The 45473-nt window shown below is 62.6% G+C and carries 33 protein-coding genes; 18 read left to right on the top strand and 15 right to left on the bottom strand.

Annotation, left to right across the window (positions count from 1 at the left end):
• The 15 genes from KOM00_RS21090 to KOM00_RS18750 all read left to right on the top strand — a co-directional run.
• Nucleotides 1–85: IS3 family transposase (locus KOM00_RS21090; RefSeq protein ID WP_407931683.1), on the top strand; the 85-nt coding region annotated here is incomplete at its 5' end.
• Between the two features lie 148 nt (nt 86–233).
• Nucleotides 234–1754, top strand: a complete 1521-nt coding sequence (locus tag KOM00_RS18815) for a HEAT repeat domain-containing protein (protein WP_216500558.1) — start codon at nt 234–236, stop codon at nt 1752–1754.
• A gap of 151 nt (nt 1755–1905) precedes the next feature.
• Nucleotides 1906–2913: an NAD(P)H-dependent glycerol-3-phosphate dehydrogenase gene (locus KOM00_RS18810; RefSeq protein WP_216500557.1), complete on the top strand. Its 1008-nt coding sequence runs from the start codon at nt 1906–1908 to the stop codon at nt 2911–2913.
• 163 nt (nt 2914–3076) lie between these two features.
• Complete coding sequence (locus tag KOM00_RS18805) at nt 3077–5365, top strand: ATP-binding protein (protein ID WP_216500556.1); 2289 nt, start codon at nt 3077–3079, stop codon at nt 5363–5365.
• Nucleotides 5334–6866, top strand: coding sequence for a hybrid sensor histidine kinase/response regulator (locus tag KOM00_RS18800; RefSeq protein ID WP_216500555.1), 1533 nt, complete (start codon nt 5334–5336; stop codon nt 6864–6866). The genes KOM00_RS18805 and KOM00_RS18800 overlap by 32 nt, the downstream gene beginning before the upstream one ends.
• Before the next feature lie 181 nt (nt 6867–7047).
• Nucleotides 7048–8130 (top strand): ATP-binding protein, encoded by a 1083-nt coding sequence (locus tag KOM00_RS18795; RefSeq protein ID WP_216500554.1) that lies wholly within the window; start codon nt 7048–7050, stop codon nt 8128–8130.
• Nucleotides 8131–8346: 216 nt separating this feature from the next.
• Nucleotides 8347–10491, top strand: coding sequence for a hybrid sensor histidine kinase/response regulator (locus KOM00_RS18790; RefSeq protein WP_216500553.1), 2145 nt, complete (start codon nt 8347–8349; stop codon nt 10489–10491).
• Between the two features lie 127 nt (nt 10492–10618).
• A complete protein-coding gene (locus KOM00_RS18785) occupies nt 10619–11545 on the top strand; it encodes an ABC transporter ATP-binding protein (RefSeq protein ID WP_216500552.1) in 927 nt (308 codons plus the stop codon).
• A gap of 102 nt (nt 11546–11647) precedes the next feature.
• Nucleotides 11648–12403, top strand: coding sequence for an ABC transporter permease (locus KOM00_RS18780; protein WP_216500551.1), 756 nt, complete (start codon nt 11648–11650; stop codon nt 12401–12403).
• Nucleotides 12404–12619: 216 nt separating this feature from the next.
• Nucleotides 12620–13696, top strand: a complete 1077-nt coding sequence (locus KOM00_RS18775; RefSeq protein WP_216500550.1) for a radical SAM/SPASM domain-containing protein — start codon at nt 12620–12622, stop codon at nt 13694–13696.
• 245 nt (nt 13697–13941) lie between these two features.
• The gene (gene hemE / locus KOM00_RS18770; protein WP_216500549.1) at nt 13942–14961 is read left to right on the top strand and encodes a uroporphyrinogen decarboxylase; all 1020 of its coding nucleotides are present in this window, start codon (nt 13942–13944) and stop codon (nt 14959–14961) included.
• Nucleotides 14962–15081: 120 nt separating this feature from the next.
• Nucleotides 15082–16035 (top strand): magnesium/cobalt transporter CorA, encoded by a 954-nt coding sequence (gene corA, locus KOM00_RS18765; RefSeq protein ID WP_216500548.1) that lies wholly within the window; start codon nt 15082–15084, stop codon nt 16033–16035.
• 116 nt (nt 16036–16151) lie between these two features.
• Complete coding sequence (locus KOM00_RS18760) at nt 16152–17381, top strand: OmpP1/FadL family transporter (protein ID WP_216500547.1); 1230 nt, start codon at nt 16152–16154, stop codon at nt 17379–17381.
• 236 nt (nt 17382–17617) lie between these two features.
• Complete coding sequence (locus KOM00_RS18755) at nt 17618–18676, top strand: ABC transporter substrate-binding protein (RefSeq protein WP_216500546.1); 1059 nt, start codon at nt 17618–17620, stop codon at nt 18674–18676.
• Nucleotides 18677–18702: 26 nt separating this feature from the next.
• On the top strand, nt 18703–21576 hold the full coding sequence (locus KOM00_RS18750) for a hybrid sensor histidine kinase/response regulator (protein ID WP_216500545.1): 2874 nt from the start codon (nt 18703–18705) through the stop codon (nt 21574–21576).
• 26 nt (nt 21577–21602) lie between these two features.
• On the opposite strand, the gene KOM00_RS18745 is transcribed toward KOM00_RS18750, so the two are convergent.
• The 11 genes from KOM00_RS18745 to KOM00_RS18695 form a co-directional block, all read right to left on the bottom strand.
• Nucleotides 21603–22640, bottom strand: coding sequence for a cytochrome-c peroxidase (locus KOM00_RS18745; protein ID WP_216500544.1), 1038 nt, complete (start codon nt 22638–22640; stop codon nt 21603–21605).
• 525 nt (nt 22641–23165) lie between these two features.
• Complete coding sequence (gene gltA, locus KOM00_RS18740) at nt 23166–24575, bottom strand: NADPH-dependent glutamate synthase (RefSeq protein ID WP_216500543.1); 1410 nt, start codon at nt 24573–24575, stop codon at nt 23166–23168.
• A complete protein-coding gene (locus KOM00_RS18735) occupies nt 24572–25420 on the bottom strand; it encodes a sulfide/dihydroorotate dehydrogenase-like FAD/NAD-binding protein (RefSeq protein ID WP_216500542.1) in 849 nt (282 codons plus the stop codon). The genes gltA and KOM00_RS18735 overlap by 4 nt, the downstream gene beginning before the upstream one ends.
• Before the next feature lie 266 nt (nt 25421–25686).
• Complete coding sequence (locus KOM00_RS18730) at nt 25687–26562, bottom strand: DMT family transporter (RefSeq protein ID WP_216500541.1); 876 nt, start codon at nt 26560–26562, stop codon at nt 25687–25689.
• 252 nt (nt 26563–26814) lie between these two features.
• Nucleotides 26815–27657 (bottom strand): FAD/NAD(P)-binding protein, encoded by an 843-nt coding sequence (locus tag KOM00_RS18725; protein WP_216500540.1) that lies wholly within the window; start codon nt 27655–27657, stop codon nt 26815–26817.
• A 121-nt stretch (nt 27658–27778) separates the two neighbouring features.
• Nucleotides 27779–28789, bottom strand: coding sequence for a 4Fe-4S dicluster domain-containing protein (locus tag KOM00_RS18720; RefSeq protein ID WP_216500539.1), 1011 nt, complete (start codon nt 28787–28789; stop codon nt 27779–27781).
• 127 nt (nt 28790–28916) lie between these two features.
• Complete coding sequence (locus KOM00_RS18715; RefSeq protein ID WP_216500538.1) at nt 28917–29861, bottom strand: 4Fe-4S dicluster domain-containing protein; 945 nt, start codon at nt 29859–29861, stop codon at nt 28917–28919.
• Nucleotides 29862–30095: 234 nt separating this feature from the next.
• The gene (locus KOM00_RS18710; RefSeq protein ID WP_216500537.1) at nt 30096–30623 is read right to left on the bottom strand and encodes a hydrogenase iron-sulfur subunit; all 528 of its coding nucleotides are present in this window, start codon (nt 30621–30623) and stop codon (nt 30096–30098) included.
• Nucleotides 30624–30750: 127 nt separating this feature from the next.
• Nucleotides 30751–32748, bottom strand: a complete 1998-nt coding sequence (locus KOM00_RS18705) for a CoB--CoM heterodisulfide reductase iron-sulfur subunit A family protein (protein ID WP_216500536.1) — start codon at nt 32746–32748, stop codon at nt 30751–30753.
• 32 nt (nt 32749–32780) lie between these two features.
• Nucleotides 32781–33734 carry a CoB--CoM heterodisulfide reductase iron-sulfur subunit B family protein gene (locus KOM00_RS18700; protein WP_216500535.1) on the bottom strand — a complete coding sequence of 318 codons (954 nt, stop codon included), beginning with the start codon at nt 33732–33734 and terminating at the stop codon, nt 32781–32783.
• A complete protein-coding gene (locus KOM00_RS18695) occupies nt 33731–34315 on the bottom strand; it encodes a 4Fe-4S dicluster domain-containing protein (RefSeq protein WP_216500534.1) in 585 nt (194 codons plus the stop codon). Before KOM00_RS18695 ends, KOM00_RS18700 begins: the two co-directional genes overlap by 4 nt.
• A gap of 566 nt (nt 34316–34881) precedes the next feature.
• On the opposite strand from KOM00_RS18695, the gene KOM00_RS18690 reads away from it, so the two are divergent.
• From KOM00_RS18690 to selB, 3 genes are all read left to right on the top strand, one after another.
• Nucleotides 34882–36591, top strand: a complete 1710-nt coding sequence (locus tag KOM00_RS18690) for an ABC transporter ATP-binding protein (protein WP_216500559.1) — start codon at nt 34882–34884, stop codon at nt 36589–36591.
• A gap of 156 nt (nt 36592–36747) precedes the next feature.
• The gene (locus tag KOM00_RS18685; protein ID WP_216500533.1) at nt 36748–38553 is read left to right on the top strand and encodes an ABC transporter ATP-binding protein; all 1806 of its coding nucleotides are present in this window, start codon (nt 36748–36750) and stop codon (nt 38551–38553) included.
• Nucleotides 38554–38809: 256 nt separating this feature from the next.
• Nucleotides 38810–40720: a selenocysteine-specific translation elongation factor gene (selB, locus tag KOM00_RS18680; protein ID WP_216500532.1), complete on the top strand. Its 1911-nt coding sequence runs from the start codon at nt 38810–38812 to the stop codon at nt 40718–40720.
• Between the two features lie 249 nt (nt 40721–40969).
• On the opposite strand, the gene KOM00_RS18675 is transcribed toward selB, so the two are convergent.
• The 4 genes from KOM00_RS18675 to hemH form a co-directional block, all read right to left on the bottom strand.
• On the bottom strand, nt 40970–42922 hold the full coding sequence (locus tag KOM00_RS18675; RefSeq protein ID WP_216500531.1) for a TraB/GumN family protein: 1953 nt from the start codon (nt 42920–42922) through the stop codon (nt 40970–40972).
• A 168-nt stretch (nt 42923–43090) separates the two neighbouring features.
• Nucleotides 43091–43909, bottom strand: a complete 819-nt coding sequence (locus KOM00_RS18670; protein WP_216500530.1) for an AAA family ATPase — start codon at nt 43907–43909, stop codon at nt 43091–43093.
• Between the two features lie 136 nt (nt 43910–44045).
• The gene (locus KOM00_RS18665) at nt 44046–44225 is read right to left on the bottom strand and encodes a hypothetical protein (protein ID WP_183344170.1); all 180 of its coding nucleotides are present in this window, start codon (nt 44223–44225) and stop codon (nt 44046–44048) included.
• On the bottom strand, nt 44222–45178 hold the full coding sequence (gene hemH / locus KOM00_RS18660; protein WP_216500529.1) for a ferrochelatase: 957 nt from the start codon (nt 45176–45178) through the stop codon (nt 44222–44224). The genes KOM00_RS18665 and hemH overlap by 4 nt, the downstream gene beginning before the upstream one ends.
• Nucleotides 45179–45473 lie beyond the last annotated feature (295 nt).

The raw sequence follows: 45473 nt of genomic DNA, 5'->3' as shown, positions 1-45473 counted from the left end.
TTACAATCGCAAGAGGCTACACTCTGCCATTGGCTATTGCTCCCCAGAAGAGTTCGAGCAGCAGGAGTTGAAGATGGCAGCATAAGGGTTTCTAACGTGTCCTCTATTGCGAAGATAGGCCAGATGCACGAGGCGGAACCCCGCCCGCGAAGAGCAGCACAGCGTTTTCCGTCGAACATGCAATCTTTGCCCTCCTTTTGGAGGGGTGCCATGCAGTGAAAAAGGGTAGGCCCATGCAACAGTGCGAGAAGGTAGATAACTCCCTGAAGGAGCGTCGCGACATTCTGGATCTCCTGGTGCGGCTCAAAGGTGACGGCATCTCCATCCACGAGATGGAGCGGATCGGCCAGAAGTTCCAGCAGGCCGGCAAACGGGCGCTGCGACCGCTGGTGCGGGAGCTTTGGCGCGAGAACTCGGGCGAATTGATCACCAAGTACGCCTATGTCCTGGACTTCTTCGACACCAGCGACTGGCTCGACCAGCTGATCCAGATAGCGCTCAAGCGCCAGGACCTCTCTGCCGACGGCAAGGCCGCCCTCATGATCGCGCTGGAAGGTTACGGCGTCGATGTCAACTCACCCCCCTTCAGGCAGGAAAAAACAGGCTCCGGCGGCACGTCTCTGGGACAGCAGGTCCAGGGCGCCATGCAACTGGGCGAGGAAGGGATGGTCACCTTCCTGGACGACTTCCTCTCCTACCCTGCCGAGGTGCAGCAGATCGTGATCCGCGAGCTGTGCCACTCGGGCGACAGTCAGTCACCCCGCCTGCTGGAGGCGATGCTCTGGCACGAGGACCGCGACATCGTGCGCTCCGCCCTGGCGGCACTGGGCAAAATCAGGGACCCCCGGGCGGCCACCGTGCTGCAGGACTTCCTGGCCGACTGCGACGCGGAACTGGCTCCCTTCGCGGAAAAGGCACTGCGCAGGCTCCGCTTCCTGGGCGTCGCCGTGCCGCAGCCGCGCAAGCTGCTCCCCTTCCATTCCGGCTATGCGACCCCGCCCGATGGGGACGGTTACCGTTCGCTGCTCCTGTCCCGCTGGGCCGGTCCCGACACCGTGAGCGTGCTGTACATGCAGGTGCACGAGCGGCGCGGGGTACTTGCGGCATGGGGCGCCGGGGACCTGACCCTGGACAACTTCCAGGCAGAGGTCGAAGGCTTCCGCATGCAGGACGACCTGATCGAGGTGGCTCCGGAGTACCTTTTGGAGCTGGTGCGCGACGCCCTTTACTGGAGCCGCGACCTCTGCTACCTCCCCGCCGACTTCTACATGAGGCGCGGCATCTTCGCCGGCGAAGACATGACCCCGGCCCGCTTTACCGAAAAACTCGCCGACCTCCCCCGCTCGCGCCGGCTCAGCTTCCAGGAAGGGGAGCAACTGGCCCAGCGGCTCTTCGCCGACACATTCTTCTCCGGCTGGTTCATGGCCGAGCAGCGGGTCTATGACTTCGCCGAGGAGTACCGCAGCGGCAAAGGGGAGCAGGTGCTGGAGCGCTTCTGCCGCGAGCTCCTGGCACCGGAGCTGGAGCTGATCAGGGAGCGGTTGCTGGTGAGCGCGGACCTCATGCGCCGCTGCGGCAGGGACAACTTCGAGGTGGCACGGGTCGCGGGACTTGCCGACAGCCTGGTCGACAACCCGCTGCCGCTCCATCTGCACCCGTTCCTGCGCCGCTTCGCCATGGAGAGCATGGAGATCGCCCGCGAATCGCTGGAGCGGGGCGAAGAACCGACGCTGAGGGCGGTCGAAGAGCTGTAGGAAGAAGATCTCCCACTCCAGACCCGGAGCGCGGTTCCGGTACCGGCGGGAGTACCTCGCTTTCACTTCCCTTTTGGAGGGGAATTTCAATCATCTGTGCTACAATGAAGTCCTCATGAGGGCTAGATATTCGGTAAGAGGGCTTGAATAGATGCTAGAGAAAGTTGCAGTCATAGGTGCCGGCAGCTGGGGGACCACGCTGGCCGACCTGCTCGCCAAGAAGGGGCACGAGGTCACCCTTTGGGCCTACGAGTCCGAACTGGTCCTCACCATGCGCGAGACACGGGAGAACGACCTGTTCCTCCCCGGGATCAAGCTGCACGAGAGGCTCGCGTTCACCAACGATCTGGAGGAAGCGTACCGCGGCTGCACCATGGTGCTCTGCGTGGTCCCCTCCCAGTTGGTGCGCCGGGTGATAACCGGCTCCCTCCCCTTCATCCCCAGCGAGGCGGTCATAGTCTCCGCATCCAAGGGGATCGAGGTGGATACCCTCGCCACGGTTTCCGAGATCTACCAGGAGATCCTTCCTCCCGAGATGTACGCCAGGTTCGCCGCCCTCTCCGGCCCGAGCTTCGCACGGGAAGTGGCGCAGGAGATGCCTACCGCCGTCGCGGCCGCCGCGGCGACCGATGAGGTCGCCCGCCGGGTGCAGGAGGCCTTCACCACCAGCTTCTTCCGGGTCTACCGGAACTCGGACGTGGTGGGAGTCGAGCTCGGAGGCGCCATCAAGAACGTCATCGCCATCGCCGCGGGTATCTCGGACGGCCTCGGCTTCGGTAGCAACACCCGGGCGGCACTCATCACCCGCGGCCTTGCCGAGATGACCCGCCTGGGGCTTGCCATGGGGGCGCAGCCGGCCACCTTCGCGGGGCTGGCCGGGATGGGGGACCTGGTGCTCACCTGCACCGGCGACCTGTCCAGGAACCGCAGCGTCGGCATCCAGATCGGGCAGGGGCGGCGCCTCGACGAGATACTCGGCGAGATGCGCATGGTGGCCGAAGGGGTCAAGACCACGGAATCGGCGTACAACCTGGCCAAGAAGCTGGGGGTCGAGATGCCGATCATCGAAAAGATGTACCAGATGCTCTACCAGAACAAGCCGGCGCGCGAAGCGGTCCTGGAGCTCATGACCAGGAACCTCAAGGCCGAAGGAGCTTAGGAACAGATTAAGATTAAGATTAAGATTGAGATTAAGTTTGTGGTCCCACCCGGGGTTTCTTTATCTTAATACAGATTAAGATAAAGATTGAGATTAAGTTTGTGGTCCGCCCCGGGGTTTCTTTCTCTTAATCTCAGTCTTAATCTGCTTTTCAAGGATGGGTATGCAACCACGCTTTGGCATAAGAACCAAACTGCTCCTGTCCATTCTCGCCATTCTCCTCATCTCCTATTCCACCCTGATCTACTCGACCATGAAGACCATGAGCGCATCCCTGCGCACAGAGGTCGACCGTAACCTGGATACCAACCTCACCTACGCCCGCAGCCAATACCTGGACCGCGCCAAGGTGGTCAAGTATTCGCTGCTGCAGCCGGCTACCTCGCGGTTGGTGCAGGAACACCTCACGGCCAAAGACCGGGCCTGGCTGGACGATCGGCTGAAGGTGGTGCACCAGGTGCTCCCCTACCTGGACTTCCTGCTGGTGCTGGACGGCAAAAAAAGGATCGTGGCCGGCACCGACAACGGCTCCGGCGGCGAGGAACTGTACATTGCCGGGGTGCTGGACCAGGCCCTGGCGGGAAAACGGGTGGTGAACTCGACAGAGATCCTGCCGGCCGCCGTCCTCTGTCAGGCAGGGGCAAAGCGCTACTGCGAACAGGAGAGCAACGCGGAGGCGCTGGTGAACACGGTGGCGGTCCCGGTGCTCGGGAGCGACGGCAGCATCCTCGGCTGCTTCGTCGCCGGGGAGATTCTGAACAGCCACGCGACCCTTCCCAGCGACCTGCAGGAGGTGTCCGGCAGCGATGTCGAGGTCAGCATAACCCAGCGGGACCTGCGCATCGCCAGCAGCCTTCCTAGAACCCTGCGGGACACCTCCACCCTGTCCCCCAAGGTCATCGACGTGCTGGAGCGGGGCGAGGTGTACAGGGGGGAGGCCCGCATCGGATCCCGAGACTACGAGACGGTGATCGATCCTATCCTGAACAGCCGCGGCGAATTCGTCGGCTCCATTTCGGTCGCCGTGGCCACGGAACGGTTCAGCGAAACGAAACGTGAAAACCTGGAGAACATCCTCGCCTCCGCCTTCATCGGCATCCTCTGTTCTTTCGGCCTGGCCTTCCTCGCCTCCCGCCACTTGACCGGCCCGCTGCGGCAGCTGGCGGCGAGCGCCAGGAAGATCGAACAGGGCGACCTGGACCAGCGGGTAGAGGGGCACCAGGACGACGAGGTAGGGGTGCTGGCCTCCTCCTTCAACAAGATGGTGCAGGCGCTCAAGGAGCGCGATTCCATCATCAACAAAAAGACCAGCGATCTGCAGGAGCTGAACGAGCAGCTGGAACGGATGGTGGACGATCGGACCTCGGCCCTGGTCATGGAGATGGGGAGGCTGGAAGCGGTGCTGACCAGCCTGGCCGAAGCGGTGGTGGTGACCGACCTGAACAACCGGGTGGTGCTCTTCAACCCGGCCGCACAGCAGCTCTTCGAGTTGGTGCCGCATCGCGTGGTCGGGCAGCCCATAGAGCAGGTCTGCGAACTGGTCGGCTTCACCCCCCTGCTGGAGCGCATAAGGGAGCTGGCGCAGCCGGAGCGCGGGGGGGGGGCCAAGGAGGAACTGACGGTGAAGGGGAAGAGGCTTTACGTCTACCTCTCCTCGCTCACCGACGAGTTCGGCAACTTCGCCGGCATCGTCCTTTCCATCCGCGACGTCACCGTGGAGCAGCAGGTGGACCGCATGAAGACGGAGTTCATCTCGACCGTCTCGCACGAGCTCAAGACGCCGCTCACCTCCATCAAGGGATCGCTGCAGCTCCTCTTGACCCGGAGCAAGTGGCTGACGGACACCGAGCGGCAGCTACTCACCGTCTGCTTCCGCAACACGCAGCGGCTGATTCGGCTGATCAGCGAGATACTGGATATCTCCGGCATCGAGTCGGGGGGGATGGTCTTCAAGTTCAAGCCGGTCTCCATCGGCGAGCTCACCGTGTACGCCGTCGAGGAGATCAAGTCCTACGCCATGGGACGGGACATCACCATCGTTAACACCGTCGGCGAGCACCTCCCAAGGGTGTACGGCGACAGCGATCGCCTGATCCAGGTGATCACCAACCTCCTTTCCAACGCGGTGAAGTTTTCGCCCGAGGGGAAGGTGGTCATGATCAGCGCGGAGCAGGAAGGGAACTACGTGGTGGTATCGGTGGCCGACAAGGGGCGCGTGATCCAGTGGTCGGATCGAGACAAGCTTTTCAAGAAATTCCAGCAGATAGAGTGCCAGGAGCGCGGCAAGGTGGGGGGTACCGGCCTGGGGCTCGCCATCTGCAAGGAGATCGTCGAGCGCCATCACGGCCGGATCTTCTACACCGCAGCCCAGGAGCGCGGCAACACCTTCAGCTTCACCGTGCCAATCATAGGGGAGACAGATGCAAAAGGACAAGATTCTCATAGTCGATGACGAGGCGGATATCGCCCTCATCCTCAAGCTGCAGCTGGAAGACGCCGGCTTCGAGACGGAGCGGGCCCGCGACGGGGTGGAGGCGCTGGAGGCGGTCGAGCGCGAGCATTTCTCCCTGATCATGCTGGACATCAAGATGCCCCGCATGGACGGCCTGGAGGTGCTGAGCCGCATCCGCAGCGACCAGACCCCGGTCGTGATGATGACCGCACACGGCAGCGAGGACATCGCGGTGGACGCGATGAAGAAGGGTGCGCTCGACTACATCTCGAAGCCTTTCGCCGCGGAGGACATGCTGCAGAAGGTGGAGCGCGCCATCGGCATCGACCGGACCAGGAAGGAGAACGCCAGGCTGCAGAGGCAGTTGGACGAGGAGCGCCTCAAGATGGCGACGGTACTCCAGGGGATGGCGGACCTCCTGCTGGCGGTGGACCTGCAGGGTACCATCATCATGGCGAGCCGCCAGGCGGAGGGCGTCCTCTCCGGCGAGGGGGATATCAAGGGGAAGGTCCTGGAAGAGGTGCTCAAGGGGGAGGTGCCGGGGGGGGAGCTGCCGGCCCGGACCGCGTTGCGCACCGGGGAGCCGTGCCTGGACGTCGCCTACCAGCTCCAGATCGGGGGGCAGCTGGTGCCGGTGCTTTCCTCGGCAGCGCCGCTCAAAAACGCGGCCGGCGCACTGGTCGGAAGCGTCGAGATCATCCGCGACATCTCGAAGCTCAAGGAACTGGAGCAGGAAAAGGAGGACTTCGTCAGCATGCTGTCGCACGACCTGAAGTCCCCGATCACCGCGGTAGTCGGCTCCATCGACCTGGTGCGCGAGGCGAAGCTCGGCCCGATCACCGAGGACCAGCGGGAGTACCTGAACGCCGCCATCGAGAGCTGCGAGGAGATGGTGGAGATGATCGACACCCTGCTCGGCATCCACAAGTTCGAGGCGGGCAAGATGAAGCTCACCTTCAGGGACGAGGATCCGGCCTCCCTGGTCAACCGCAGTGTCACCAAGTTCCAGACGCTGGCGCAACGCGGCGCCATCAGGCTGTTCACCACCCTACCCTCCGGCCTGCCTCCCGTCTCGGTGGACCGTTCCTCCTTCAACCGCATCATGGGGAATCTCCTCTCCAACGCGGTGAAGTTCACGCCCGAAGGGGGGGAGATCGAGGTTTCCGCCGACCTGGTGCATGATCCGGCCACGGTGACGGGAAAGGTCCCGGAGCAAAACTACGCGCCGCAGCAGCTTCCCGAGGCAGGAGACTTCGTCCGGATCAGGGTGCGCGACAGCGGGGTCGGCATTCCCGAGGAGTCGCTGGGATCCATCTTCGACCGCTTCGTCCAGGCCAGAAACCGCCGCCAGGGAAAAACCCGCGGCACCGGTCTGGGGCTTGCCTTCTGCAGGAAGGCGGTCGACGCCCACGGCGGCTACATCTGGGCCGAAAGCGAGCCGGGTGCCGGGAGCGTCTTCACCATTTTGCTTCCCGCCCAGCCGGAGGATCCGGAGGAGTAAAGGCTGCCGCTTCATTAGTCGTACGCGGGGTGGCAAACGAGGAGGGTTTTTTAAAACTTTCTCTAATTATTCTGCTTTTTTCTCCTGGCAAATGTAGTAAAGTGGAGCAGCGTCGGAGAGGGGAACCCTCTCATGGGAGTGCCGGCAGTTTCGTTGACATGATCTTGGGATGGGAGGGTACGTGGCGCTGCAAGAAAGCGATGCGGGATACCGCGAGTTGTTCGAGGAAAACCCTGAGGCGATGTGGGTCTGTCACCGCGACACCGGACGATTTCTGGCGGTGAACGAGGCGGCGCTCAGGCTGTACGGCTACCGTCGCAGCCAGTTCCTGGAACTGGAACTCGCTCGCCTCGGTCCGATAGAGCCCCCCACCGGTGGAAAAGACCAGGTAGTTTCCTGCCTGCAGCGCAGCCAGGACGGCGCGGAGCTGCAGCTGCAGCTCACCTGGCACCCGGTCACCTTCCAGGGGGAGCCGGCCCACCTGGTACTGGCGCGGCGGATCGAGCCGGGCCCGGAGGGGCCGGACCAGGCGGTGTTGCGGCGCCAGGTGGCCGAGCAGTTGGTACAGCTGGAGGCGGCGCACCGTGAGCTGGAGGCCTTCAGCTATTCCGTCTCCCACGACCTGCGGGCCCCCCTGAGACACATCGACGGGTTCAGCCGCGCGCTGCTGGACGATTACGGCGAAGTGCTCGGTAACCAGGGGCAGGAGTACCTGACCCGGATCTGCCTGGCGACCGGGAAGATGGCGCAGCTCATCGATGCGGTGCTGCAGTTGGTGCGGGCGGGACGGTCCGAGCTGGAGCCGCGGGAAGTCGATCTCAGCGTAAAGGCCCAGGTGATCTCCCTGGAGCTGAAACACAAGGAGCCTGAGCGACGGGTAGAGTTCGAGATCGCCGAGGGGGTCAGGGCGGAGGCCGACCCGAAGCTGGTCCGGCAGCTCCTCGAGATACTGATCGGCAACGCCTGGAAGTTCAGCTCAAAGACCCCTGAGGCCCGTATCCGTTTCGGGCAAAAGGAAGAGAACGGGGAGCGCATCTACTTCGTCAGCGACAACGGCGCCGGTTTCGACATGGCCTACGCGGAGAAGCTCTTCACGGTGTTCCATAGGCTGCACCGTGCCGACGAGTTCGAGGGGAGCGGCGTCGGGCTTGCCATAGCCCAGCGCATCGTGACCCGCCATGGCGGCAGGATCTGGGCCGAAAGCGCACCCGGGCAAGGCGCGACCCTATATTTCACCCTCGGCTGCAAGTCAGTTGATAATTGACAACGAAAAGCCGGCCCGGGCAATTGACAATGGACCGTTGACCGTCGACAATGAACGACGTCGGTTGTCAATGGAGAATTGACAATTGACAACGAAAGTCCGTAGTCAATGGGCCGCTGCCGAAACATGACAGCGGCTTTTGTCCTTGGTGCATATACCGTTTGTTAAAAAAAGCGTTGTCAATTGTCCTGTGTCAATTGTCAATTGGGTTTAGACATGGCATCCAAAGAGCTCAAACTTCTGCTGGTTGAGGATTCGCTGGAAGACAGCCTGCTGCTGATCCGGGAACTGACGCACGGCGGCTACAAGCTGGAGCACCAGAGGGTGGAGACTGCGGAGGGGATGCGGCTCGCCCTGGAGGGGCGCAAGTGGGACGTCGTCATTTCCGACTACCGCATGCCCTCCTTCGACGCCCCGGGTGCGCTCCAGGTGCTGCACGAGAGCGGTCAGGACATACCCTTCATCATCGTTTCCGGGAAGATCGGGGAGGACCTGGCCGTCGCCGCGATGAAGTCGGGGGCCAACGACTACCTGATGAAAGGGAACCTGGCCCGCCTGGTGCCGGTTGTGGAACGCGAGTTGCGCGAGGCCGCGGAACGCCGGACCCACCGGCAGACCCAGGACAAGGTGCGCCGCGGCAAGGCGGAGTGGGAATCGGTTTTCGACGCCGTCTCCGACCTGATCATCATCACAGACGCCGAGGGGGTCATCTCCCGCTGCAACGGCCGGGTCAAGGCCTACTTCCCCGGCGGGTACGATGCCGTGCTCGGCAAGCGCATCGACGAGATCTTCTTCGGAGGGGAGCAGCCCGATGGGGAGGTGTTCCGCTTCCTGCACAGCCAGGGGGAAACCGACGAGGACATCCGTTTCCCCAACCTGAGCGGCTGGTACAACGTGACCAGTTACCCCATGCGCATCGAAGGAAACGACCGAGGCTTCGTCCATATCATCAAGGACATCACCAAGCGGCGCGAGGTCGAGGAGGAGAAGCGGACCAGCGACCGGGAGCTCCTCACCCTGTACGCGGTGGCCTTCCGCCTGCAGTACACCAAGGGGGTGGAAAAGGTGATGGGAGACCTCCTGTTCCAGCTGCACAACATGCTGCAGATGGACTTCTCCTGCATCCACCTCTTCGAGGGAGGACGGCTCAGGATGCGCGCCTCGTTGGGGCTGTCCCCCGCATTCGAGAAGGCCATGAAGTCGCTCCCCGCGGGTGAGGAGTGGAACAGGCTGGCGCAGAGCGGTCGGCCGTTTCTGGGCGAGGAGCCGGATGCGCGCTTCCCGGACAAGGCCAAGAAGGCGGCCGCTGCCATGGGGCTGCACTCCTGGTGCACGGTCCCCCTGAAGATCGGGCAGGAAGTGATGGGGGTGATGACGGTGGGGACCCAATCGGGGCGCAGCTACAGCGACCGCGACGTCTTCCTGCTCTGCTCCATCGCCGGGCAGCTCGCCGTACTCATCGACAACTACAGCCTCTACGACAAGATGAAGGAGAAGGCCGAGGAGCTGTACAAGAGCAAGATGGAGCTCAAGGAAAACCTGCAGAAGGTGAAGCGGGCCAACATCGAGCTGGGGCGGCTCAACACCGCCAAGAACAACTTCATCGGCATCGCCTCCCACGAGCTCAAGACCCCGATCACCTCCATCATGGGGGGGGCCGAGTTCCTGCTGAAGTTTTCCGGGATCCCGATGACGCCGGAGCAGCACAGCATCCTCTCCTCGGTCTACGAGGGGACGGTGCAGCTCAGAAAGCTGGTCGAGGACCTCCTTTCCATATCCAGGATCGAGACCCAGGGGCCGCTGGCGCAGAAGAAGCCCGCAAACCTGATGCAGGTCTGTCGCGAGGTGCACAGCCTTTTCGCGCTGCCGCTTTCCGAGCGGCACATCGGCGTGATCATCGGCGGCGACGAGACCGACGTGCCGGTCGACGAGGGGTTCGTCACCCTGGCGATCCGCAACCTCCTGGAAAACGCGATCAAGTTCACCCACGACGGGGGGGAGGTCCGGCTCACCGGCCGGGTGGTGAAGCATGCACAGCTCAAGGAGCTGACCCCGACCCTGCGTCAGTTCTATTCGGCCTTCCCCAACAACTTCGCCACGGCCCAGAGCTACTACCTGCTGCAGGTGCGCGACAACGGGATAGGTATCCCCCCCGACGAGCGGGTCAGGATCTTCGACAAGTTCTACGGGGTCGGAGACATCGCGCACCACTCCTCCGGCGACACCGCCTTCATGTCCAAGGGGTCGGGACTCGGGCTCTCCATCGTGCGCGGCATCATGGAGGCCCACGAGGGTGTGGTCTGGGTGGAAGGGGCCGAAGGAAGCGGGAGCACCTTCTCCCTTCTCTTTCCGCTGCAGTAAAAAAACAAACAGGGATGCAGGGGATGAGAGCGTTTCCGCTTCCGCTTCATCGCTTGTCTCTTAATCCCTTTCATCCCGTTTGTCCGTGTTATCGCCTTTATCCCTTTTATCCCTGTTTGGGGCGGTCATGACCCACGCCATCACGCTGCATGACATCACCAAGAGCTACGACGGGTTCACGGCCGTCGACGAATTCTCCCTGGAGGTGCAGCGGGGCACCGTCTTCGGGCTCTTGGGGCCCAACGGCGCCGGGAAGACCACCCTCATAAAGATCCTCACCACCCTCATGCGCCCTACCCTCGGCGACGCCTTCGTCGAGGGGCACAGCGTCCTCACGGCGGGAAAGGAGGTGCGCCGGATGATCGGCGTGGTCCCCCAGGAGAACAACCTGGACCGCTACCTGACCGCGCGCGAGAACCTGGCCCTGCACGCGAAGCTGCACGGCATGCGGCCGGCGGCCTACAACCCGCGCATCGACGAGCTATTGGATATGACCGGGCTCGCCGCGCGCCAGTACGATTTTCCCGACACCTTTTCCGGCGGGATGCAGCGCCGTCTGGTGGTGGCACGCGCCCTGGTGCACGAACCCCGGGTGCTCTTTCTCGACGAGCCGACCACCGGCCTCGACCCGCAGTCCAGGCGCTCCCTCTGGGATCACATCCGCGGCCTGCGCCGGAGCATGACCGTCTTTCTGACCACCCACTACATGGACGAGGCCGATGCCCTGTGCGACCGGATCATGATCATGGATCACGGCAAGACCCTCGCTGACGGCACCGCCGGGGAGTTGAAGGACGCCTTCTCCCGGGCGCATACCTACCAGGTTGAGTTCCGGCGCGATGCCGACCGTTACCAGGGGGTGCTGGCCGGGCTTCCGTTCGTCAAGGGAGTCGAGCGCGACGGGAGCCTGTTCCAGATCACCCTGGCCGACGAAGAGTCGATAAAGCCGCTCATGGACCACCTCACCGGCCCCGACATCCGCCGCATCTGCCTGAAGGAGCCCACCCTGGAGGACGTGTTCATCTCGCTGACCGGGGAGAAAGTCAGGGAGTAGCAATGAAACCGTTCTACGCTCTATGTCCTACGTTCCAGGTTCTGGGCCTTCAAACGTAGGACATAGAACGTAGAACCTAGAACGGATTCTGCGGGTTCTTTCATGTTCAAAGGCGCTTTTTCCATCTGGGGCAGGGACATGCTGGTCTTGCGGCGCAGCATCATCTCGGAGCTCGTCTCCGTGATCGCCTACCCGCTCACCCTCTACCTCGCCTTCGGCTTCGGGCTCAAGGGGTACATCACCGACGTGAACGGCGTCCCCTACCCTCTCTTCATAGCGCCCGGGCTCATCTCGATGACGGCGGTGAACGCCGCGTTCGACGAGAGCTCCTGGAGCATGTGGTTCCACCGCAAGGTGCAGCGCACCATCGAGGAATACCGGGTCACCCCGGTCACCGTGTACGACATCGTCATCGGCAAGATCTTCTCCGGCTTCTCCCAGGGGGCGGTCAAGGGGACCGTGGTCTTCCTGGTCATCCTCCTCCTCACCCCGTTCCGCATCGAGTACGCTCACCTGCCGATGTACCTTTTGTGCATCGCACTGTCATCCATGACCTTTTCCTGTCTCGGCACCATCTGCGGTACTGTCATAGACAAGCCGGAGAACATCGGACGGGTGCAATCGGTGGTAATCGTGCCGCTCATCTTCATGGCGGGCATCTTCTTCCCGCTTTCATCCTACCCACCATCCATCCTGCCGCTGATACAGCTTCTTCCCACCACCGCTGTATTCGAGGGAGCGCGCGACGCGCTCCTCACTGGAGCAATCCCGTCACAGTACCTGGTGAACCTGGTGCTGAGCGCCGCCCTCTGTTTCACCATCGCCGTATACACCTTCAACCGCAAGATGGCGGAATAAGCGATTCTTCTTGAGTTTACCGAGTCATTCATAGTAAAGTTTGCAGTAAACTTTTTACCTCCTGGATGCCCCCTTCCGGCGCCGTGTCGCGAAGGCGGCAAACCGAGCGTACCTTGTCGCAGAGCCGACCGTTTTTGGCGTGAATTCGTTCCCTGCCCGAGTCGATTAGCCCCCCGCCGCATAGCAACGCTTTCCAGGGTAACTATTGGAGATGCCATGGCCGAAGAGTTCGTACCCAAATGGATCGCCTGGGAAACCACCCAGCGCTGCAACCTCAAATGCGTGCACTGCCGCTGCTCGTCCGAGATGACTTCGTCGGAAGGTGACTTCACCACCGAGGAAGGGAAGAAGCTCCTCAAGGAAATCGCCGACTTCTCCAAGCCGGTCGTGGTTCTCTCCGGCGGCGAGCCGCTGATGAGGCCGGATATCTTCGAACTGGCCGAGTACGGCACCTCGCTCGGCCTCAGGATGTGCATGGCGACCAACGGGTCGCTGGTCACCGACGAGGTCTGCGAGAAGATGAAGAAGGCGGACATCAAGATGGTGTCGCTGTCGCTGGACGGCTCCAACGCCGCCGTGCACGACGACTTCCGCCAGTGCCCGGGCGCCTTCGACGGCGTGATGAAGGCCGCCGAGCTCTTCAGAAAGCACGGCCAGAAGTTCCTTGTCAACTCCTCCTTCACCAAGAGGAACCAGACCGACATCGCCAACACCTTCAAGGTGGCCAAGTCCATCGGTGCCACCGCTTGGTACATGTTCATGATCGTCCCGACCGGCCGCGGCGAGGATATCATGAGCGAACTGATCTCCAAGGAGGACTACGAGGAGATCCTCGACTGGCACTACCACCAGGAGAAGATCGAGGACGACATCCTCATGCGTCCCACCTGCGCTCCGCACTACTACCGCATCGTGCCGCAGAAGGCGAAAGCGGAAGGGGAGAAGTTCGAGCGCCGTTCCCTCACCTTCTCCACCGGCGGCGGCAAGGGGTGCATCGCCGCGCAGACCATCTGCCTGATCGACTGCTTCGGCAACCTGAAACCCTGCTCCTACTTCCACCGCACCGCTGGCAACGTGAAGGAAACCCCCTTCAAGGAGCTCTGGGAGAACTCCGAGATCTTCAAGGATCTCCGTGATTTCAAGGCGTACAAAGGGAAGTGCGGCGACTGCGAGTACCTGAACGTCTGCGGCGGCTGCCGCGCCCGCGCCGATGCGGTGTACGGCGACTACATGGAAGAGGAACCGTTCTGCAACTACGTGCCGATCAAGGTGCAGCGCAAGCAGAAAGACTAACTGACGTTCTACGTTCTACGTTGAAACCAGTAACACCCTCCCCTACCCGCGTCCCCTCTCCCTCCGGGAGAGGGACAGGGTGAGGGGGGCGCAACCCAGAGGCGGCGCAGCGTAGGCAAACCCCTCACCCGGCCTTCGGCCACCCTCTCCGAGGGGGAGAAGAGACGGTCAACGTCACAGGACGATCGGGTTTTTAGATTTTGCATTGATCGAGAGATACCTAAATTTCACCCAGGAGGATTACAATGAATACTCGATTTTTAGACGCTTGTTGGGGTAAGCCGGTGGACCGAGTGCCGGTATGGCTTATGCGCCAGGCTGGCCGTTATCTCCCCGACTACATGCGCGTCCGTTCCAAATGCACCTTCCTGGAACTCTGCAAGACCCCGGAACTCGCCGCTGAGGTGACCATTCAGCCGGTGGACATCCTGGGCGTCGATGCCGCGATCCTCTTCTCCGACATCCTCACCCCGATCGAGCCGATGGGGATGGAACTCGACTTCACCCCGGGCCCGGTCTTCACCAAGCCGATCCGCACCATGGCCGACGTCGAGGCGCTCAAGATCCCGAAGATGGAGACCGACGTCCCCTACGTGCTGGACGCCGTGAAGCTGCTCCGGAAGGAACTGGCCGCCAAGGTGCCCCTGATCGGCTTCGGCGGCGCCCCCTTCACCCTCGCCTGCTACATGGTCGAAGGGAAGGGATCCAAGGATTTCGCCGCGCTCAAGAAGATGATGTACGCTGAGCCCGAGATCTACGCGGCCCTCATGGACAAGATCACCACCATGGACATGGAGTACCTGAACGCCCAGATAGCAGCCGGCGCACAGGCCATCCAGATCTTCGACACCTGGGGCGGCATGCTTTCCCCGTCCGACTACGAGCGCTACGTCCTCCCCTACACCCAGCGCCTCATCAACGGCCTGAACCGCACCAACGTCCCGGTGATCCACTTCGTGAAGGGCGCCGGCACCATGCTGGAGATCGTCAAGCAGGCCGGCGGCGACGTCATGGGCCTCGACTGGCACGTCAACCTGGGCAAGGCCCGCGACATCCTGGGCGACATGGCGGTGCAGGGGAACCTCGACCCGACCGTGCTCTTCGCTCCCAAGGAGATCATCGAGCGCGAGGTCAAGCGCGTGCTTGACGAGAACGCCGGCAGACCGGGCCTCATCTTCAACCTGGGGCACGGCATCCTCCCGACCGTCCCCCCCGAAAACGCCATCTTCATGGTCGACTGCGTGCACCGACTGACGCAGAAATAGTATAGGACCACAGACAAGGGCGGCCGATGAGGCCGCCCTTCTTGTTGACCCCGTAAAAAAAGGATCCGGCGGTCGGTTTGCCGCGGCCGGCACCGGCGCCTGACCTGCCAGGAGCGCACCATGCTTAGGCTTTTCAAGATAGACAACGGGCTCATCAAGGAGATGGATTCCCAGAGGGAAGACCTCCCGAACCAGATCCTCAAGGCCGACTGGATCGACGCGCACGAGCCGGACGACGACGAGAGGGACCTCCTTGAGTTGCTGCTGCACACCGACATCCCGGAGTCGGACGAGGTAGACGAGATCGAGACCTCCGCCCGCTGCTTCGTGGACGCGGCCGGGATCCACGTACACCCGCTGTTCCTTTCCCAGAGCGAGGGGCGTCACATGACGCTCACCGTCGCCTGCATCCTGCAGCAAAAGCACCTGATCACCATCCGCGAGGGAGACCTCGCCGACTTCCGCCTGCTGCGCATGCGCGCCCGCAGGGGGCACGTCGAGTGCCGCTCCCCGGCCGAGCTCCTGGTCACCCTGCTCGACCAGAAGGTGGAGAACCACGCGGACACCCTCGAGGACATCCACCGCCAGCTCGAAGGGGTGAGCCACCTGGTGCTCGAAGACGACAAGTCGGAGCTTGAGGACGCCATTGGGAAACTGGCCCGGCTCGAGGACAGCAACGGGAAGATCCGCCTCTGCCTCATGGATACCCAGAGGGACATCTCGTTTCTGCTGCGCCACCTGCGGGACCGCACCGACCAGACCGAGACGCTCAGGGAGATCGCCCGGGACGTCGAGACGCTCATGTCGCACACCACCTTCCTGTTCGACAAGATCAACTTCCTCATGGACTCGACCCAGGGCTTCATCAACATCGAGCAGAACCAGATCATCAAGATCTTTTCCATCGCGGCGGTGGTCTTTCTCCCACCTACCCTGGTGGCCAGCATCTACGGCATGAACTTCGATGTCATGCCCGAACTCAAGATGGGACTTGGCTATCCCTGGGCCCTTTTCCTGATGATTGTGTCCGGGTTCGCTCCCTACTGGTATTTCAAGCGCAAAGGGTGGTTGTAACGCCCCAGCACGCGCAAAATGTGATCTTTGGTCGTTGTATACGTATAAATGGATGATTTACAGTTTGTGAGAAAAATGCTATAAGGCGCTTGAATTTATCTCATTGAGGCGGTCTTATGGCGAAGAAGGCGGTTCTGGCAGCGGCGGCAGCACTGGTACTTTCCTTTTCCTTACCTGAAGCATGGGCAACCAACGGTGACACCCTGATCGGCGTGGCGCCCGCGGCACGTGCCATGGGTGGAGCCGGCGTCGCGGCGCCTCAGGATGCCATCAGCGCCATCTTCGCCAACCCCGCCGCGGTCTGCATGGGCCCCTACTGCCCCGGCAGCGAGTTCGTCTTCGCCTCGACGGTCTACAACCCCTCAGTCAAGGCCACCGTCAGGGTCGGCTCCAACACGACGACGGCCAAGAGCGGCATGGAGCCCTTCGTCATCCCGGCGGTCGGCATGATCACCCCGATCAGCGACCGCCTGCGCTTCGGGCTCGGCATGTTCGGCATCACCGGGATGGGGGTCGATTACCGCAACAAGGGGATCGATCTCAACCCGTTAACCCCCGGTGGCGAGGGGGACATCTACACCCAGCTGCAGATCCTCAAGTTCGCCCCCAACGTTGCCTTCCTGGTAACCCCGGACTTCTCCATCGGCACCTCGATGCACCTGCTCTACGGTTCACTGGACCTCGGCGAGGGGACCGCCCACAACTACGGATTCGGCGAGCAGTTCGGGGCCCTCTACCGCATCGGCTCCTGGTCGCTGGGGGCGAGCTACACCACCCAGGAAAAGATGTCGCACCAGAACGTCACGGACTTCGGCATCGGGCCGCAAAAGCGTGAGCTGGACATGGAGTCGCCGCGCAACGCCTCGGCCGGCGTCGCCTGGCGCCCCAGCGACCAGCTGCTCCTGGAAGCCGATGTGAAGTGGCTGAACTGGGCGGATGCCGAGGGGTACAAGGATTTCGACTGGAGGAACCAGTGGGTCTACGCCCTGGGGGCGCAGTACAAGGACCCCGACGGGCTCACCCTGCGCCTTGGTTACAACTACGGCAAGAGCCCGGTCCGCCTGCACAAAGGGTTCGATGCCTCGGGGACCAGCAACGTGCAGGGAAACGCGGTGCCGACGCTGTTGTACGAGTACCTGCGCATGATCGGCTTCCCGGCCATCGCCGAACACCATTTCACCTTCGGGGTCGGGTACCAGTTTTCCAGCCGCTTCGAGGCCCATGTCGGCGGTATGTGCGCCCTCGACAACAGCATCAGCGAAACCGACTCGAGCGGGACCTTCTCCTTCGGGTCCAAGGTGCGGGAAACCTCCTACGACCTGGGCCTTATCTGGCACTTCATGTAATACCGACCGCAGCCCCCCTTCCCAGGGGGGCTTTTTTCTTTCCTCCCCTCCCCTGCCGTAACCTCTTCGTCTCCGCCGTCGCCCTTGCTAAAGTCCTCAAGTACCTTTCCTGTTTGCCGATACGTCAACCAGATATCGACACTGTTTCGGCTGCCCCGCCACTGACATCAGCCGCACCGCCGCCTGGCCGCCAAGGAAGCTGCGGCGCCGATGGCCTGTCCTGAGAGAACCTTGTCATGCAGTTCATACTACGCTGGCACATCCTGATTCTGTTTCTGCTGGTCCTCATCCCTTTGGGGCGTGCCCACGCAGCCCCTTTACCCTCCGGCCGACCCACGGTCATCGAGGTCGGTGTGCAGCCCCTGGGGTATCCGGCGGCCATGATCGGGACGGTGCTGGGGCATGATGCCATCCTGAGACGGGAACTGGCTGCGTCGGGCTACTCCCTCAAGTTGGTCCCCTTCCGTAAAGGCAACGACATGGTCGACCTGATCGGCACTTCGCTCAGTGCCGCGATCGTGGGAGACATGCCCGCCATCAGGATGGCGATCCGTAGCGACGTCTGCATGGTGGGGCTGACCAAGAAGACCTTCACCTCCGTGGTGGCACGGAACATATCGCTGCTGGCACAGCTGAAAAGGAAGCGGGTGGGGTACCCGGAGGGGTCGTCGGCGCATCACACGCTGCTGCAGGCCCTGGCAAGCGTCGGTCTGACCGAGCAGGATGTCAGGCTGGTCCCGATGGACATAGACGCCATGCCCCCCTCGATTGAAGCGGGAGATGTGGACGCCTTCGTCGCCTGGGAGCCCGCTCCGACCCTGACGTTGGTCAAGAACACGGAGGCGCGGGTGCTGTTCCGGGGCGCAAGCAGCGACTTTTTCCTCGTTTCGGGGAGCCTGGTGCGCCGCGATCCGCAGGCGGCGCTGTCACTTTCCGCCGCCCTGGTGCGGGCCCTGAACTGGTTGCGCCAGAGCAACGCCAACCTGCAGCAGGCGGCGCTCTGGGCGGCAAAGGATGCCGAGTCGCTGAACCCGCGCCTGCAGAAACTGCCGCAAACCCACGTCATCGAGATAACCCGCCGTGAGATCCTCGACGTTCCGGCGGCGCCGGTCATCGTGAGGCTCTCGGGGCACCCCCCCTTGAAGGAGGAATTCTATTTCCTCAAGAAATTGGGAAAGATCCCCGCAGGTGCCGACTATCAAAGGGTGGAGCGGGCTTTCGCCTATGACGGGCTGCAGCAGGTACTGAAGTCCCCCCAGCGCTACCGGCTGGGTGAGTTCGAGTATAGGCCGTGAACGCGCCGAGAAAGGGCAAGCGAAGATTGCAGGGTATACGCGATCGCATCATCGCCTATTTCGGCGTGTTATCGCTACTGGGCGGTGGCTCCCTGCTCCTGGTCCTGGTCTACGGCGCCCCGTGGCTGGGGATCGAGGGGATTCACGGCTTGAAGCAGGCGGAGATTGTCCGAACCCTGGAAAACGCCGCGGACCTGAAGAGGCAATCCATCCTCACCTGGCTCGCGTCGCGCCGCTCGGAACTCGCGGTAGTGGCCAACTCCAGCGATTTCGTCGAGAAGGCGGCGGCGCTCCTCAAAGAGGAGGCGACCCGGGCCGTCCCCCCCCAAGAGAGGGCCCGGTTCCTTTCCCAGCACTTACTCACCCTCAAGCGAACCTCCCCCGACACCTATGACAGCCTGGCACTGGTGACCCAGACCAGGAAGATCATTGCCGCAAGTGATCCGGACCAGGTCGGGGGCAGCTATCGTTACGGCGACTTCCTGGACACGGCCTTCACTGTGGGGGCCACCGAGCAGATCGGCACGGCCTGGGCCGAGGGGCACCCGGTGATCCTGATCTCGCGGCAGGTTGTGACCAGGGACAGGGCCGGCCGGGAAACAGGAGAGGTGCCGGCGGTTCTGGTAGGAGTAACCAGGCCCCAGCAGAGCCTGGAGGCGTTGGCGCTGCTCCCCGGAATCGCGGATGCCGCTGGGAACCAGATGATTCTGGTCGGGGCGCAGGGGGAGCTCCTGGCGTCGGTGCCGGAGCGCAGGCCGGGGGAGGCGGCGCACGACCCGCTGATGACGAGACTGTCGCAACAGGCCATGACCATGACCGAATCCTCCCGTCTGGAGACCTTGGAGGATGGGCGCCGGATCCTTGCCGCATACCGCTTCGTGCCACTGGGGGCGGCGCAGGGATGGGGGATAGCCGTGGCAATCGACCAGGAAAAGGCCTTTGCGCCCCTGGTCTCCACGAAGACTCGGGCCGCCCTTTTCGGGCTGGGCATGATCGCCATTGCGCTGCTGCTGGTGAGCTGGGGTGGGGAGAGGGTCGCCGGACCGATCAGGGAGCTGAGAAACACCGTGCTGGCCCTGGAGCAGGGGGATCTGTCGGCGAGGTCCGTGGCAAAGAGAGGTGTGCCCCAGGAAATCGTCGATCTGGCGGCAACCTTCAACAGCATGGCCAGGCGGATCGAGGACTCGCACCAGGAACTGGAGAGGAAGGTCGCCGAGAGAACCAAAGAGCTGCGCCACGAGAAGGAGAATGCGCGGCGCTACCTGGACCTGGCCGGCGCCATGCTGGTGCTGCTGGGGAGCGACGGCTGCATCGGCATGATCAACAGGGCCGGGGCACAGCTCCTGGGCGCCTCCGAGGGAGAGCTCCTCGGGGTGAACTGGTTCGACAACTTCCTCCCTCCAGATCAGCAGCAGGGGGTTCGCGAGGTCTTCGACAGCCTCATGCGGGGCGAGCAGCAGCTCCTCGAATTCTATGAAAACCACATCCTGACCCGGGACAAGGGTGAGCGGCTCATCTCCTGGCACAACATCCTGTTGCGGGACGAGGAAGGGAACATCCAGGGGGTGCTGAGTTCCGGCGAGGACATCACCCTGAAACGGCAGGCCGAGCTTGAACGCGGCGAACTCGAGCGGCAGCTGCTCCACACCCAGAAGCTGGAGAGCCTCGGGGTGCTCGCGGGCGGCATCGCGCACGATTTCAACAACCTGCTCATGGCGATCGGCGGCAACGTCGAACTGGTGCGCCACGTGCTGGAGCAGGACAGCCCGGCGATCAAGTACCTGGAGAATGCCCACCAGGCGACCAAGCGGGCGGGGGACCTGACCAGACAGATGCTGGCTTATTCGGGGAAGGGGGGGTACAGCGTCAAGCTGGTGGACCTGAACCGGCTTGTGGGGGAGAACGTCGACCTCATGAAGGCTTCACTGCGCAAGGGTGCCACCGTCGCGGTCCAGTTGCAGCAGGGGCTCCCGCTCCTTGAGGCAGACCCGGGGCAGATGCAGCAGGTGATCGTCAACCTGGTGACCAACGCCATCGAGGCGGCAGGGGAGGGGAGGGCGATAACCGTGACGACCGGAGTGGCGAGTTTAGGCGCGACGCAACTGGCAAAAAGCCGACTGGAGCAAAAGCCTCAGCCGGGAACCTTCCTTTCCATCGAGGTCGCAGACAACGGCTGTGGAATGGATCGGGCGACCAGCGAGCGTATGTTCGACCCGTTCTTCTCCACGAAGTTCACTGGGAGGGGGCTGGGACTTTCGGCGGTACAGGGGATCGTCAGGGGGCATGGAGGCGCCATTTTCGTGGAGAGCGGACCGGGGGCAGGGACCAGGGTGAAGGTCCTCTTCCCAGCCTCTGGGCCAGGCAGTGCGGCGAGCACCGGTGACATGGTGCAGGCGGAGCAGGGCAGACCTGTCGCAAGGGAAACCGTGCTGGAAAGGGCACTGGCAAAGCAGGGAGGGGGCAAGGAAATTCCCTCGACCGAGGTTGCGGCGTCTGCGGTGGCGGAAGAGCCTGACGCGGAAGTGCCGGAGATGGTATTGATCGTGGATGACGAGGAGATGGTGCGCATGGTATGTCGCGCCATGCTCCGCGGACTGGGATATCGCACCATGGTCGCCTCGGACGGCCCGGAGGCCGTGGCGCTGTTCCGGGAGCACGCGGCGGAGATCGGGGTGGTGATCATGGACCTCTCCATGCCCCAGATGGACGGCATGACCGCTGCGGAGCACCTGCGCAGCATCCGACCCGACGTGCGCATCGTCCTTTCCAGCGGTTTCAGCGCGGCAGAAGAGGCGAGGCGGCTGTCGGGACACCAGGGCGCGCAGTTCATCCAGAAGCCGTACGACCTGGTGTCCCTGAAAAAGGTGCTGGGCCAGGTGGACCCTGGCCCAGCACGATAAAACGCATGTCACCGGCGTCCCGCACCTCACTTTAGCTGAGGGTGGGGCGTATCGTCCGAACTCGGCGGCAGCAGCGGGTAGTGAAGCCTCGGCTGCCGCCCGGTCAACGTCTTCAGAAAAGCGACCGTATCCTCCACTTCGCCTTCCTTCAGCTTCACCCCAAGTTGAGCCGAACTCATCACAACCACCGCATCGTAGAGTTTCCATACCTTTCCCGAATGGAAATAGGGCTGGGTTACGGCGACGTTGCGCAGCGATGGAGCCTTGAAAACATAGCGGTCGCTTTCCGTGTTGGTGACCATGAAGCGGCCGGTATCCCCCGACGGTCGGATTTCGGTAGCGGGTGCCTCCCTGACACCGAACGGGTAGTAGCCGACGCCCCCCACGTTGGTTCCGGCATGGCACGGTGCGCACCCCTTGTCCATGAAGATGCGCAAGCCCCGTTTTTCCCTGGCGTTCAAGGCCGCGGCATCACCTTTCAGGAAGCGGTCGAACGGGGAGTTCGGGGTGAGCAGAGTTGCCTCGAACACCTCGATCGCCCTGGCCATGTTGTCGAAACTAACAGGGTCGGCGGCACGGGGGAAGGCGGCTTTGAACAGCGGCGCATAGCCGGGGATGCTTTTCAGCGTCTTCACCACAAGTTCCGGGTTGCTGTTCATCTCGACCGCCGCCTGCACCGGGCCCTTGGCCTGGGTCTGCAAGTCCTTGGCCCTCCCGTCCCAGAACTGCGCCACGTCGAACACCGCGTTGAACACGGTGGGGGAGTTGCGAGGCCCTTTCTGCCAGCCATGTCCCGTCGAAGTCTCCTGGAGGTCGGCTCCTGCCAGTCCCACGTTGTGGCAGGTGTTGCAGCTGATGAGCTGCGAGGAGGAAAGCCGTGGATCGAAAAACAGCTTTGCGCCCAGATCGAGCTTCGCCGCCGTGGCCGGATTCCCCTTGAGGGGAGGGGCCTTGGTCGGGATCGGGTTGAACAGCTTGTTGGCGCGCGACATCAGGTCGTCCGCGGCAAATGCGGAGTTGCAGAGGCAAAGCGGCACGAGTAGAAACAAATGCATCCTTTTCATGTGGCCTCCCTTCATGGTGGAGTGGCAAACCATTAAACGTTACTTGCGTATTGGGCGCTGTCAACCCGTCAGTGGGCGAGAGGAAGGTCCTTAAGGCTGTAGGGGCAAATAACCATTTGCCCAGCCGCAGGTGACCGGGGATGGTTGCAGGCGGGCGAGGTGTGGATGCGATAAAGGCGGGCGAATGATTATTCGCCCCTACGGTGGATGTGGAGAGGCTTGCAGGTAAGGGTTTGTAGGGGCAAATAACCATTTGCCCAGCCGCAGGTGCCTTGGGCATGGTTAACGGCAGGAGAGGTGTGGATGCGGTAAAGGCGGGCGAATGATTATTCGCCCCTACAGTGGATGTGGGGAGGCCGGCAGGTAAGGGTTTGTAGGGGCAAATAACCATTTGCCCAGCCGCAGGTGCCTTGGGCACAGTTAAAGGCAGGAGAGGTGTGGATGCGTTGCGAAACCTGGCTCGTGGCGCAAAAAGAAAGGGGGCCTTGCGGCCCCCTCGTTACTTCAAATCTTGTTGCGCGGTCCTCAGCGCTTCAGGTACTGGTCGATGGCTGCTGCGGCGCGCTTGCCGTCACCCATGGCCAGGATGACGGTCGCGCCGCCCCTGACGATGTCGCCTCCGGCGAAGACGCCGGGGATGCTGGTCTGCCCCTCTTCGTCGGCCACGACGTTGCCCCACTTGTTCAGGTTGAGATCAGGCGCGGTAGCGGTGAGGAGCGGGTTGGCGTTGGTCCCGACCGCGTTGATCACGATGCCGGCGGGAATGTCGAACTCCGAGCCGTCAACCGGCTGCGGGCGGCGCCGCCCGGAATCGTCGGCCGGGCCCAGCTCCATCTTCTGGCAGCGCAGCGCGGATACCCAGCCGTCTTCGGTGCCGATTATGGCGACGGGGGCTGTCAGCATGACGAATTCCACCCCTTCCTCCTTGGCGTGCTTGATCTCCTCGATCCTGGCCGGCATCTCGGCCTCGCCGCGACGGTAGATGATCATGGCGCGCTTGGCGCCCAGCCTGCGGGCGGTCCTGACGCAGTCCATGGCGGTGTTGCCGCCGCCGATGACGGCGACCTCGTCGCGTTGCAGGATCGGCGTCGCGCTGTCCTCCTTGCGCCCGGCCTCCATGAGGTTGACGCGGGTGAGAAACTCGTTGGCGGCGTAGACCCCTTTCAGGTTCTCCCCGGGGATGTTGAGCATGGTGGGAAGACCGGCTCCGTTGGCGATGAAGACGGCATCGAAATCGTCGCGCAGCTCGGCGACGGTCAGGGTCTTGCCGATGATCACGTTGCACTCGATGCCGACGCCCAGCTCGAGGAGAACCGCCACCTCGCGGTCGATGATCTCCTTGGGGAGACGGAACTCGGGGATGCCGTAGCGGAGCACCCCGCCGGTGTCGTGCAGCGCCTCGAAGATGGTGACCTGGTGTCCCATCCGGGCCAGTTCACCGGCCGCGGTGAGCCCGGCGGGGCCGCAGCCGACAACGGCGACCGTTTTGCCGGTCGGCTCGGGCTTCGCCGCTTTGAGCAGGCGATCCGGGTGCAGCATGGCCCAGTCCGCCACGTAGCGCTCCAGGTAGCCGATGGCCACGGCGTCGCCTTTCTTGCCGCGCACGCAAAGGGCCTCACACTGGGTCTCCTGCGGACAGACCCTGCCGCAGACCGCGGGGAGGGCGTTGTCGCCGCGCAGTATCTGGGTGGCCTTGGGCAGGTCGTCGCAGGCCAGGGCGTCGATAAACTCAGGGATGGAGACCCCGACGGGGCAGCCGGCCACGCAGTTCCTGGTCTTGCACTGCAGGCAGCGCTGCGCCTCGGAAAGCGCCTGGTCTGCCGAGAGACCCAGGTTGACCTCCTCGAAGTTGGTGCTCCGTTCGTCCGCCGGCAGTTCCGGCATGTGGACCCTATCTATAGCCATCCTCTCTTTGGGGGACAGGTCGTTGCTCACTTTGCCACCTCCTTAGCCAGTTTGCAGCCCTCGGCTGCGTGCCTTGTCGCCTCTTCCTTGCGATAGCTGGTCAGGCGGTCGGAGAGACCGTCGAAGTCCACCAGGTGCGCGTCGAACTCCGGTCCGTCCACACAGGCGAACTTGGTTTCGGTGCCCACCTGAACGCGGCAGCCGCCGCACATCCCGGTGCCGTCGATCATGATCGGGTTGAGGCTCACGATGGTCTCGATCCCCGGCTCACGGGTCAGGTTGGCAACCGCCTTCATCATCGGGACCGGCCCCACGGCGAAGACCGCCTGCGGCGCGCGGGCGGGGTCGGCGATCATCTCGGAAAGCGGACCGGTGACGAACCCCTTGTAGCCCAGGCTGCCGTCCTCGGTGGTGATCAGCAGGTTCTTGGACAGCGCTCCCAGTTCATCCGCCAGGATGACGTAGCGTTCCGAGCGTCCGCCGATGATGGTAGTGATCTCGTTGCCGGCCTCGGCAAGCGCCTTCACCAGCGGGAAAAGGACGGCGGTGCCTACGCCGCCACCCACACAGACGACCCGGCCCCAGTTGGTGATATGGGTCTCTTTGCCCAGAGGGCCCGCCACGTCGCGAATGAAGCCGCCGACCGGGGTCGAGACGATCTTTCGTGTCGAGGCGCCGATGGCCTGTATGAACAGGGTGATGGTCCCGGCGGCCGGGTCCGCGTCGCCGATGGTCAGCGGGATCCGCTCTTCGCCTTGAGCCAGCCTGACCATGACGAACTGTCCCGCCTTCCTGGCCCGTGCGATCCGGGGAGCGACCAACACCATCTTGTGGAGATTTTCCGCGAGAATCTCGTTGCTTACAACTTGGAACATTGGGGTCACCTTTTTTAGAGGGGAGTGTGTTGCAGCTGTTTTAGCGTAGTGAATACGATATCAGCAGCAAGGGGGGGAGGGCAAGGAAGTATACGTAAAGGCAGGGGTAATGAACGTGTGACAATGGAGAATCGACAATGGGAGACGTCCGCCTTGTGCATACCCTCTCCCAGAAGGAGAGGGGGAGTTCGCCGGAGGGGGAACTCGCTTTATAAGGGAGTTGGCCCTGACCCGGGTGCGGCTCCCGGCCCCGGTAGGGGAGGGGGCTACGCTTTGACCTTATAGGTCGCGCAGATGATCCCGGCGAAGATCAGGACGATGCCGGCGACGTGGAAGGGCTGCAGCCGCTCGCCCAGGAAAATCACGGCCATGACGGTGCTGAAGGCGGGCATCAGGTGCACGAACTGCCCACCCACGTGCGGTCCCACAAGCCGCAGCCCGTGGTTCCATGCGGTGAAGGCGACGACCGAGGCGAGGACGCCCACGTACAGGACGCTGAGAACGGTGGGGAGGTTGAAGGTCATCAAGTGACCTTGGGAGATCTCGTAGCCGTAGAAGGGGATCAGCAGCACCAGGCCGCACACGGTCATGGAGGACAGGAACACGAACGGGTTCAGCCCCTGCGGGTAGCGCTTGATCGCAACGGAATAGAGTCCCCAGGCGATGGCGGCGAGGAGCACCAGGAGGTCGCCGCGGTTGAAACTCAAGGTGAGGATGCGGGTCGGGTCGCCCCGCAGGATGATGGCGGCGACGCCGACCAGGGAAAGGGCGATGCCGGCGTGCTGGCGCAGCATGACCCGCTGCCCGTAGAAGAGGCGGGCAAACATGATGATGAAGATCGGGATGGCGGAGTTGACCAGTGCCGCGTTGATTGCCGTGGTCCAGTGCATCGCCGTGTAGATCAGGAAGTTGAAGAGGGTGACGCCGAAGAGGCCGGAAATCCCGATGAGCGGGAGGTTGGCCCGGACGATGGGCCCCTGTTCGCGCAGTCGCGGCAGCACCACCGGGAGAAGCACTATAAGAGCCACCACCCAGCGCCAGAACACGAACCCGGCAGGGGGAATGACGTTGTTCATCGCCCGGCTGATCACGAAGTTGCCGGACCAGATCAGGGCGCTCAAGGTAAGAAGGAGGTACGGCATAGGCGGAACCTGTTGCGGCGAAGATTTCGTCCACCCCGGCCCTCGCCCAACGGGAGAGGGCCGGGGTGAGGGCGGCGCCAAGGCGGAAAGACTCGCTCATTTTAAGCACTTGGTCAAGCGAATTGAACAGGGATAAAAGGGATAAAGGCGGATAAAGAGCTATGAAGACTTATCTAAACAAAACCCTCCCCCGAAGGGGGAGGGCAGGGGAGGGGGAGTCGGTTCAAATCGTTGGGCCTTCGCTCGGTCGGTCTAGAACTCCTGCGACATCGCCTTCACCTGGCGGGCGGTGAAGACCGGGCCGTCCTTGCAGACGTAGACGTTGCCGACGTTGCAGCGGCCGCACTTGCCGACGCCGCACTTCATCCGGTTCTCCAAGGTCGTGTAGATGTTGTCGTCCGAGAAGCCGAGACGCTCGAGCACCGGGAGGGTGAACTTGATCATGATCGGCGGCCCGCAGACCAGCGCGATGGTGTTCTCGGAGCTGGGAGCCGCTTCCTCCAGCACGGTGGGAACGAAACCTACCTTGCCGTCGAAATCGGGACCGGCGCCGCCTGGATCCACGCACTTCACCAGGCGCACGTCGCCGCGCTCCTGCCACTCCTTCAGTTCGTGCTTGTAGACCAGGTCCGCCTCGGAACGGGCGCCGTAGACGATGGTGATGTCCTTGAACTTGTCGCGCAGGTCCAGGCAGTTCCAGATCACGGTCCTAAGCGGCGGCAGGGCGATGCCCCCGGCGATGAAGACCAGGCTTTTGCCGTAGAACTCCTCGATGGGGAAGGAGTTGCCGTAGGGGCCGCGTACGCCGACGGTGTCGCCGACCTCGAGCCTTCTCAGAGATTCGGTGACCCGCCCCACGCTCCTGAAGCAGCACTCGATGTACCCCTTGCGGGTCGGTGCCGAGGCGATGCAGAAGGTCGATTCGCCGAAGCCGAAGGAGGAGTATTCGGCGAACTGGCCGGCGCGGAAGCTGAAGTTCTCTCGGACCTGCTCGTCCTGGAAGACCAGGCGCAGGGTCCTGACGTCCGGGGTCTCGTCGACGATGGCCTCGATGGTGGCAAGGTTGGGGAGGTAGATGTTGTCTGATTTGCACATAGATCTTTTCTCTCGATAAGGCGTTTAACAGGGATGAAGGGGATGCAGGGGATATAGAGGATAAAACCTAAAACTTCTGTTTCTATCCCTTTCATCCCCTTCATCCCTGTTTGTTGAGGTTTTAGTCCTCTTTCCCGTTGATGGTTTCGAGGATCTCGGCGATGTCGATGCCGACCGGGCAGGCGCGGATGCAGCGGCCGCAGCCGGTGCAAAGGGTCTTGCCGAACTTGTCATCGTAGTACTTGAACTTGTGCATGATGCGGTTTCGGTAGCGCTTGTTCTGAACGTCACGCGGGTTGTGGCCCGAGGCGTGGTTGGTGAACTTGGCGAAACCGCAGGCGTCCCAGTGCTTGCGCCTGACGCCGTCATCCGTGCTCCCTTCGTCGTTGATGTCGAAGCAGTGGCAGGCCGGACAGATGAAGGCGCAGGCGCCGCAGCCGACGCAGATGTCGGCGATCTTCTCCCAGAGCGGATCCTCGAAGTGCTCTTCCAGCCACTTCTTGATCTTGACCAGGTCGAGCTTCTCGACTGCCTGGTCCACGAACGGTACCGGCTCGGTGCCCGCCCCATCCGCGAAGAGGTTTTGGTGCGCCGCCACCAGGGCCTGCCCCTTATCCGTCACCGCTTTGCAGGCGTAGGAGCCGTCTTTCAGCGGGGTAAGGAACAGGTCGCTCCCCCCCTCGGCGTCCGGCGCGAGGCCTACGGCGCGGCAGAAGCAGGCGTCGTCCCCCTTGGTGCAGGCGATCCCCACGATGGTGCTCTTGCGGCGGCGCTCAAGGTAGAACTCGTCGTTGTAGTCCCAGGACATGACGGCGTCCAGGATGGCGGGGGAGCCGGCGTCGCAGGGAGGCGCGCCGATCAGCACCGTTTCCGGGAATTTCGAGCGGTCCACGTCGGTCACCTTCATGGCGCCGTTTTCCCGCTTGTAGGAGAGGATGTCCTCGCAGATCGGGAAGAACAGCTCCTTGGAGGAGCGGCGCGGCAGCGCGTCGAGGGTGAGGTCCGAGCCTGCTGCGAGCGGTTCGTAGAGGACCACCGATCCCGACAACTTCGGGCCCACCACGAGTTTGGCTTCCTTGACCAGGAGGTCGATCAGATTGCGAAGGTTCTGTTCCGTAATGATCTGCGGCATAAGAGTCTCTTTGTATTGGCCTTCTCCACTCTCCCTCCGGGAGGGGGACAGGGGTGAGGGCGCTGCTGGCTTGTGTGATGGTGCTCCGACGTTGCTCCTCCCCCCGGAGGAGGGAGGGGACCTTATTCTACTTGATGAACGACTGGTCGTCGTCTTCCTTGTACTGGTTGAGCGGTCCCTTCTCCACCGGGTTCAGTCCGGCCTCGAAGTCGTAGAGTTCCTTCAGTTCCTTCGCCATGCGGCGGTTCAACAGGTTCAGAGGGATATCCATGGGGCAGACCCGCTCGCACTCTGCACAGCCGCCGCAACGCCCGGCGAGGTGCATGGCACGCACGAGATGCCAGGCCATGTTGCCGGCGGGGCGGGGCGAGCTTTCCACAGCCTGCGGGCGGTTCTTGTCGCACAGGCACTGCTCGCAGTAGCAGAAGGGGCAGACCTGGCGACAGGCCATGCAGCGGATACAGCGCGAGAAATGCTCCTTCCAGAAGGCCCAACGCTCAGCCTGCGGCATCGCCTCGATGCGGGCCATCTCCTCAGCCTCCTCCGGCGTCAGGTCGGCGAGCTCGGTGTGGGTTCCGGCGGCGACGTCGGCCCCGTCCGGCAGGTGCACCGAGCACTCGCGGCACTTCCGGGCTATGTTGGCCTCGGTGAGGGTGCCGGTGCGCTCCGCGCCGAAGCCGTACACCCCGGGGCAGACCACGCCGATGATGAAGAGTTCCTCCCGCTGGAGCTGCGACTCGGTGATCAGGCCGGCCAGGGCGCGCATGTCGCAACCCTTGGCGACGATGCCGACTTTGCCCTTTTTCAGCACCCCCTTCTTGGCCTTGGTGAGGTAGACCGAGAGGTTGTTGACGCAGGCGGGCGAGAAGATGAGCTTCCCGGCTTCCTCCGCCGTGGTGACCAGCGCGGGGCTGGCGGTCCCTTTGCGGCGGCCGGGGAGGTAGCCGACCACACCGACGACCGTCTCATCCTTCAGGATCTGCACAGCTTCCTTGCGGATCGCCTCGGTGATCGCCTCGTAGTAGGCCGGTTCGATGCAGGTGACGTGGGTCTTGCTTGCTTTAGCGTTCATGTCGTTGTCCGTGGACGCGCGGTGGGTGCCGGCGCGGATGTTAGCGGTCGGGAGCGAGAACCGTCCCCCTCCTTGACCCTCCCCTCCAGGGGAGAGGACTATTGTAGGGGCGAATAACCATTCGCCTGCCGTTGTCGCGTCTTGGCCTCGTCCTGCAATTGCACCGGTCGGGCGCCGGCGGCCGGGCAAATAATTATTTGCCCCTACAGCGTCAGGCGAAGGTTTGCGTAAAAACTAGCCGATGCTGTCGTACGCCTCTTTCAACTCCGGCGAATTGAGCACCTTGTCCGCCGAAGCCCCGGCGAAGGTCGACCACTGCTCCTCGTGTTCGAGCTCCTTGAATTCGGGCATCGGTCCCATGGTCCGCACCCGTTCGGTCAGCTCGGTCACCACGTCGACCCACTTCCCCCCCTCGGCAGCCGACACCCAGGAGAACTGGAGCCGGTTCAGGTCCACCCCGACGAAGCTCAGGAGAGCCCGGAAAGCGGCGAAGCGGCGCCGTGCGTGGAAGTTGCCCGCCATGTAGTGGCAGTCCCCGGGGTGGCACCCGGACACCAGCACCCCGTCCGCCCCCTTCTGGAAGGCGCGCAGGATGAAGACCGGGTCGATCCTCCCGGTGCAGGGGAACTTGAGCACCCGGACGTTGGAGGGGTACTGCATCCGGCTGGTGCCGGCGAGGTCCGCCCCCGCGTAGGTGCACCAGGTGCAGACGAAGGCGACTATCTTCGGTTCGAAGTCGTGTTGTTTTGTTTCAGCGTGCATGAAAACCTCAGAAGCCGTTCTACGTTCTATGTTCTGCGTTCTATGTTGAAGGCAGAACCAAGAGCGAGAATCGAAGTTGTTTAAGGTTTAAACGTAGAACCTAGAACTTAGAACAGGTTTTAGCCGTTTAGAGCGCCTCTATCATCGCCATGATCTGCTCGTCGGTGTAGCCGTCGAGCTCGATGGACTTGGACGGGCAGGTGGCCTGGCAGGTGCCGCAGCCGCCGCAGACACCGGGGTTCACGTAGGCGACCTTCTTCACCAGGTTCCCCTGGCGGTCCCGAATCTCCTTCTCCTCGATGGCGCCGTAGGCGCAGACCTTCTTGCAGGCGAAACAGCCGACGCAGTACTTCTCGTTCACCTTGGCGACCACCGGGTCGCGCTCCAACTGGTCCTTGGCGAAGAGCGTCATCACCTTGGCCGCCGCTGCGGAGGCCTGGCTCACCGTGTCGGGGATGTCCTTGGGCCCCTGGCAGGCGCCGGCGAGATAGATCCCGGCGGTGGCGCACTCGACCGGCTTGAGCTTCGCGTGGGCCTCGGAGTAGAAGTTGTACTTGTCGTAGGAGATGCCGAGCTTCTGCGCCAAGAGGTCCGCGCCGTCCTGGGGCTGCACCGCGGTGGCCAGCACCACGAGGTCGGCCTCGATCTCGACCTGGGTACCGACCTGGATGTCGCTTCCCATTACCACGATCTTGTCGCCGCGCTGGTACATGCGCGACACCATCCCCCTGATGTAGACCGCTTCCTCTTCCTCGACCGCGCGGCGCCAGAACTCGTCGTATCCCTTGCCCGGGGTCCTCGCGTCCATGAAGAAGACGTAGGCCTGGCCGTCGTGCACCTTGTGGTGGTAGAGCATGGTGTGCTTGGCCGTGTACATGCAGCAGACCTTGGAGCAGTAGGAGATCCCCTTCTCCCTGGCGCGCGAACCGACGCACTGGATGAAGACCACCTGCTTGGGCTCCTTGCCGTCCGAGGGGCGCAGGATCTTGCCGCCGGTCGGGCCGGAGGCGGAGGCGAGGCGCTCGAAGGTCATGCCGTCGATGATGTCGGGGATGGTGCCGTAGCCGAATTCGCCGTACCCCTGGATCGGGCTACCTTCCGGTTTCCTGTCGATGGTGTAGAGCTTGAAGCCGGTGGCGACCACGATGGCGCCCACGTCCTCGACGGTAAAAGTATCTTTCTGTTCGTAATCCACCGCGCCCGGTCCGCAGACCTTGGCGCAGACGCCGCACTTGCCGCTTTGGAACATGGTGCAGTTCTCGCGGTCGATCACCGGGGTGTTGGGGACCGCCTGCGGGAATGGGACGTAGATGGCGGGGCGCATGCCGTGTCCCTGGTCGAACTCGTTGGGGATCTTCTTCTTCGGGCACTTGGTCATGCAGACGCCGCAGCCGGTGCACTTCTTCTCGTCCACCGAGCGCGCCTTGTGCTTCACGGTCACCTGGAAGTTGCCGATGTACCCTTCAACCTTCTCGATCTCGGAATAGGTGAACAGGGTGATGTTAGGGTGGTTGGCCACGTCGACCATCTTCGGTGTCATGATGCACTGGGAGCAGTCCAGCGTCGGGAAGGTCTCGGAGAGTTGCGCCATGTGGCCGCCGATGGAAGGATCGCGCTCCACCAGCACCACCTTGTGCCCGGCGTCGGCGATGTCGAGCGCCGCCTGGATGCCGGCGATGCCGCCGCCGATGACCAGCGCGCGCTTGGTGACCGGTACGGTGATCGGGGCGAGCGACTTCCCTTTCCTCACCCGCTCCACCATGAGCTTCACGATGTCCTTCGCCTTCGCGGTCGCCATGCCCCGGTCCTCGTGCACCCAGGAACAGTGCTCGCGGATGTTGGCCATCTCGCACAGGTACGGGTTCAGCCCCGCCGCCTCGGCCGCCTTGCGGAAGGTCTTTTCGTGCATGCGCGGGCTGCAGGCCGCCACCAGCACGCCGTCCAGCTTGTGCTCGGCGACCGCCTTCTTCAACAGGGTCTGTCCGGGGTCCGAACACATGTACTTGTAATCGCAGGAATAGGCTACCCCGGGGATCTCCCCCGCGGCCTTCGCCACCTGCTCCACATCCACGGTGCGGGAGATGTTCTCACCGCAGTGGCACACAAAAACGCCGATTCTGGACATAAGCTCCTCAATCCGTTGCTGCCGCCATGAGGCTAGAGCAGCTGTTTATCTCTCAACAGCGGTTTCGGGTCGGTGATGACGCTCTCGAAACCGAGGCTCTCCGAGGCTACCCCCATGGCCAGCGCCGCCAGCTGGGTGACGTAGAAAATGGGGACGTCGCGCTGGTCGGGGGCGCTCCCGCCGCGCAGCTCGGAGCCGAAGATGTTGCCGAACAGGGTGGAGTCGGGAGCGCCGTAGGCTTCCTTGATCTCCTTTTGGCGGATGTCCAGGTTGCCGTGGCACAAGGGGCAGGCGACCATGATGCAGTCCGCGCCGGCGATGCGCGCGCTCTCCAGGATGGCGTTGGAGAGTTTGAGCACCACGCCCGGGCGGGACAGGGTGAAGTTTGCGCCGCAGCACTCCATGCGGTGGCTCCACTTGACCGGCTCCGCCCCCAGCGCGCGCAGAAGGTCCTCCATGATGCTCGGGTCCTCGCAGTCGTCCAGCTCAGGTACCTCGGGCGGCCGGGTCAGCAGGCAGCCGTAATAAGAGGCGACCTTGAGCCCCAAGAGCGGCTTCTTCACGCTCTCCTCGAGCCTGGCCAGACCGAACTCGCGGGCCAGGATCTCCAGGATGTGCTTGACCGGCTTGTTAATGGCCGCCGGCCCGTCGATCGCCACTTCGACCTGCTTTCTCTTGGTGTCGTCTTCTTTCAGGTGGTGCTGGGTGGTCTTAAGGCGTGAGAAGCAGGCGGCACAGGCGACGGCCAGGTCCCCCTCGACCTCTTCGGCCAGGGAGAGGTTCTTGGCGCAGAGCGAGAGCGACAAAAGCTCGTCCACGTTATGGGCGGGGGTGGCCCCGCAGCAGAACCAGTCCGGCACTTCCTTGAGACCCACGTTGAGCGCCTTGAACAGCGCGCGGGTGGAGATGTCGTATTCGCGCCCGGAGGCGTGCAGCGAGCAGCCCGGGTAATAGGAATAACTAAGACGTTTCTTGCCAGGTGTCACAGCGCCTCCCCTTTCTTGCGCATCTCTTCGATCCTCTTGAAGATCCCCTCGATGTCGGCGATGTTCTTGTTCTTTGAGTGGAACATCTTCAGCTTCCCTTTGGAGATCAGCTTGGGGCCGAGCATCAGGTCCTTCAGGAACTGCCCGCTCTTCATGTTGAAGGCGGCGCCCAGGCGCAGCTCGTACTGCCTGCCGTAGGTGCGGATGTTCTCGATGAAGAGGCGGTTGGCGAGCTGCACGTAACTTTCCTTGGAGGGGCCGTCCGCGTCCCAGGAGAGCTTTCTGAGCGCGTCCATGATCGCGGCGAGATCCACCTTGTTGGGGCAGCGGGTGGTGCAGGTCTCGCAGGAAGCGCAGTACCAGATGGAGCGCCCGGCCAGGATGCGCTGCCCCTGCCCCAACTGCAGCAGGCGCACCACCCTGTTGGGGGGATGCTCCATGAACGCGGACATTGGGCAGCCGGCAGAGCATTTGCCGCACTGGAAGCAGCGCCGCACCGAACTGCCGGAGAGTGCCTCCACCTTTTTCACGAAACCGACGTTCATGGTCTCGTTGGAGAGGTGCATCAACTTGTTTTTCACTGCTGACCTCGTGACTGGTTCATGGTCGTCCGACCACTTGGTTGATAAACGGCTAAAGATGATACGCCCAATGAAAGTCAAAAAGCAACTTTATGGATTTTGAAGAACGTTGTTTTAAAATATCGCTTTTTGCTGTCATACGAAAATTTCGAATGGACTATACGCCATTTTAAAACAAAAAAGCAAGCATTTGTTTTTGACAAAACTGGCTGAAAAAGAAGGACTTTTGTCAAAACATCTTTGAGGATGAGCGCTTCAGGCGGTGCTTTGACAGAAAAAAAATCGAAAAAAAGTGAAATTTTAGAACAAGCGATCGATTGTTATTGTCTCGGGCCAAAGTATCTGAAGTAGCGCAGGAATTGGTTAGAATTTTCCGATTCGGGGAAATTGTGGCTGCACAGGGGTTTGGTGGGGTCAAAACGGCGCGTTTACGTTTTTTTAAAACATCACCGGCTTATTATTGGAACCGGCAAATACTTTGACAGGAAAAGGGAAATGTAATAATACTACCGGCGCGTTATCTCGCGAGGTGAGCCATCGGCGAATTGAGAAGACTATACCGCTACATGCGCAACCGCTGGGGTGCCTACCTGTTGGGGGCCCTGCTGCTGGTGGGGACCAACCTGTGCGGGCTCGCCATTCCGTGGCTCTTGAAGCTGGCCATCGAGTCCCTGCAGTCACCGGCGAAGGCCGGGTACACCCCGGCGCAGTACGGCGGGCTGATCGCAGCCGCCGCCGTGGCGCAGGGAATCATCCGCGTCTTTTCCCGCACAACGCTCCTAAACGCCGGGCGCCGCATCGAGTACGAGCTGCGCGAGGACCTCTACGCAAAGCTGCTCACCCTGGATCGTACCTACTTCTCCAACTGGCGCACCGGCGACATCCTGTCCAGGCTTGCCAACGATCTCACCAACGTCAGGATGCTGCTCGGCTTCGGCGTCCTGAGTCTTTTGAACACGGTGGTGATCTACACTGCCTCCCTGATCCTCCTCACCCGCATTTCCCCGTTTCTCACCATATGCGCCGTGCTCCCCTTCCCGGTCATGATCCTGATCGTGAAGCAGATGAGCGCCAGCATGTTCCGCGTCTCGAAGCGGACACAGGAGGCGCTGGCCCGGCTCACCACCCGGGTCGAGGAGAACGTCTCCGCAGCAGCGGTGGTGCGGGCCTACTGCCGCGAGGAAGGGGAGATCGAAAGCTTCGGCGCCGTATGCGACAGCTACAGCGACGCCAGCATGGCGATGGCAAAGATCCGAGGGATGATGCTGCCGGTGATGGCGGCGACCGGAGCCATCGGCACCCTCGTCATCCTCTTTGTCGGCGGCAACCAGGTGATCCGCGGCGAGCTCACCCTGGGCGGTTTCGTCGCCTTCAACGGCTACCTTGCCATGCTGGTCTGGCCGACCATCATGTTCGGCTGGATCCTCAACCTCGTGCAGAGGGGAGCCGCGTCGATGACCCGCCTGGGCGAGATACTGAACGCGTACCCCGAGGTGGTGGAGCCGGAGCAGCCGGTCGATCCCGGCGAGATCGAGGGGGAGATCGAGTACCGCAGCCTCAGCTTCAGCTACGGCAGCGCCGAGATGCTGCGCGGCATCGACCTTAAGATCGCAAGGGGTTCCCGCATCGGCATCGTCGGGGTGGTTGGGAGCGGCAAGTCGACCCTGGTGCGCATGATTCCGCGGCTCTTCCCGGTGGCCGACGGCACCCTCTTGATCGACGGCATCGATCTCAACCGGCTCCCCCTGCAGCGCATCCGTGCCGCGGTCGGGTTCGTGCCCCAGGAGACGTTTCTTTTTTCCCGCACCATCGCCGAGAACATCGCCTACGGCAAGCCCGGCGCGACCCGAGAAGAGATCGAGCGCGCGGCCAAGATCGCAGGGCTTTCCGGCGACCTCACCCGGTTTCCGCAGGGGCTGGACACGCTGGTCGGTGAGCGTGGGGTGACCCTGTCCGGTGGGCAGAAGCAGCGCGTCTCGATCGCCCGGGCCCTCATCAAGGAGCCGAGCATACTGATCCTGGACGATCCCCTTTCCGCGGTCGATGCCGATACCGAGGAAGAGATCCTTTCCGCCCTTTCCGGCTACTACGGGAAAAGGACCGTGCTGATCGTGTCGCATCGGCTTTCGCCGCTGCGCAACTGCGACCGGATCATCGTGCTGGAACAGGGGAGCATCGTAGAAGAGGGGAGCCATGCGGAGCTGTTGGAGCTCGGCGGCCGCTACGCCGCCATCCACAGGGAAGAGCAGCTTAAGGCGGAGATAGAGAGGCTTTAAAGGCAAAAGCTTTAACGCAAAGTCGCAAAGGCGCTAAGACGCCAAGAAAAAGCAAAAAACAAGCGAGGGGTCAAACCTTCATAGAATTTCCCTGCGTCTCTGCGCCTTTGCGTCTTCGCGTTAGGGCTTTTGGTTTTCAGGTTTAGAGGGAGCGGCATGCACTTCGGCGGGATATACGAGGATGAAACGGTAGGTAAGGTGTACGATCGGCGCCTGATGGGGCGCTTCATCGCCTACGTCCTGCCGTACCGCCGCATGCTGACGACGGCGCTCCTGCTGCTCCCGCTGATCGCCGCCTCGAAGCTCGCCCAGCCCTGGATCATCAAGGTCGCCATCGACGAACACATCGTGAAGGGACGCATGGAGGGGCTCCCCGCCCTGGCCGCGGCGTTTCTCGCCATCATCTTCGCGGAATCGATCCTCATGTTCGCCCAGGTCTACCTGCTGCAGTGGGTGGGACAGCGGGTGATGTACGACATAAGGGTGCAGCTTTTCAGCCACATCCAGCGCCTCTCCACCCGCTTCTTCGATCAGACCCCGGTGGGAAGCCTGGTCTCCCGGTTGACCAGCGATATCGAGGTCCTGGGCGAGATGTTCGCTGCGGGCATCGTGACGGTGGTCGGGGACATCCTGGTGCTGGCGGGGATCGTCGGCATCATGCTCTGGATGAACGTGCGGCTCTCGCTGGTCACCTTCTCGGTGCTCCCGGTGCTGATCTGGGTCGCCTTCGCCTTCCGCAAATGGATGCGGCTCGCCTTCCGCCAGGTGCGCGCGCGCCAGGCGAACCTCTCCGCCTTCCTCGCGGAGAGCATCGGCGGCATGGCGGTGGTGCAGCTCTTCAATCGGGAGCGGGACGAGGCAAAGGAATTCCGCAGGCTGAACGCCTCCTACGTGGAGGCGAACCTCCCGGTGATCACCTGGGACGCGGCCCTCTACGCGGTGGTGGAATCGCTCTCCTCCGTGGCCGTGGCGCTGATCATCTGGTACGGGGGGGGCGAGATCGTGAAGGGGACGCTCTCCTTCGGCTCGCTGGTCGCCTTCATCCAGTACATCGAGAAGTTCTTCTCCCCGATCCGGGACCTTTCGGCCAAATACTCCATCATGCAGGGGGCGATGGCTTCCCTGGAGCGGATCTTCGCCCTGCTCGACAACGACGACCGCGAGCCCGCGGTGCTGCCGGCCTCGGAAGCGGCCAAGGGGACGCCGCAGGCATGCCAGGCCTCCCCGGCGCAGGCGCTGCAGAGCATCTGCTTCAACGATATCTGGTTCGCCTACAAGGATAGGGATTACGTGCTGAAGGGTTTCTCCCTGCAGATGAAGCGCGGCGAGAAGGTGGCGCTGGTCGGGGAGACCGGCGGCGGCAAGACCACGGTGACCAGGCTCCTGTCCCGGCTCTACGACGTGGAGCGCGGCTCCATAACCATCGACGGCACCGACATCCGCGAGCTGCCGCTACCGGTGCTGCGCAGGCGGATCGGCGTGGTGCTGCAGGACCCCTACCTTTTTTCCGGCACCATCGCCTACAACATCTCGCTGGGAGACCCCGAGGCGCTCAAGAGGGTGGAACAGGCGGCGGCCGTGGTCGGAGCCGATCGCTTCATCCGGGAACTCAAAAACGGTTACGACGAAGAGGTGCGCGAGCGCGGGGTGAACTTCTCCGCCGGAGAGCGGCAGTTGATCTCCTTCGCACGCGCCGTGGCCTTCAACCCCGAGATCCTGGTGCTGGACGAGGCGACGGCCAGCGTGGACACGGCCAGCGAACGGCTGATCCAGCAGGGGCTCGAAGGGTTGATGCAGGGGCGGACCACGCTCGTGGTCGCCCACCGTCTCTCCACCATCCGCGACGCGGACCGCATCGTCGTGATCCACCACGGCGAGAAGGCGGAAGAAGGGACGCACGCGGAATTGATGGCCGCCCAGGGACTCTATTACCGGCTCTACCAGCTGCAGTTCAAGGATTAGCCCATCCCCGCGTACCCGTTTTTTTCTTCGCCGTAAGTGATCCGTAGGGGCAAATAACCATTTGCCCAGCCGCCGATGCCCCCACCGCAGTCGATGGCGAGAGAGGTTAAGGCGAGATCAAGGGGGGCGAATGGTTATTCGCCCCTACATTGGGCATCTCGTGAAAACGGCATCGACGGCGACCTGATTGAAAGACCGGTTGACCTTTGATTCAAAAATTGAGATATAAGAAAGAATTTTTTCACGGAGCAACACCATGAAGCATCTCATTCTCGGCACTGCCGGACACATAGATCATGGCAAGACCTCGCTGGTCAAGGCGCTGACCGGGGTCGATACCGATCGCCTCAAGGAGGAAAAGGCCCGCGGCATCACCATCGAGCTCGGCTTCGCGCACCTGGAACTTCCAGGGGACCTGCGCTTCGGCATCGTCGACGTTCCCGGTCACGAGCGCTTCGTGCGCACGATGGTGGCGGGCGTCGGCGGGATGGACCTGGTGCTCCTGGTGATCGCGGCGGACGAAGGGATCATGCCCCAGACCCGTGAGCACCTGGAGATCTGCCAGTTGCTGGGAGTCAAGCGCGGCATCGTGGTGCTCACCAAGAAGGACATGGTGGAGCCGGACTGGCTCGACCTGGTCACCGAAGAGGTGCGCGATTACCTTGCGGAAAGCTTCCTCGCCGGCGCCCCCATCGTTTCGGTTTCCTCCCGCAGCGGCGACGGCATCGACAATCTGAAAGCGGAACTGACCAAGATGGCCAAGGAGATCGAGCAGAAGCGGGTCGACTCCCCCTTCCGGCTTCCGGTGGACCGCGTCTTCACCGTGACCGGTTTCGGCACCGTGGTCACCGGCACGCTCCTCTCCGGCAGCATCGCCGTGGGCGACGAGGTCGAGATCCTTCCCTCCGGCATCGCCTGCCGCGTGCGCGGCGTGCAGTCCTTCGGCTCCAAGGTAGAGAAGGGTGGGGCGGGCGAAAGGCTCGCGGTCAACCTCCAGGGGGTGGACCACACCGACGTGCAGCGCGGCGACGTGGTCGTTCCCAAGGGGCTCTACAAGTCGACCAGCGCCGTCGACGTGCGGCTCAACTACCTCGCCTCAATGGGGAAGGAGCTGAAGCACCGCGCCGGCGTCCGCCTCCATTCGGCCACCTACGAGGTCCCCGCCAAGATCATCCTTTTCGACCGCGACGCGCTTCAGCCCGGGGAAAGTGCCTACGTGCAACTCCGGCTCGACCACCCGGTGCTGCTCTTGCCGGGCGACCCGTTCGTGCTGCGCACCTATTCGCCGCAGGCGACCCTGGGCGGCGGGACCGTGCTGGACCCCGCGCCGCCGCGCCGCCGCCGCCGTTCCGCAGAGGCGCTCGCGCTGCTCGAGGCCGTCGAATCCGGCGTGGACCAGGAGCGCATCCGGCTGCTGGTCGAGTCGTCGCTTCTCTCCGGCATTTCCATCCAGGAGATGGTGAACCGTTCCGGGATGTCGGGCAAGAGGATCGAAGCGGCCCTGGCCCCGCTCCTTTCCAGCGGCGCCGTGCTCCAGGTGGTGAAGGAGCCGCGCATCTTCCTCAGCAAGGACGCCTTCGCGCAGTTGAAGCAAAGGCTTTCCGAGGAGTTGCAGGAGTATCTCCAGGAAAACCCGATGCAGGAAGGTATCGGCAAGGAAGAACTGAAGTCGAGGATCCCAAGGCGCAGCGACGCCCGCTTCTTCGGCCCGGTGCTGTCGAGTCTGGAGAAGGACGGGCTGGCGCTTTCCGACCGCGAGCTGGTGAAGCTCCCCGGGCGCAAGGTCGGCGTGACCCAGGACCAGGCGAGCGTGCAGCGTGCCCTCGAGGAGGCGCTCACCAAGGCGTGGTTCGAGCCTCCCACCCTGAAGGAGCTTTGCGACCTGGTCGGCGCCACCGAGAAGCAGGTGCTCGATCACGCCAACATGATGTTCCGCGAGGGGAGGGTGGCCAAGATCAAGGGGGACATCTTCTACGCCCCCGGCGCCGTCAACGAGCTGCGCGACAAGCTGGTGGCCCACCTGAAGGAGAAGGGGGAGATCACCCCGCCCGAGTTCAGGGACCTGACCGGCCTGTCCAGGAAGTTCATGATCCCGCTCCTGGAGTACTTCGACCAGGAGAAGCTCACCATCCGGATGGGGGACAAGAGGGTGTTGAGGAAGGGGTAAGCGTAAAGACTGGGATTAAGACTGAGATTAAGACTGAGATTAAGACTGAGATTAAGACTAAGACTAAGATTAAGACTAAGATTAAGACTAAGATTAAGACTAAGACTAAGGCCCTCCGCTTCGAGGGCCTTTTTAATTTCTGGGGACGTCTCCCCCGGTCGCACGCGGGGCGAATGATTATTCGCCCCTACAAAACCTCGTCCACCTGTAGGGGCGAATAATCATTCGCCCGTCACCGCCCCGACCTTCTCACCAAACGTAATCCTTGGCGATGTCACGCTTGTCGCGACCGTAGAGGATGTGGAAGGCCCGGAGCTTCTTGAGGGCTACGGGGGAAAGACTCCCGAGCGGCAGGTAGATGATCCTTTTCCCCAGCCGCGCCGCGTGCTGCTTCATAAAACTGCGCGGCGGCTTGGCGGCGGCGTACACCACGTCCTTCTCCAGCGAGTAGTCGAGCGCCGCCATCAGGAGATGCTCCCCCTTCCCGAGCGCGAGCCGGTAGTCAGGGTCGTGCCAGACGTCGACCATGCGCCGCGGCGGATAGCTCAACAGGAATCCCCCGTACTCGCAGCGCGATATTCCGGGACCCACGACGTTGTCGGTAGGCGGCGTGGCGTAGAAGGCCATGTCCGATTCCTGCGCATGTTCGCCCAACCAGGTCATGCAGTACGGGTACTTCGTCCCCTCCTTGTCCTCGTCGAGGATCACCACCACGCACCCCACGCCGCTCTTCAACCGCTTGTTCTCTTTGACGTAGATCTTCCCCTCGTGCACGTTGCGCAGGGTCTCACGCATGTCGATCCCGTCCAGAAGAGACGAGGTGAACGGCTCTGACTTGCTCGCCTCCTCGCTCAACTGCCGGGCCCCGATCCGCTTCAGGTTGCGGCCGTACTCCTCGATGTTGATGTCCTCGGGCGGATAGGAGCAGATGTACGGATCGTCGAACCCCTCCAGCCAGTCGCCGGGGCGCTTTTCCTTCTTCCGGTTCATCATCTTGAGCCGCGAGAGCCCCTTGGCGCGCACCTGCTCGCGCGGGCGAAACCGGATCCTCTTGGTGGCGGACCAGAGCTCGGCGGCCGACAGCCGCAGGGTGGGGATGTCGCTCGCCTCGCGCTGCCAGGGGTAGTGGGCGGCGAGCCGGAAGAAGGCGTAGGCGAAGTTGTCGTCCAGGCAGCCGCGCGCTGCGGCCAGCATCTGGAACAGGTCGGGGAGCAGCATGCGCGACAACAGGGCGTAATTTCTGGCGAAGCGGAAGAAGGCGCGCTTCTGCCAGAAGTGCACCTTGTCCCCGGTCTCCTGCCGGTAGTGCCGGGCCGCCTCGAGAAAGAGCCGCAGCATGATCTTCTGCCGGTCGGGGAGTTCCCCCTCCGGACCGATCCGGTGCGCGCTTCTCTGCACCGATTCGGCCAGCGCCTCCTCCTCGGGGATAGTCTGCTTCCCCCCAAGGATCAGCTCAAACGCGTTGAAGCTCTTTCGCAGCGAAGGACCGCCGGAAGCGGGTTCGGGGGGAAGGGGCGATCGCCTGGTCTCGTAGAGGGCGGAGAGGAAGGGATACTCGGCCAGGACCTCGTGGCAGCATTCCGGGTGCAGGTTGAAGATGGTGATCCCCTCGCGGCGGGTGCGGGTCAGGGGCTGGGCCTGCGGCGCGTCGAAATCCCGGCGGATCCGCTCAAGGTGTGACATCCCGCAGATGAAGAGGACGCGTTCGTGCTGTGCCGAGAGCTGCCTCAGGCGGTAGGCCATGCCTCGCTCGCGGCGCAGATCCTCCTCGCCGGACGGGATCTCGCGGTAGAGCTTGGCCACCTCGCGGTAGAACGGTTCCAGGCCGATGCGCTGCACCGAGTAGGAATCGGGGAGCTGCTCGGGGTGTGAAGGGTAGGAGTCGAGGTCGATGTCGACCAGGTGCAGCGGGACCTCGTTTTCAAGGGCGAGCCGCGCCCCCTCGATAAGGGGGTCGGCCGGTTCGATGATGAGGAACACGGACTGGCCGCCGACGTGGTAGGCGAGCACCGAGATCTCAGGCAGGCGCCGCACGCCGCGCAGGAACTGCTGCTCCAGCGTTTGCGGGAGCTCCAGCGCGATGCAGTCCGGCTTCACCGTCTCGAACGCCTCCCGCACCAGGTGGGCGAACTCCATCCGGTAGTGCAGGATGGGGAGGGCGTGGACGTTGCCAAATTGTTCCAGGTAGAGTCGCTCGGACATAAGTAAAAGGTGTGGAGCTGATTTTAGATGCCGCAGTTCATCCCCCTCGCCCTTCGGGAGAGGGGCAGGGGTGAGGGCATGCGGCAGCTTGGTCCTTTGTGGCGTCGCACTCACCCGACCTGCGGCCACCCTCTGCCGGGGGGAGAGGGTAATGGAATGGACGAAGTCTTACTTCAGGTAACGGAGCGCCTCTTCCCCGAGTATCCGCTCCACGGCAAGCGGCAGGAGTTCGCGCGGGTCCTTCTCGGTCGCCGCCATCATCTTTAAGGCGTAGCGGGCGATGTTGATGCCGTCTCGCACCGAGTAGGGCTCGTCCGCCGCGTGGCCGCGCTGCAGGAACTGCACGACGTAGTTGAGGATTGAACTGCCGGCGAAGGGAAGATTCTCCTTCAGGATGGCCAGTTCCTCGTCCGCCTCGGGGAAGTCGATGAAGAGCTGCGGCTGCAGCCGGGAATGGATGTACTCCGGCACCTCGAAGGTGGAGGAGTCCTCGTTCATGGTCACCACGATCCGGAAGTCCGGGTGTGCCTGGATCCTGAGACCGGTGATGATCGATTCGACGTAGCGGCGGTCATCAAGGAGCGGCGCGAGGGACGCCCATGCCTTCTCGCTCATCCGGTTCCCCTCGTCCAGGATCAGCACGCCCCCCGAAATCATGGCCGAGACCAGCGAGGAGGCGGCGTACTGGATGGTCCCCTCGGGGCCGATCACCGGCGTCACGATCAGGTCCTCGGGGCGGGTGTCCATGGTGGCCTGGAACAGGTAGACCTTGCGTCCCAGCTTCTTCGCGGCGGCGTAGGCGAGGGTGGTCTTGCCCACCCCCGGCTTGCCGATCAGGCGCGGGTTGAAGGGGATGTCGCGCTCGTCGATCACCATCCAGGCAGCCAGAAGCTGTCGGAGCAGTTCCTCGTCCCCCACCCAGCGCAGGGGGAGCTCGATGGGGTTGGCGAGGGTCAGGTTGATGCCGTCCAGGGTTATCCGATCCATAAAAGCTCCAAAAAAAACCAAACCATTAGCCATGGAGAAGTTCGGAGTAAATCAGAGAGAACCAAAACAAAGACTTTAGGGGTTCAGGTTTTCTCAGATGTCCTCAGATTTTATCCGTGGCTGACGGTTTCAGGTTTTAGGTATTCATCTCGTGCCCGTACATCATGACCAGCCGGGCGCGGTTCTCGCGGCAGCTTTTGCAGAGCTCGCCCGCGTCCTTGAAAAATTCCTCCGCCAGCCACTCCCCCGCCTCGCCGTACAGCGAATCCGGCTCGTTCTCGTCGTACTCGGTCTTGCAGATGCTGCAGGTTTTCATGCTTTTACCGTCGTCCGTACCAGGTCCGCCAGGCAATCCAGGAACATCGGGTCGGAGTTGAGCGACTCGGTCCTGACGAAGCGCTTGATGCCGTGCGCCTTCGCCTCTTCGGCGTACTGGATGTCGATCTCGTAGAGGGTCTCGATATGGTCGGAGACGAAGGAAAGCGGCACCATCAACAGGTTCTCCTTCCCCTCCTTGGCCAACCGCTCGAGGGTCGCCTCGGTGGAGGGCTCCAGCCACTTCACCTTGCTCGCCTTGGACTGGAAGCAGAGCAAGTGGCTCGCCTCGCCTACCTGTTCCATCACCAGCCGCACGGTCTCCTGGATGTGCGCCAGGTACGGGTCGCCTTCGTCGATGAAGGACTGGGGAAGCGAGTGGGCCGAGAAGACGATCTCCACGTCCTTGCGGTCCGGGAACGCCTGCAGCCCCCGGATCACCTTCCCGGCCAGCGCCTTGATGTAGAGCGGATGGTTGTAGAAACGGTCGATGTAGGTGATCTCGAAGTCGGCCTTCGATTCCTTCAGCACGCGCTGCAGCTCGTTGACGCTGGAACCGGTGGTTGCCTTGGAGTAGTGCGGGTACAGCGAGAGAGCCACGACGCGCTTGATCCCCTCACGCTTGATCGCCGCCAAGGCATCGATGGTAGAGGGGCGGGAGTAGCGCATGGCGACGAAGGAGCGGAAGCGCTCGCCCAGAAGCGCCTGCAGTCCCGCTCCCTGGGCCTCGGTCAGCTCACGGATCGGGGACTTGCCGCCGATCTGGCGGTAGTACTCCTCCACCTTGGGGGCCCGCTTGTTGACGATGCGCCGGGCGATGAAAGGCTGCAAAAAGGCCGGCCCGATCTTGATGATGTCGCGGTCCGTGAAGAGGTTCATGAGGAAAGGGTGCACGGCGTCCAGTGAATCGGGGCCTCCCATCTGGAGCAGCAGGAGTGCGGTTTTGTCTGACATGGCAACCTCTTGGGCGAGAATAGTGGCCCAAGAAATGTAGCAGAAAACGAGGGGAAGTAGAACCGGTTTAATTCATTGGGAAGGGGGAACGGCAAAACAAATTAACAGGGATAAAAAGGATAGAAGGGATGAACAGCGAAAACCACACGGCTTTGGTTTAAAACCCTAAGCTTGAGCTATCTTCACTTTTGAGGACACACCATATATCCTAACGAGCCAGGAGGGTGTGTCATGAGATCGAATCGCAAGTACGATTCAGAGTTCAAGCAAGAAGCGATCAAGTTAGTCATTGATG

Origin of the sequence: Geomonas diazotrophica, assembly GCF_018919385.1 — a bacterium.
GTDB lineage: Bacteria > Desulfobacterota > Desulfuromonadia > Geobacterales > Geobacteraceae > Geomonas > Geomonas diazotrophica.
Note: the sequence above shows the minus strand (reverse complement) of the source record. Positions and strands in the feature narration are given on the sequence as shown.

Excerpts from the sequence above, each read along its gene's own strand:
- KOM00_RS18815 (WP_216500558.1), top strand. The coding sequence starts at position 234 with ATGCAACAGTGCGAGAAGGTAGATAACTCCCTGAAGGAGCGTCGCGAC.
- KOM00_RS18810 (WP_216500557.1), top strand. The coding sequence starts at position 1,906 with ATGCTAGAGAAAGTTGCAGTCATAGGTGCCGGCAGCTGGGGGACCACG.
- KOM00_RS18805 (WP_216500556.1), top strand. The coding sequence starts at position 3,077 with ATGCAACCACGCTTTGGCATAAGAACCAAACTGCTCCTGTCCATTCTC.
- KOM00_RS18800 (WP_216500555.1), top strand. The coding sequence starts at position 5,334 with ATGCAAAAGGACAAGATTCTCATAGTCGATGACGAGGCGGATATCGCC.
- KOM00_RS18790 (WP_216500553.1), top strand. The coding sequence starts at position 8,347 with ATGGCATCCAAAGAGCTCAAACTTCTGCTGGTTGAGGATTCGCTGGAA.
- KOM00_RS18785 (WP_216500552.1), top strand. The coding sequence starts at position 10,619 with ATGACCCACGCCATCACGCTGCATGACATCACCAAGAGCTACGACGGG.
- KOM00_RS18780 (WP_216500551.1), top strand. The coding sequence starts at position 11,648 with ATGTTCAAAGGCGCTTTTTCCATCTGGGGCAGGGACATGCTGGTCTTG.
- KOM00_RS18775 (WP_216500550.1), top strand. The coding sequence starts at position 12,620 with ATGGCCGAAGAGTTCGTACCCAAATGGATCGCCTGGGAAACCACCCAG.
- hemE (WP_216500549.1), top strand. The coding sequence starts at position 13,942 with ATGAATACTCGATTTTTAGACGCTTGTTGGGGTAAGCCGGTGGACCGA.
- corA (WP_216500548.1), top strand. The coding sequence starts at position 15,082 with ATGCTTAGGCTTTTCAAGATAGACAACGGGCTCATCAAGGAGATGGAT.
- KOM00_RS18760 (WP_216500547.1), top strand. The coding sequence starts at position 16,152 with ATGGCGAAGAAGGCGGTTCTGGCAGCGGCGGCAGCACTGGTACTTTCC.
- KOM00_RS18755 (WP_216500546.1), top strand. The coding sequence starts at position 17,618 with ATGCAGTTCATACTACGCTGGCACATCCTGATTCTGTTTCTGCTGGTC.
- KOM00_RS18745 (WP_216500544.1), bottom strand. The coding sequence starts at position 22,640 with ATGAAAAGGATGCATTTGTTTCTACTCGTGCCGCTTTGCCTCTGCAAC.
- KOM00_RS18735 (WP_216500542.1), bottom strand. The coding sequence starts at position 25,420 with ATGTTCCAAGTTGTAAGCAACGAGATTCTCGCGGAAAATCTCCACAAG.
- KOM00_RS18730 (WP_216500541.1), bottom strand. The coding sequence starts at position 26,562 with ATGCCGTACCTCCTTCTTACCTTGAGCGCCCTGATCTGGTCCGGCAAC.
- KOM00_RS18725 (WP_216500540.1), bottom strand. The coding sequence starts at position 27,657 with ATGTGCAAATCAGACAACATCTACCTCCCCAACCTTGCCACCATCGAG.
- KOM00_RS18720 (WP_216500539.1), bottom strand. The coding sequence starts at position 28,789 with ATGCCGCAGATCATTACGGAACAGAACCTTCGCAATCTGATCGACCTC.
- KOM00_RS18715 (WP_216500538.1), bottom strand. The coding sequence starts at position 29,861 with ATGAACGCTAAAGCAAGCAAGACCCACGTCACCTGCATCGAACCGGCC.
- KOM00_RS18710 (WP_216500537.1), bottom strand. The coding sequence starts at position 30,623 with ATGCACGCTGAAACAAAACAACACGACTTCGAACCGAAGATAGTCGCC.
- KOM00_RS18705 (WP_216500536.1), bottom strand. The coding sequence starts at position 32,748 with ATGTCCAGAATCGGCGTTTTTGTGTGCCACTGCGGTGAGAACATCTCC.
- KOM00_RS18690 (WP_216500559.1), top strand. The coding sequence starts at position 34,882 with ATGCGCAACCGCTGGGGTGCCTACCTGTTGGGGGCCCTGCTGCTGGTG.
- KOM00_RS18685 (WP_216500533.1), top strand. The coding sequence starts at position 36,748 with ATGCACTTCGGCGGGATATACGAGGATGAAACGGTAGGTAAGGTGTAC.
- selB (WP_216500532.1), top strand. The coding sequence starts at position 38,810 with ATGAAGCATCTCATTCTCGGCACTGCCGGACACATAGATCATGGCAAG.
- KOM00_RS18675 (WP_216500531.1), bottom strand. The coding sequence starts at position 42,922 with ATGTCCGAGCGACTCTACCTGGAACAATTTGGCAACGTCCACGCCCTC.
- KOM00_RS18670 (WP_216500530.1), bottom strand. The coding sequence starts at position 43,909 with ATGGATCGGATAACCCTGGACGGCATCAACCTGACCCTCGCCAACCCC.
- KOM00_RS18665 (WP_183344170.1), bottom strand. The coding sequence starts at position 44,225 with ATGAAAACCTGCAGCATCTGCAAGACCGAGTACGACGAGAACGAGCCG.
- hemH (WP_216500529.1), bottom strand. The coding sequence starts at position 45,178 with ATGTCAGACAAAACCGCACTCCTGCTGCTCCAGATGGGAGGCCCCGAT.